We start from the raw sequence: 57,671 nt of genomic DNA, 5'->3' as shown, positions 1-57,671 counted from the left end.
ACCATCGAGTCCAGGAACACGCTGTCGAGGCCCAGGACCTCGATGGGCCCCCAGAGGCGTTCGTTCCAGGGCTCGTCCTTGCTCATGGCCTCGCCGACCTCGGCGAGGATCGCCTTGACCCTGTCCAGGTCCTCGTCGGGGCGGACGGTGACGTCGACGCCGGCCGTTGCCCAGCCCTGGGAGAGGTTGCCGATGCGTTTGACCTCGCCGTTCCGGACGTACCAGATCTCGCCGTTGTCGCCGCGGAGCTTGGTGACCCGCAGGCCGACCTCGATGACCTCGCCGGAGGCGACGCCCGCGTCGACGGTGTCCCCGACCCCGTACTGGTCCTCCAGGATCATGAAGACGCCGGAGAGGAAGTCCGTGACCAGGTTGCGGGCGCCGAAGCCGATCGCCACGCCCGCCACACCGGCCGAGGCCAGCAGCGGGGCCAGGTTGATCTGGAAGGTGCCGAGGATCATCAGCGCGGCCGTGCCCATGATCAGGAAGGACGCGACCGAACGGAGGACCGAGCCGATGGCCTGGGAGCGCTGGCGGCGGCGTTCGACATTGACCAGCAGGCCGCCGAAGGCCGTGCCGTCGACCGCCTGAGCCGTACGGTTCATCCGGTCTATCAGCTTGGTGATGGACCGCCGGATGACGAATCTCAGCACTCCCGCGATCACCAGGATCAGCAGCACTCGCAGACCGATGCTCAGCCAGGTGGACCAGTTCTGTTCGACCCAGCTCGCGGCGTTGTTCGCGCTTTCCTGGGCGTCCTGGAGCGTTGGCGCCGTCGGTTCCTCGGTGGGATCGGCGGCGGACAGGACGGACAAGAACACGGCAGGTACCTCCAGGCGTAGCGGTCTGCCCGCGGCAGGGTCACATGAGGGGCACCGGTCGGGCAGAACCACCACACTAACGGGGCATCTTGTGCGGATCGTTGCAATGTTCGAGGGAGAGACGGCGCTCACGTGGGGATGAAGAGTGTGTGGTCGAAAACACTCCCAGCCCGTTACCGGGACATGGTGGCGCTTCCACCAGGCATGAGGGGAAACTGACTACAGATCGTCCCGGCGCGAGCCACGCGCCGCCGGCGTACAAGGAGGCCATCCGTGCCGCATGTCCTGGTCCTCAACGCGTCGTACGAGCCGCTCGGTGTCGTACCGCTCCGCCGCGCGCTCGTCCTCGTCCTGGAGAACAAGGCTGTCTGCCTAGAGGAATCCGGCGCCTTCATGCATAGCGCGACCGTTACTGTCCCCGCTCCCAGCGTGGTCCGGCTGAAAAGGTTCGTACGGGTCCCTTACCGGGGGCCCGTTCCGCTGACCCGGCGGGCACTCTTCGCCCGCGACGGCGGCCGGTGCATGTACTGCGGTGGCGTCGCAACCAGCGTCGACCACGTCATCCCGCGCAGCCGCGGGGGTCAGCACGTCTGGGACAACGTGGTGGCGTCCTGCCGCCGCTGCAACCACGTAAAAGCGGACCGCCACCTGGTCGAGATCGGCTGGCGCCTGCGCCATAAACCGGCCCCGCCTTCGGGGCTGGCCTGGCGCATCATCGGAACCGGCCACAGGGACCCGCGCTGGCTGCCGTACCTGCAGCCATACGGCGCGGAGGACGCGATGGCCCGGATCGACGGCATCTCCGCCTGACGATCCGGGCCTTCGTCTTGCCCTCCCTCCCCCCCCGGCGAGGTGATTGGAAGGTTTGGGACGCGCACCGCCGTGAATTTGTGTCCTGAACCTTCCAATCACCTCGCCAGGGCGGGAGGGGGAGGGGCGGGGAGCGGCGGGGGCTGGGCGCTGGGGCGTCGTAAATTGTGAGCAGGGACACGATGTCCGTGCCGTCACGTCTGCGGGGCCGCCCACTGGGTAGGGCTGGCTCCGACCCGTCGTACGACTTCCGACAAGGAGGCCCCCGTGGCCGCTTCGGCACAGCTTCTGCTCTCGGCCCTCTCCAAACGTCCGGCGGACCCGCCCGCCGACCCCGATCTGCACCTCTGCGTCTTCACCGCCGAGGGCGCCTGCGCCGAGGCGCCGCTCACCAGTGAGCCGCCCCTGCCCGACGCCGAGCCCCTCACCAGCGAGCCTCCACTCGCCGACGCCGCGCCCCTGACGAGCGAGCCCACTTCCACCGGTGCCGCCGCCGGTCTGGACCCATCGGGGGTCTGAATGCCGCTCTCCCGGCTCGCCGCGCTGCACGGCGTCGCCACGTCCTACAGCCCGTCCCCGGGCCGCACGGTCGCGGCCTCCGACGCCGCGGTCGTCGCCGTACTCGCCGCACTGGGTGTCGACGCAGGTACGCCCGAGGCCGTCGAGAGCGCCCTCGCCGCACGCGAGGCAGAGCTACGGGAGAGATTGCTGCCCCCGACGGTGGTGTGCTGGAGCGGGACCGCGTCCGCGGCGAGCGGCCGACCCCCCGCGCCGGCCGACGCCCCCGCACCTGCGGCGAGCGGCCGGGCGGCCTCGGCCGGTGGCCCCGCGCCCGCGGCTGACGGCCCGGCGGCCTCGACCGACGGTCCCGCGACTGCGGCTGGCGGCCCGGCCTCCTCGGCCGATGGCCCTGCGACTGGGGCGAGAGGCCAGGCGGCCTCGGTCGACGGTCCCGCGTCCGCGGCTGACGTCCCGGCCTCCTCGGCTGGCGGCCTGGCCACCTCGGCCGGTGGCCCTGCGTCCGCGGCTGACGGCCCGGCCACCTCGGCCGGTGGCCCCGCGGCTGGCAGTCCCGCACATGGTGCGGCTGACGGCTCCGGGTCCTCCGGCGACGTCGTCGGGTCGGGGGAGGGGCGGCGGGCCTCCGCCGCTTCCGGCGCGTCAACTGCCCCGGCAGGGGCCCCGGGTGGGTCTCCCGTCACCTCCCCGCCCAGTTCCTCCCTTGCTTCCGCGCTCGCCGCGCTGCCGCCCGGCACCCGTCTGCGGATTCGTACCGAGCAGGGGGAGACGCGTGCCTCGGCGGAGCAACTGCCGGTCGGGGTGCATGAGTTGGAGGCCACCGCGCCGGACGGGCGGACCGCCCGCGCGCATCTCGTCGTCGCGCCGGTGCGGCTGCCCGCGCCGCCGGGGCGTACGTACGGGCTGCTCGTGCAGGTCTACTCGTTGCTCTCGCGGCGCTCGTGGGGCATGGGCGACCTGGGGGACCTCGCCGAGCTGACGGCCTGGGCGGGGCGGGCGCTCGGAGCCGGGTTCGTGCAGGTCAACCCGATGCACGCGGCCGTGCCCGGCGCACCCACCGACCCCTCCCCGTACCGGCCCTCCTCGCGCCGCTTCCCCGACCCCGTGTACCTGCGCGTCGAGGACATCCCCGAGTTCGCGTACGCCGACGAGCGTGATCGGGACCGCGTCCGTACGGTGTTGGAGCGGGCCGGCCGGCTGCGTGAAGCCGTGTTGCACAAGGGCGCGTTGATCGACCGTGATGCCGTGTGGGAGCTGAAGCGCGAGGCGCTGGAGCTGGTGCGGGACGTGCCGCTCGGGCCCGGACGGCGCGCCGCCTACTGCGACTTCCTCGCCGAGGAGGGCGAGGCGCTGGAGGACCACGCCACCTGGTGCGCGCTCGCGGAGGTGTACGGCTCCGACTGGCAGAAGTGGCCGACGGGCCTGCGCGACCCGCGTTCCGCCGAAACCGCCCGCGCCCGCGCCGAGTTGATGGACCGCGTCGACTTCCACAGCCGGCTGGCCTGGCTGACCGACGCCCAACTCGCCACCGCCCAGCGCAGCGCGCGCGACGCGGGGATGGGTGTGGGGCTCGTGCACGACCTCGCGGTCGGGGTCCACCCCGGCGGGGCCGACGCCTGGGCGCAGCAGGAGTACTTCGCGGCGGGCATGTCGGTCGGCGCGCCCCCGGACGCGTTCAGCGTGCAGGGCCAGGGCTGGGGGCTGCCGCCCTGGCGCCCGGACCGCCTCGCCGAGTCCGGCTACGCCCCGTACCGCCGCCTCCTGCGCGCCCTCTTCCGGTACGCAGGGGCGCTGCGCATCGACCACGTCATGGGCCTCTTCCGCCTCTGGTGGATCCCGCAGGGCCGCCCTGCCACCGAGGGCACCTACGTCCGCTACGACGCCGAGGCCATGCTCGCCATCCTGGCGCTGGAGGCCTCCCGCGCCGGCGCGCTGGTGATCGGCGAGGACCTCGGCACCGTCGAGCCGGGCGTGCGCGAGACACTGCACGAGCACGGCGTGCTCGGCACCTCCGTGCTCTGGTTCGAGCGCGACTGGGACGGTACGGGGCTGCCGTTGCCCCCCGAACGCTGGCGCGCCGACTGCCTGGCCACCGCCACCACCCACGACCTGCCGCCCACCGCGTCCCGGCTCACCGGCGACCACGTCGAACTCCGCGACAGGCTCGGCCTGTTGACCCGGCCGGTGGAGGAGGAGCGGGCCGAGGCCGCCGCGGAGGCGGGGGAGTGGCTGACGCTGCTCGCCCGGCTCGGGCTGCTGGAAGGGGCGGCCGGCGGGGTGTCCGAGCAGTCGGAGGAAGCGGAGATCCAGGCACTGCACCGCTTCCTGCTGCGCACCCCCGCCCGCATGATCGGCGTCTGGCTCCCGGACACCGTGGGCGACCGCCGCCCGCAGAACCTGCCCGGCACCTGGGACCAGTACCCGAACTGGCGCCTGCCCGTCGCCGACGCCGAGGGCCGGCCCGTCACCCTGGAGGAACTCGCCGCCTCACCCCGGCTGCACGCCCTCATCGACGTGGTGCGCGCGGGCCGACCGGCCGGCGGGAGCGGGAGTGGGTCCCTGAGCGGGTCCGGCGCCGGAGGACCGGACCCCCGTACGGAACCTCGTACGGCACCCCCGGGCGCGCGACCGGGCTAGGCGTTCGCTACGGTTTGCACCGTGGACAAGAAGAACGCGCTGCGCGTCGGCGCCCTGGCTGCCGGTACGACGCTGATGATGCTGCTCATGTCGTCCCCCGCGCTCGCGGTGACCCGCGACGACGGCGACGACCCCGGTCCGGGCCTGAGCGTCATCGAGACCCTGGGTCTCTATGTCGTGGCGCCGATCGCGCTGTTCGCGGTCATCGCCGGCCTGGTCTGGGTCCTGGACGGGTCGACGGACCGGCAGCCGAAGCGGAAGCCGGGCGGCAAGGCCCAGGGCAAGATGCAGGGCAAGGACCAGGTCCAGGCCTCGTCCTCTTCCTGATCTCCTCTCCCTGACCTCGGTCAGCTCCGAGTTTTCCGTCGAGGGCGCCGTCCTCGCTCACGTACGCGGTTGTCGCGCGTGGGTGAGAACGGCGCCCTCGACGTGCTCCCGGCGGTTCGCCCGCTCGGTGTCCCCGCCTCGGTGTCAGCGGGTCCGGCCGGGGTGCGCCGCCGTCACATAGCGCTGGACGGTCGGTGCCAGCCACGCCACGAGCTCCTCGCGGTGCAGGTCCGCCGCGGGCGGCAGGCGCAGCACGTACCGGGTCAGGGCGATCCCCAGCATCTGTGAGGCGACGAGCGCGGCGCGGGCCGGGGCCTGCTCGGGGTCGGGGCAGACCCGGAGGGCGACCGGCAGCAGCTGCTCCCGGAAGATGCCCTGCACGCGCTCGGCGCCGGCCGCGTTGGTGACACCGACCCGGAGCAACGCGGTCAGCACCTCGTTCTTCTCCCACAGATCCAGGAAGTGCTCGACGAAGATCCGGCCGACCTCCTCCTTCGGCACCTTCTCCGGCACCGGCAGCCGCAGATCGACGTCTACGGCTGCCGCGAACAGGCCCTCCTTGTTGCCGTAGTAGCGCATCACCATGGAGGGGTCGATGTTCGCGTCGCGGGCGATGGCGCGGATGGTGGCACGTTCGTATCCGTCGGTGGCGAAGCGTTCGCGCGCGGCGGTGAGGATGGTGGCACGGGTGGCGTCGGAGCGGCGGGGGGTCTCTGCCGGGGAGCCGGTGGTATCGGTCTCGGTCATGCCAACAAGCGTAGGCCAACACCTGTTGACGGGCCAGGGGTGCCGCTCTATGGTGACGAGCAAGCGAAACAGGCGTTGGCCAACAAGCGTTGGCGAACGCGTGTTGGCGAACGTGTGTTGGTCAACAGCTGTTGGCCCACAAGTGTTGGCATCAGGAGGCCGTCATGAACGGCAAGATCCGTACCGCTGCTCCGCGCGACGCCGATGTCATCGTCGTCGGTGCGGGGCCGACCGGGTTGCTGCTGGCCGGTGACCTCGCCGCCGCCGGCATCCCGGTCGTCCTCGTCGAGAAGCGCGCGCACAAGATCAGCAACCTCTCCCGCGCCTTCGTCCTGCACGCCCGCACCCTGGAGCAGCTCGACGCCCGGGGCCTCGCCGACGAACTGGAGGCCAAGGGGCGGACCCTCGACCGGATGCGCCTCTTCGGCAACCTCTCCGTCGACCTCGCCGCTCTCCCCTCACGCTTCAACCACCTCCTCGTCCTGCCGCAGTACGAGGTGGAGAAGGTGCTGGAGCGACGAGCCGTCGAGGCGGGGGTGCGGTTCGCGTACGAGACCGAGGCGACGGGGCTCGTCCAGGACGCGGACGGAGTGACCCTGCGGATGCGCGGGCCCGGCGGGGAGCCGGCCGGGCTGCGGGCCGCGTACGTCGTCGGGACGGACGGGATGCACAGCGCCGTGCGCGAGTCGGTGGGGCTGCCCTTCCCCGGCCGTTCGGTCATCCGGTCCGTCGTCCTGGCCGACGTACGGCTCGCGGAGGAGCCCCCGACGCTGCTGACCATGAACGCGGTCGGGGACGCGTTCGCGTTCCTCGCGCCGTTCGGTGACGGTTACTACCGGGTGATCGGCTGGCACCGGGGCCGCGACGTCGCCGACGACGAGCCCCTCGACCTCGACGAGGTCAAGGAGATCACCCGGCTCGCCCTCGGCCGCGACTTCGGTATGCGCGACGCCCGTTGGATGTCCCGCTTCCACAGCGACGAGCGGCAGGCGCCGGCGTACCGGGTGGGCCGGGTCTTCCTCGCCGGGGACGCCGCGCACGTCCACACCCCGGCCGGCGGTCAGGGCCTGAACACCGGCCTCCAGGACGCCGCGAACCTCGGCTGGAAGCTGGCGGCGGTCCTGGGCGGCCATGCCGACGAGCCCCTGCTGGACACCTACCAGGCCGAACGCCACCCCGTCGGCAAGGCCGTGCTCCGCAGCAGCGGCGGCATCGTACGGCTCGCGATGGCCAAGCGGCCCTGGACGCTCGCCGCCCGCGCCCTGGGCACCACGCTCCTGAACCACACCCGCCCGGCGCTCGCCCGGATGACCGGCGAGGTCACCGGCATCGGCTACACGTACCCCGCCCCGCGTGGCGCCCACCCGCTGGTCGGCAGGCGCGTACCGGACCTGGCGCTGGTGAACGGGCGCCTGTACGAGGCTCTGCGGGGCGGCCGGTTCGTACTCGTCACCCCCGCCGACGCCGAGGTGGCGGCCGACGTCGACACCGGTTCCCGCAAGGACCGCCTCACCGTGGCGAGTTGGGCAAGCGGACGGCGTACGGCCCTCCTGGTCCGCCCGGACGGCTACGCGGCCTGGGCGGCCGAGTCGGCGGACGCGACGCAGATCGAGGCGGCGCTGACCGCGTCCGTCGGGCGGAGCTGAGCGTTCGGCGGGACCACCCAGGGCCTAGCGGTCGTCCCTCTCGGCCCCCTCGGTCCCCATCAGCAACTGACGCAACAGGTCGGCCAGTTGGCCGGCCTGTTTCTCGTCGAGGGCCGACAGGGCCTCGGTCTGGACGGCGAGACCCGCCCCGACCGCCTCGTCGACGAGCGTCAACCCCTTGTCCGTGAGCGTCACTTGAAGGGCCCGGCGGTCGTGCGGGTCGGGGGACCTGCGGAGCAGACCGGCCCGCTCCAGTTTGTCGAGCCGCCCGGTCATGCCCCCAGTGGTCAGCATCAGCGTCGCCGACAGCTGGCGGGGCGAGAGGGTGTGCGGGGCGCCGGACCGCCGGAGCGTGGCGAGTACGTCGAACTCGCCGCGCGAGATACCGAGCCGGCCGTACGTCTTCTCCATCCGGTCGCCCATCGCCCGCGAGAGCCGGAAGACGCGGCCGAAGACCTCCATCGCGGCGGTGTCGAGGTCGGGCCGGACGGCGGCCCACTGGTCGACGATCGCGTCGACGGGATCCCCGGGTGACTTGCTCATGCTCATGGGGCGAGTATCCGCACCGTTTCACTTGGCTGCAAGAAAGTAGCTTGGCAGGAAGTCGCTTAGGAGTAAGCTACTTTCTACCAAGCTACCCGTCGCCCTCAGGAGCCGGCCATGACCCGCCCCGCCGCAACCCCGGCCATCAGCGCCGCCGCCGGCCCCGCCGTCGGCAGCCCGGCCGCCACCATCGCCCTCACCGCCCTGGCCCCCATCTCCTGGGGCAGCACCTACGCCGTCACCACGGAGTTCCTCCCGGCCGACCGCCCCCTGTTCACCGGCCTGATGCGCGCCCTGCCCGCCGGACTCGTCCTGCTCGCCCTCGCCCGCAGGCTGCCCACCGGCGTCTGGTGGTGGAAGGCGGCGGTGCTGGGCGCGCTGAACATCGGTGCCTTCTTCCCGCTCCTCTTCCTCTCCGCCTACCGGCTGCCCGGCGGTATGGCCGCGGTCGTCGGCTCGGTCGGCCCGCTCTTCGTCGCGGGCCTCGCGGCGACGCTGCTCAGCGAGCGCCCGACACTGCGTACGCTCCTCACCGGCATCGCGGCGGCGCTCGGCGTGAGCCTCGTCGTCCTGCAGGCGGCCGGCGCGCTGGACCCCGTGGGCCTGCTGGCGGCGCTCGCCTCCACCGCGTCGATGTCCACCGGCACGGTGCTGACGAAGCGGTGGGGCCGGCCCGAGGGCGTGGGCCCGCTGGCGCTCACCGGCTGGCAGTTGACCGCGGGCGGGCTGCTGATCGCCCCGGTCGCCCTGTTCGTGGAGGGCGCGCCGCCCGCGCTCGACGGCCGGGCGGTCGGCGGGTACCTCTACCTCGCGCTGGCCAACACGGCGGTCGCGTACTGGCTCTGGTTCCGCGGCATCGGCCGTCTCACCGCCACGCAGGTCACCTTCCTCGGCCCGCTCTCCCCGCTGACGGCGGCCGTCATCGGCTGGGCGGCGCTCGGCCAGTCGCTCGGGCCCGTCCAACTCGCTGGCATGGCACTGGCCTTCGGCGCGACGGTGTTCGGCCAGCTCGGACCACGTACGAGGGCATCGCACCCGCCGCGGCTCACGCCCCCCTCGGCGACGCGCGTGCCCGGAGCGCGGCGTTCCGGCGACGAGGCGATAGCGTCACGGCGTCCCGCGTGACGCACCCGACCACCTGACTCCCTGGTTCCGCGACTCCCTGGTTCCGCGACTCCCGACTCCCCGACTACCCGGCGCATCCGGAGGTGCCCGTGGCCGAAGACGTATGCCGCAGCTGTGGCGGACCGTTGCCCTGGCGGGTCGGCCGCAAGGGACGTACCTCCGTGTACTGCTCGGCCGCGTGCCGGCAGCGGGCGTACCGGGAGAGGAAGGAACCGCGGCCTGCCACCACCGTGGGGGAGCTGGTCGGGGAGATCGGCCGGCAGGTGGCGGAGCTGGTGCCGCAGCCGCCGTCCGTTCTGTACTCGGGGGTGACCGAACTCGCCGCATCCGTCGGCAAGTTGAGGCGGGTCGCGCGGGCCGCCCGGGAAGCGGCCAAGGAGACGACGCCCCCGCCGTCCGCCACGCCCGCCCGACTCGCCGCCGACGAGGGCGACTTCGCCGCGCTCTTCGAGTGCCACCGTCGCGAACTCCAGGTCCACTGCTACCGGTTGACCGGCTCGTACGACGACTCCGAGGACCTCGTCCAGGAGACGTTCCTGCGCGCCTGGCGAGGGCGGGACGGATTCCAGGGGCGGGCGAGTGCGGCGGGCGTACGGGCCTGGCTGTACCGGATCGCCACCGACGCCTGCCTCGACTTCCAGCGGCGTACCGCCCGGCGCCCCCGCACGTACGAGCCGGTCCCGGGCGTGCACCACGGTGACGGTGAGCCCCCGGCCCGGGTCCCCTGGCTCCAGCCCTACCCCGACGAGGACGAGCCGGGCACCGCCGCCGAGTCCCGGGAGACCATGGCCGTCGAGCTGGCCCTCGTCGCCGCGATCCAGCATCTCCCGCCCCGGCAGCGGGCCGTGCTGGTCCTGCGTGACGTCCTCGGGTTCACCGCCGCCGAGACCGCCGGTGTGCTGGAGCTGACCGTGGCCTCGGTCAACAGCGCGCTGCAACGGGCCCGGCCGACCCTGCGCGACCGACTGCCCCGCCGGCGCGCGGAATGGAGCGGCGAGCCGTCCGCAGCACGCCGGCGCGAGATCCTCAAGCGGTACATGGCCGCCGCCGAACGCCTCGACGTCGACGAGGTCGCCGCCCTGCTCGGCGAGGACGTCACGCTCACGATGCCGCCGAACCCGGGCTGGTTCGCGGGCCGCGACGCCGTGGTGGAGTTCCTTGCGAGGGGCTTCGACCCGGCGTCCCCCACGTTCCCCGGGCACTGGCGCCATCTGCCCGCCCGCGCCAACGGGCAGCTCGCGGCGGGCGGTTACGTACGCCGGCCCGGTACGAACGTCTACCGCGCCCAGGTCCTCGACGTGCTCCGTTTCGAGGGTGACCGGATCGCCGAGATCACGTCCTTCGAGCCGCACCTGTTCCCCGCCTTCGGACTGCCGCTGCGGCTGTGACCGAAGCCCGGACCGAGAACCGAAAGGGGCGCCCGGCATGACACCGGGCGCCCCATCCGCGTAACAAATACCTACCGCAATACCTACTGCGCCGCCGCGTCCGCCGCCTGGGCCTTCAGCGCGCGCTCGACGCCGGAGCGCGACTCCGAGATCAGCCGTCGCAGCGCCGCGCTGGGCTCGGCGGAGGCCAGCCACTCGTCCGTCTTCGTGAGCGTGTCCTGGGAGACCTGGATCGACGGGTAGAGCCCGACCGCGATCTGCTGGGCCATCTCGTGCGAGCGCGAGTCCCAGCAGTCCTTGACCGCCGCGAAGTACTTGTCCGTGTAGGGGGCGAGCAGTTCGCGCTGGCCGGTCTGGACGAAGCCGCCGATCACCGACTCCTGCACGGCGTTCGGGAGCTTGTCGGACTCGACGACCGACGCCCACGCCTCGGCCTTCGCCTCCTCGGTCGGGCGGGCGGCCCGGGCGGTCGTCGCGTGGCGCTCACCGGCGGCCGTCTTGTCCCGCTCGTACTCGCCCGCGATCTCCGCCTCGTCGAAGCGACCGACCGCCGCGAGCCGCTGCACGAACGCCCAGCGCAGCTCGGTGTCGACGGCAAGACCCTCGATGGTCTCCCGACCGTCGAGCAGGCCCTCCAGGAGGTCCAGCTGCTCCGGCGTACGGGCCGTCGCCGCGAAGGCGCGCGCCCAGGCCAGCTGGTGGTCGCTGCCGGACCCGGCGGACCGCAGGTGGGCCAGCGTCGCGTCCGTCCAGCGGGTCAGCAGCGCCTCGCGCGCGGTCGGGTCGGCGTACAGCTCGATCGCCAGCTTCACCTGGCGGTGCAGCGACTGCACGAGGCCGATGTCCGACTCCTTGCCGATGCCGGACAGCACGAGGGAGAGGTAGTCGCGGGTCGCCAGCTCGGCGTCGCGCGTCATGTCCCAGGCCGAGGCCCAGCACAGCGCGCGGGGGAGGGACGACTCGAAGTCACCGAGGTGCTCGGTCACGAACGCGAGGGACTGCTCGTCGAGGCGGACCTTCGCGTACGACAGGTCGTCGTCGTTGAGGAGGATGACGGCCGGCCGGTGCTTGCCCACCAGCTGCGGTACGGGGGTCAGTTCGCCGTCGACGTCCAGCTCGATGCGGCCGCCCTCGTCGTCCCGCAGCAGCTTGCCGCTGTCGTCGTCGAGTTCGTACAGGCCGATCGCGATGCGGTGCGGACGCAGCGTCGGCTCACCCTTCGCGCCGACCGGCAGGGCCGGGGCCTCCTGGCGGATCGCGAACGACGTGATGATCCCGTTCGAGTCCGTCTCGATCTCCGGGCGCAGGATGTTGATGCCCGCCGTCTGGAGCCACTTCTGCGACCAGACGCCCAGGTCGCGTCCGCTGGTCTCCTCCAACGCGCCGAGGAGGTCGGAGAGTTGGGTGTTCCCGTACGCGTGCGCCTTGAAGTAGGCCTGCACGCCGCGGAAGAACTCGTCCATGCCGACGTACGCGACGAGCTGCTTCAGGACGCTCGCGCCCTTGGCGTACGTGATCCCGTCGAAGTTGACGAGGACGTCGTCGAGGTCGCGGATCTCCGCCATGATCGGGTGCGTGGACGGGAGCTGGTCCTGCCGGTACGCCCAGGTCTTCATGGAGTTGGCGAAGGTGGTCCAGGAGTGCGGCCAGCGGGACTCCGCCGCGTACGCCTGGCAGGCGATGGACGTGTAGGTGGCGAACGACTCGTTCAGCCACAGGTCGTTCCACCACTCCATGGTCACGAGGTCGCCGAACCACATGTGGGCCAGCTCGTGCAGGATGGTCTCGGCCCGTGTCTCGTACGCCGCGTCGGTCACCTTGGACCGGAAGACGTACTGGTCGCGGATGGTGACCGCGCCCGCGTTCTCCATCGCGCCCGCGTTGAACTCCGGCACGAACAGCTGGTCGTACTTCTTGAACGGGTAGGCGTAGTCGAACTTCTCCTGGAACCACTCGAAGCCCTGCCGCGTGACCTCGAAGATCGCGTCCGAGTCGAGGAACTCGGCGAGCGAGGGCCGGCAGTAGATGCCGAGCGGGACCGACTGGCCGTCCTTCTCGTACACGCTGTGCACCGAGTGGTACGGGCCGACGATGAGCGCGGTGATGTAGGTGGAGATGCGGGGCGTGGGCTCGAAGACCCACACGTCGTCCTTGGGCTCCGGCGTCGGCGAGTTGGAGACGACGGTCCAGCCGGTGGGCGCCTTCACGGTGAACTGGAAGGTGGCCTTCAGGTCTGGCTGCTCGAAGCTCGCGAAGACGCGGCGGGCGTCCGGAACCTCGAACTGGGTGTACAGGTAGGCCTGTTGGTCGACCTGGTCGACGAACCGGTGCAGTCCCTCACCGGTGTTGGTGTACGCGCAGTCCGCCACGACCCGCAGGACGTTGCGCCCCTCCAGAATCCCCGGGAGCGCGATCCGCGAGTCCTTGAAGACCTCGTCCACGGTCAGCGGATCCCCGTTGAGGATCACCTCGTGGACCGTCGGGGCCACCAGGTCGATGAAGGACTCGGCGTCGTTCTCCGCCGAGTCGAAGCGCACCGTGGTCACGGACCGGTAGGTGCCGCCCTCCTGCGCGCCGGACAGGTCGAGATCGATCTCGTACGAGTCAACGGTGAGCAGCTTCGCCCGCTGCTGCGCCTCTTCGCGGGTCAGGTTTGTGCCAGGCACGCGGTCATCTCCTCGTTAAGGGTGTTCCGCCATCCTTCCACGGGACCTGCGCCGAATGCGATGTCCGTTTCTCGCCGGTGCGGGGTGGGGGCGCGGGGCCAGGCTGGAGCCATGACCAGCTACCACGCGCGACCCATTGCTCCCCCGGCACTGAAGGAACTCCGCGAGACCGACGACGCCGGGCGTCCCTGCGCTCCCTTCACGGACGCGGAGGGCGGTGCTCCGCTGCGCTGCTGCCTCCGCCGCGGCCGGCCCGGCGAGCGCATCGCCCTCGTCTCGTACGCCCCACTGCGGCGCTGGGCCGCGGAGACGGGCGCGGCGCCCGGCGCGTACGACGAGCAGGGCCCGGTCTTCGTGCACGCCGAGGAGTGCCCGGGCCCGGACCTCACCGGCCACCCCTTCGCCCGGCCGGGGGTCCTGCGCACCGTCCGCCGCTACTCGGCCGACGGCCACATCCTCGGCGGCCGCCTGCTGGAGATCCCGGCGGCGGAGATCTCGGAGGCGGAGATCCCGGCGGCGGCCGACGAGGCGCTGGACGCGGCCTTTCGGGAGGCCTTCGTCGACCCCGAGGTGGTCCTGGTGCACGTGAGGGCCGTCGAGTACGGCTGCTTTCTCTACGAGGTGCGCCGCCCCTGACTTCCGGGGGAGTGGTACGGAACGGACGGGGAACTCGGGATCGGGTCAAGTGGACTATTCAGGACCCGAGTTGAGGAGGGCATTCCGGATGGCGAGGACGTATGTCTTAGGAGCCGCCACAGCGCTGGTACTCACCGTGGGACTGGTCGGCTGCTCCGACGGCGACGACACGTCGGAGGGGAAGTCGAAGAGCGGGGGGAACGGGGCGTCCGAGTCCCAGACGGTACGGGCGGCCTACCGTAAAACGGCCGCGGCGGACACGGCGAGGATGACCCTGGTCACCGAGGCGGCCGCGGCCGGCAAGTCCGTGACGGCGCGTGGTGAGGGCGTGATGGACCTGGAGGAGGGCGACAGCCGTATGACGCTGACGTCCCAGGGCCAGAAGACCGAGCAGCGCGTACTCGACGGCGTCGTCTACCAGAAGGCGCCCGCCGAGCAGCGGAGTCAGCTGCGGCTGCCCCGGGACAAGACCTGGATGAAGATCGACCTGGCCCGGCTGAACCGCTCCGGTTCCGGGAGCGCGGGCGGACAGGTCAGCGACCCGGCCGAGTCGTTCGCGTACACCAAGGGGGTGAACGACCGTGAGGTCACCAAGGTCGGGACGGACACGATCGACGGGGCGCGCACCACGCACTACCGCGTCAAGGCCGACGTGGCGGCCCTGGCCGAGGGCGACCCGGCCGAGGAGAAGGCCCTGCGCGAGCAGCTGGGCACGTCGTCGCTGCCGCTCGACATGTGGCTCGACGACCAGGGCCGCCTGCGCCAGGAGACCGTCCGGCTCAGCCTGCGCCCCCAGACCGGGGACGCCCCCAAGCAGAACGAGACGGTCACCAGCACCACCACGCTCAAGTTCAGCGACTTCGGCACGGAGGCCGGCGTCGAGGCCCCGGCCGCCAAGGACACGGTGGACGTGACAAGCAAGCTGGCCCGTTCCACACAGTCCCCGGCGGCCGGCTGACGCCGGGCGCTCCGCGGGTAGTGCGGTATTGATCTGCGGGCCGGTGGGGGCTTGTCGCGCAGTTCCCCGCGCCCCTTCGGGGCGCTGTACCGCTTCCGCTCAGCTGAGTTCCGCTGCTACAAGCTCCGCGATCTGGATCGCGTTCAGTGCCGCGCCCTTCCGGAGGTTGTCGCCGGAGACGAAGAGGGCGAGGCCGTGTTCCACCGTCTCGTCGGTGCGGATGCGGCCGACGAAGGACGCGTCCTGGCCGGCGGCCTGGAGGGGCGTCGGAATGTCGGAGAGGACGACCCCCGGGGCACCGGCCAGCAGCTCGGTGGCGCGCTGCACGCTCAGCGGACGCGCGAAACGGGCGTTGACCTGGAGCGAGTGGCCCGAGAAGACCGGCACGCGGACACAGGTGCCGGAGACCTTGAGGGCCGGGATCTCCAGGATCTTGCGGGACTCGTTGCGGAGCTTCTGCTCCTCGTCGGTCTCGTTCAGGCCGTCGTCGACGATCGAACCCGCCAGCGGCAGCACGTTGAAGGCGATGGGCCGCTCGTAGACCTGCGGCTCGGGGAAGTCGACCGCCGAACCGTCGTGGGTCAGCTTGTCCGCGTCGGCGATCACCTTCTGCGCCTGGCCGTGCAGCTCGGCGACACCGGCCAGACCGGAGCCGGACACGGCCTGGTAGGTGGCGACGACCAGCGCCTCGAGACCTGCCTCCTCGTGGAGCGGCTTCAGCACCGGCATCGCGGCCATCGTCGTGCAGTTCGGGTTGGCGATGATCCCCTTGGGCCGGTCCGCCACCGCGTGCGGGTTGACCTCCGAGACGACCAGCGGAACCTCGGGGTCCTTGCGCCAGGCCGAGGAGTTGTCGATCACGACCGCGCCCTGGGAGGCGACCTTCTCGGCGAGGGCCTTCGACGTGGCGCCGCCCGCCGAGAACAGGGCGATGTCGAGGCCGGTGTAGTCCGCGGTGGAGGCGTCCTCCACCGTCACCGCCGTGCCCTTGAAGTCGATCGTCGAACCGGCCGAACGCGCCGAGGCGAACAGGCGCAGCGTCTCCACCGGGAAGTCCCGCTCGGCGAGGATCCTGAGCATGACCGTGCCGACCTGACCGGTGGCTCCGACGATTCCTACCTTCACAGCGACTCCTTTTGCCTGTTCATTACTGGCTCAGCGTTTCCATCATGCGTCTCACCCGGGCCCGCGTGTCCAATCCTTTGCCCGCGAAGTGGGACGGCCCGGGACCCGGCACCGGGACACCCGCGCACCCCGACGGTCCCGCGCCTACCCCTCCTGATCTGCAGATATCCGCCCGCCGACCGCCGAGGACCGGAAGCTGTACGGATCCGGCGCACTGGTTGCGGGCATTCGTCCGGTTCCCGGCCGCCCCGGAGGCCTGGTCGGCGCCCCGCTCAGTGCGCGAGCATGATCCCGGTTTCGGGACCGGTGTGACGTACGACTCGGTGTCCCGGTCTCTCGGTGTTTCGGTTCCTCGAAATTCCTCGGACCCGGTCGAACGTTTCGCGCGGGACCGGCGTCATAGGGAAAACGCGGCGAGGGGAGGGGTGCTGTGCTGCGCAGAAAAACCCGCCGCGCCCAGGGGGCCGGCGATCCGGTCGGCGATCCAGCCGGCGATCTGGTCGACGATCCACTGGACGCGGCCCAGGAGCGCCGGGTGCGCGCCGTGCTCGCGCTCGGCGGGGTGCCGCAGACGGACCTGCCGGACGGGGTGCAGCAGGTCCGGCTACGGCTCCTGGAGCGGGCGGCGAGCGGGGCGGAGGCGCCGCGTGACGTGTCGGCGTGGGTGGCGGTCGTCGCCTCGAACCTGGCGATGGACTGGCACCGGGCCAGGAAGCGGCAGGAGCGGATCGGCGAGCGGCTGGCCTCGCTTCGGCCGGCGGAGCACACCGCGGGCGACTCGGGCGACGACTCGAAGGTGCTCTCGCTCGCGGTGGCCCAGGGCCTGGACGAGTTGCCCGAGGCCCAGCGGCAGATCCTCGTCCTGCGCTTCTACGCCGACCTGCCGGTCCGCGGGATCGCCGAGGAACTCGGCATCCCGGAGGGCACCGTCAAGAGCAGGCTGCACACGGCGGTTCGCGCGCTGCGCGCCCGCCTGCACGAGGACGAGGTGGTGTGACGTGGCCGAGTACGAAGGGTTGGACGCGCTGCTGGCCGCGATCACGGACGAACCGCTGCCCGAAGGAGCCCGCGACGACGCGGAGTTCATGGCGGAGCACCGGTCGGCGGTCTCGGACGTGGCCCTGCTGAGGGAGCAGTTGGTGGCCATCGGGAACACGCTGGCGGACCCGGAGCGAACGGAAAGCACGGAAGGTGTAGCGAGCACGGAACAGGCGGAACATGCGGAACAGGCGGAAGGCGCGGGAAGTACGGGAGGCCTGGGAAGTGCGAATAGTGCGGGAGGCGCGGGAAGTGCGGCAAAACCCGCCGCCGTACGGGCGCCACAGCTGCGGGCCCGCCCCCGCCCCCGCCCCCGGCGCCGTCCCTTTGCCGTGGCCTTCGGCACCCTCGCCGCGGCGGCGGCCGCGGCACTGGTCATCGGCGGGATGGGCTGGCTGATCTCGCAGGCCGGGACCGGGGACTCGGACAGCGGCGCGAGTGCGGACAGCGGCAGTGGGCAGTTGGAGTCGGACAGCGGCGACTCGTCACTCAGCGAACCCGGGTCTTACGTCGCCTGTGCGCGGCTCGTCTTCGAGGGCACCGTCGAGAGTGTCGAGCCGGTCCCCGGCGCGGACCAGGACCGGATCAGCATGACCGTGGACCGCTACTACAAGCCGGCCAAGGGGGAGGACGAGGTCACCTTCCTGATGGACGTGGCGGTCGACCCGCGGCTGCGCAAGGGCGACCACGCGCTGATCGGCATCCCGCGCAACGGGGCCTCGCCCGACCTGTGGGCCGTGGGGGAGAAGGAGATCACCAAGGAACGGGCCTGGATCACCAAGGCGCTGTCCGAGTCCCGTCCGCTCACCTGCTGACGAACCCGCGGCGAAACCCGAGGGCGGGCGCCCGGTCAACCGGACGCCCGCCCAAGGCCGTTCAGAGTGCAGTGAAGCCGGCGCGGTGAAGTCAGCGAAACTACTGCGTGAAAGTCACCGCGCGACAGTCACGGCGTGCCGGTTACGGCGTGACCTTCTCGATCACGACCTTCCCCAGACCGGCCGCGGTGCCACGGGCGTTGACCAGCCGCACCTCGCCGAAGAACTGCCGTCCCGCCGGACCGGCCGCCTGGACCAGGACCTCGGCGGAGACCTTCGCGGAAGCACCGCTCGCGATGGTGACCGTGGCGTCGGAGTCGACGTTCACCGAGCCCAGTGCGGGCGCGAAGTACACGTCCTGGTAGGCGTACGTCGTCGAACCGGCCGGCACGTTGAAGCCCTCGATCCGGATCGTGTACGTACCGGCGGCGGGCTCGGACAGGCTGACCGACTCCTCCGAGTCGCCGTCCGCGGAGTCGCCGACCGGCACGCCGTCCTTGACCACGAACAGGTCGAGGTCGGCAGCCGGGTCGGAGGTCCCGCCGATGGAGACGTCCAGCCGGTCCACGCCCGCCGGAACCTCGACCGTCCTGGTCTGGATCTCGTGGTGGCCGATGGCCGGCGTGTCCAGCACGGCCGAGCCCAGCGGGCCGCCCCGCAGCTTGCCCTCAAGGGCGGCGAAGGCGTTGTTCACGGTCCACTCGGCGGCGATCGGGGTGCCGATCTTCGCCTCGGGGACGGTGGTCACGGCCGGGTCGAAGGAGGTGCCGAGGACCGACACGTCCAGCGTGTAGGGGTTGTCGAGGTCGGGCGAGGTGCGCCGCGACTCGATCTCGATCTCCCAGACGCCCGGCAGCGGATCGGTGTAGGTCCGCAGGTCGGGACGGCAGGTGTTGGGGTCGGTGGGCACCGAGTAGTGCGGGTAGCAGTAGATCGTCGAGCTGTCCTCGACGGCGACGCCGTACGGGTGGATGGAGATGAACCGCGTCTGGCTCTTCTCCTTCAGCCCGCCGAGCGAGACCTCCAGCGTCTTCGCGCCCTCGGGCACCGTCACGAAGTACGACTTGGTGCCGTTGCGCTGCACGGAGGAGGCGGTGGAGAAGGTGTACGACGGCTTCGCCAGCTCGTGCGAGGCGACGACCGTGGCGAGGATCTGCTTGTCCACGCCCTCGGTGTCCTCGTCGTCGGCCTCCAGGATCGCGCTGTGCACGCCCGCGGTCCGCGCCTGGGCCTGGACCTTGACGGTGACCGGCTTGTTGAGCGGCAGGTCGACCTCGTCGTCGCCGAGGAGGCGGAAGGTGCCGTCGCCGTACTTCCAGTCCAGCTCGTGCTCGACCGGGCGGTCGGGGCCCGAGGTACGGGTGATGGTCACGTCGTACGTCTTCTTCTGCCTGACCTTGAGGCCGCCCTCGCGGTCGTAGAGCCCGGTGCCGAAGCCCGGAGTCACCAGCAGCTGGTCGATCGCCGTGTCGACCGGGGCCTTCACGGCGTAGGCGTGCGCGGTGGCGCCGTCCTTGATGGCGTCCCAGGCCTGTCCGACACGCATCAGACCGGCGCCCTGCTCATGCGCCTGGCTGCCCTTGATCTCGCGCGCGGTGCTGGTCAGCGCGGTGCGCAGGGCGAGCGGGGAGAGCTCGATGTTGCGCTGCTCGGCCGCGGACAGCAGCAGCGCGCTCGCGCCGGCGGCCTGCGGGGAGGACATCGAGGTGCCCTGGAGCATGCCGTAGCCGGGCGGCAGTGCGTAGCCGGCCTCGGGGGAGGGGGCGCCCGGAGCCCAGGTCTGGATGGTGTTCACGGACGCGCCCGGAGCGGTGATGCTCGGGGTGAAGCCGCCGTCCTCGCGCGGGCCGCGCGAGGAGAAGGGGAACATGTCGTACTTCTTCTGCACGACCGAGCCGTAGTTGGCGGCCCAGGTCTCCTTGGAGACGGAGGCGCCGACGGAGAGGACCTTGTCCGCGAGGGCGGGGTCGCCGATGGTGTTCGTGCCGGGGCCCTCGTTGCCCGCGGAGATCACCAGCTGGACGCCGTAGTCGTCGATGAGCCGCGTGTAGAGCCGCGCGCGGGCGTTGTTGCCGTCGTTCAGCGGGGGCAGGCCGCCGATCGACATGTTGACGATGTCGACGCCGCGCCGGGTGACGAGGTCGATCATGCCCTCGGCGAGCGCGACGTTGGTGCAGCCGCCGGTCCAGGTGCAGGCGCGCGAGGAGACCAGCTTGGCGCCGGGCGCCGCGCCGTTCATCCGGCCGCCGAAGAGGCTGTTGGCGGCGGTGATGCCGGCCACGTGCGTGCCGTGCCGGCTCTCGATGACGCCGATGCTGACGTAGTCCGCCTTGTCGCCGGCGGCGTTGTAGGTGACGTCCTTGCGGACCTCGATCACGAAGGGGATCCGCTCGGCGACCGCCGTGTTCGGGTCGTCCGTGCCGAAGTAGCCGATCTGGAAGCCGTCCTTGTACGGCTTCATCGCCTCGTTGTCGGTGAAGTCACCGTCGTTGTCGAGGTCGACCCGGGCCGTGCCGGCCGCCGGGTCGTAGAGGACGCCCCACACGTCGGTGGTGTCGCCGTCCCGGTTCAGGTCGCCGGCCATGTCGCCGCCGGTGGTCGTCGACTCCGCGAACGTACGGAACTTGAACCCGCCCGCGGGCGCCTGCCAGGTGCGGCCCGCGGCGGTGAACACCGGTCCGGTCACCGAGGGGGTCATCTGCAGCCAGGTACCGTCCCGGTCGGCGACCGGGTCGGTGGCCGTCACCCAGTCGACGATCTTGCGCTCACCGGTGGTGGTCTTCTGCAGCGCCGGGTGCGCGATGTCGACACCGGAGTCCAGGATGCCGATGGTCACACCGCGGCCGTCGTACTTCGGGTGGTCCTCCACGAAGGAGACCGCGCCGGTCTCGAAGGACGGGTTGTACGGGTTCACGGCCGGCGTCTTTTTGCTGGGCGCCGGATATCCCGCGCCCGCCGCCGCAGAGCCCTTGGCGCCCTCGGTGCCCGCGCCACCCGGCGACGGGTCGTCCAGCTTGATCTCCTGCTTGAGGTCGATCGCCTGGACGGAGGACAACTTCTCCGCCGCCGAGATGGCCTTGTCCGCCCGGGCGGTGGGGACGGTGGCCCGCACGTAGCCCAGCTTGTCGTCGGTCTTGCCGACCAGCCCGCCGTCGAGGGTGTCCAGCTGCTCGGCGACCTGCTCGGTCCGCCCCGGGGCGGTGGCGATCATCATCGTGACGGTCTTGTCGCCGTCGGCCCTGGCCTTGGTGAGGAGCTCGGCGTCGGCCGAACCGAGCTTGTCGCTCGCGGACTTGACGGTGGCGTCGGCGGGCGTGCCCGGCTCGTCCGCGGAGAAGGCCATGGGTATCGGCCCGGCCGCGGAGAGTGCGGCGACGAGACCGGCGGCCACGGCGATGCGGGCCGCGCGTCTCGCGCCGCTGATGGGCGCACGCTGAGAGTTGGGGGTCATCAGCATCCTTGTAGGTAAAGGAATGAGGGTTGTTGATCGGATCGATCACGTCAGTCCGGTATGTGAACCCGGATGACCGCTCAGCTGTACCCCAAGTGACGGATGTTTGTGGAGTGTTGGCCAAGATGTGATGTGTACATGGCGCAATTCCGCCATGCGTCACCTCGGTCATGGTGTCGTATAGCAGGATATTCCCGGCGGTCTCAGCCTTCGCGTGTGCGCGCGTAGTGGCGCGACGCCTTCGCCCGGTTGCCGCAGGCCGCCATCGAGCACCAGCGGCGTGTGCCGTTCCGTGAGATGTCGAAGAAGTGCAGAATGCACGACTCGTGTGCGCAGTGCCGGATGCGGTCCGGTGCCGTGTCCAGCAGCTCCAGGTAGTTACGGGCCGCGAGCCAGGCCGGCCCCCAGGACGCGTCGCCGAACTCGGCCTCCTCGCCCGGCCCCTGAGCGGTCAGCGTCGCCCGGATCCGCCCGTGGGCCAGCACGGCGTCGACGCGATCCGCCCCGTACTCCAGGGGCCCGTCCACGACGGCCCGCAGGGCATCCCTCGCCGTCAGCGCATGGCGCAGTGTCGCCTCGTCGGCCGCGAAGTCCAGCCCGTTGGCGGCCAGCCACACCGCGAGCCCGTCGGTGTCCACGAGCAGGTCCTGGACGGCCCCCTCCCGCATCCATCGCGTGTTGAGCAGGTCCAGCGAGAGCGGTTCCCCGGTGAGCGGACGTGGATCCCGGGTGACGGACATCTGACGGTTCCCTTCATCGCTAACCGTTCAAGAGTACGTGACCGGTTGCATCCATCGATTCTAACCTCTAAAGTCATTTTAGACGGTTAGCCCAAATGAGCCTGACGCAAGGGGAGTGCCATGCCGACGACCACAACCACACCCGCGACCACCACCGCACCGCGCACCGGCCACATCGGCCTCAACGTCACGGATCTCGACCGCTCGCTCGCCTTCTACCGGGACGTCCTCGGCCTCACGCTGATCGGCGAGGGCAAGGAGGAGGGCAGGCGGTACGCCTTCCTCGGCGAGGACGGCCGCCCCACGCTCACGCTGTGGCAGCAGGCGGACCACGGATACGCGGCCACCGGCGCCGGACTGCACCACCTGGCCCTGGAGGTCGACACGGTCGAGCAGGTCAGGGCGTACGAGACGGCCCTGCGCGGCCACGGCGTGGAGTTCGCCCACGAGGGCATCGTCGCCCACGGTGAGGGCGCCGCGTCCGGCGGCATCTTCTTCCACGACCCCGACGGCACGCGCCTGGAGATCTACACGACCAGCGGCGCCGAGGGGGCGCTTGCGCCGTCCGGCGGAGCCCCGACCTGCGGCTTCTTCTAGCCCGACCTACCCGACCTACGGCCTACCAGGAGGACACAGTGGCGTACCACTCCGGCTCACGGGCCGTGCAGGACCGGGTCGGCGTGCGCGAACTCGCCGATCACGTAGGGCGGTCCATCGGGGACGGGCTGCGGCCGGTCGCCGCCGCCTTCCTGGAGCTCCAGCCGATGCTCGTGCTCGGCGCCGCCGAACCGGACAGCGGCCGGGTCTGGGCCTCCCTGGTCACCGGCGAACCCGGGTTCGTACGGGCCACGGGACCCCGGCAGATATCGGTCGCGGGCGTGCCGCGCGCGGGTGACCCGCTCGCCGCCGCTCTCGCGGTCGCGGAAACCCCGGTCGGTACCATCGCACTCGACCCGCGCACCCGCCGCCGGATGCGCCTCAACGGCCGGGCCAGGCCCACCGCCCGCGGCCTGGCGGTCGACGCCGACCAGGTCTTCTCCAACTGCCCCAAGTACCTGCAGAAGAGAGAGTCGTACGAGACGGTCCGGCGCACCCCGGGCGAACCACTGCGCGGCAGTGAACTCGGCGCCGGGCAACAGGAGTTCGTCCGCGCCGCCGACACCTTCTTCCTCGCCACCGTGCACGACCACGGAGCCGACGCCAGCCATCGCGGCGGCAACCCCGGCTTCGTGCACGTCGACGGGCCGTCCGAACTGAGCTGGCGCGACTATCCCGGAAACTCCATGTTCCTCACCCTCGGCAACCTCACCGCCGACCCGCGCGCCGGACTCCTCTTCCTCGACTGGGAGACGGGGGCCGCCCTCCAGCTCTCCGGCACGGCCCGCACGGAGTTCGGCCCCGACGGCACCCGTACCGTCCGCTTCACCGTCGAGGCCGTCGTGCACACACCCGGAGCGAGCCCGTTGAGCTGGTCCCCGCCCGAGTACTCACCGGTGAACCCGCCTCTGCCGTAACGTCGGCGCATGCACAAGGAGTTGAGGGTGGCGGCCTACGCCGTCTGCGTGCGGGACGGGCGGATGCTGCTCGCGCGCTGGGTGGCGCGGGACGGCACCAAGCGCTGGACGCTGCCCGGCGGCGGCATGGACCACGGCGAGGACCCGTACGACACCGTGATCCGGGAGGTCGACGAGGAGACCGGGTACACGGTCGAACCGGTCGCGCTGCTCGGCATCGACTCCATGCGGCGCGGCTATCCTCGCCGCCTCGGCAGCGCCGCCGACTTCCACGGCCTGCGGATCGTCTACGAGGTCCGCGTCACCGGCGGCGAACTGCGCCACGAGACCGACGGCTCCACCGACCTGGCGGCTTGGCACCTCCTCGACGAGGTGCCCGCCCTGGACCGCGTCGGGCTCGTCGACGTCGGGCTGACGCTGTGGCGGCAGCGGCCGGCGGTGGGCCGTACGGCGGCGGTCCCCGAGCTCCCCGAGACCCCCGGAATCACCGAGAATTAGCTTCCGTACCCAGCTAAGTGAACGTGGAGTGACCGCCTCCCTTCGGTTCAGGGAGGGCTCGGTGGACGCGGAGGGTAGTCCAAGATCCACGTACGGTGATCGGCGTTGCCCGTTGCCGCCCAGTTAACTCCCAGGTCATCCCCAATGCCAACGATCCAGTATGAGCGGGAAGTTCGCAGTCCGGACGCCCCGCGACCACTGCTGACGCGTTCGTACTCGGGGAGACCGCGCCATGTCGCGCATACGCTCTGTCGCCACCGCCACTGTTCGTGACCGCCGTGCCTTCCTGGCCGCAGCAGGGGCGGTGTCCCTCTCCGCGGGCATCGGCTTCGCGCTGCGGCCCGGTACCAGCGAGGCCGCCACCGACTCCGCCGCCGCTCAGGGGCAGCCGATCGCCGTCTCGCGCAGAGCACCGGCGGCGCCGCTGGCCCCGTACACCCGCGGTACGACCCTCTCGACCGTCTCGGCCCCGCGCTCGGGCGCCGGGTTCCGGCGGCTCGGCGACGGGCCCGCCTGGCCGCGTGTCGTCCGCGGCGAGCTGGCCGCGCCCAAGGCGGGGCGCGAGGGGCGGCGCACCACGCTCGCCTCCTTCGTGCAGTTCACCGACCTGCACCTGGTCGACGTACAGCACCCGCTGCGCTACGAGTACCTGCGCGCCCAGACCGCCAGCGCCTGGCGCCCGCAGGAGTCCCTGTCGGTGGCCGGCGCGGTCTCGCTCGTCGAGCGGGTCAACGCGCTGCGCGGCGCCCCCGTCACCGGTTCGCCGCTGCACTTCGTGATGACCACCGGCGACAACACGGACAACAACGCCAAGACGGAGCTGGACTGGTTCCTGAAGGTGATGAGCGGCGGCCGCGTCACCCCCAACTCCGGTGACCCCAGCCGCTACGAGGGCGTCCAGAACAGCGACCTCAAGCTGTACTGGCAGCCCGACGCGGCCCTGCGCGACGCCGACAAGCAGGTCGGTTTCCCGCGCATCGACGGCTTCCTCGCCGCCGCCATCCGTGAACTGCGCAGCCCCGGCCTGAACCTGCCCTGGTACTCCACGGTCGGCAACCACGACTCGCTGCCCGGCGGCTGCTACGCGCCCGGCGACTCCTTCTTCGCCGACTTCGCGGTCGGCGGCAAGAAGCTGATGACGCTGGACGAGTCGGTGGGCGCCGCCATCTGGAAGAACGTGAAGAAGGGCGGCGACCCCAAGGGCTCGGCCTTCAAGGAGATGCTCAAGTCCCAGGCGCGGCAGATGCGTTCGGTCACCCCGGACGAGGGACGGGCCCCCTTCACCTCCGCCGAGTACCTCCGGGCGCACCTCGACCCGGCACACACCGGCCCCGGCCCCGTCGGGCACGGCTACTCGCAGGCCAACCTCGCGGCGAAGACCCAGTACTACACCTTCCGCATGGCGGACGACCTGCTCGGCGTCAGCATCGACACCACCGACCCGGGCGGCCACTACGAGGGCTCGCTCGGCACCGCCCAGCTGAGGTGGCTGGAGCGCACGCTGCGGGCGGCCGACAAGAACAAGGAACACGTCATCGTCTTCAGCCACCACACCAGCAAGACGATGCGCAACCTCCGCGAGGACCCGAACCACCCCGGCGAGCGGCGGCACGGCGGCGACGAGGTGCTCGCCCTGCTCGGCAGCCACCGCTCGACCCTGGCCTGGGTGAACGGCCACAGCCACAAGAACAACATCACCCCGCACGCGGCCCCCGACGGTCGCTCCTTCTGGGAGGTCTCCACCGCCTCGCACATCGACTTCCCGCAGCTCGCTCGGGTCATCGAGGTCGTCGACAACCACGACGGCACGGTCTCCCTGTTCACCACGCTCATCGAGTCCGGCGCCCCGCACGGCACGGACTTCGCCGACCTCACCCAGACCGGCCTGGCCGCCCTCTACCGGGAACTCTCCTTCAACGCCCCGGGCGCCCGCTCGGACCTGAGCGGAGAACCGGGCGACCGCAACACGGAGCTGGTCCTGAAGAAGGGCTGAGCCCCGTAAGGGGCGCGGGGAACTGCGCGACCAGCCACGGACGGCCCGCAGCCTACGCACCAACCCCCGCCCGGCACTTACGAGTTGTTCAAGTAAGCCAGCACCGCCAACACCCTCCGATGCCCACTGTCACTCGGCGGCAGCCCCAGCTTCAAAAACACGTTCCCGATGTGCTTGCTGACCGACCGCTCCGTGACGACCAGCACCTTCGCGATGGTCACGTTGTCATGCCCCTCGGCCATCAGCTTCAGAACCTCCCGCTCACGAGGTGTGAGCGAATCAAGCGGAGAGTCCCGGCGCCGGACGAGGAGCTCGGACACCACCTCGGGGTCAAGCGCCGTGCCACCCGCCGCGACCCGCTCCAACGCGTCCAGGAACTCGTCGACCCGCCCCACCCGGTCCTTGAGCAGATAACCGACCCCACCCGCACCGCCGCCGAGCAGCTCCGCGGCGTACGACTCCTCGACGTACTGCGAGAGCACGAGCACCGGCAGCCCGGGGATCTCCTTGCGCGCGGCGAGAGCGGCGCGCAGCCCCTCGTCGCGGAAACCGGGCGGCATCCGGACGTCGAGCACGGCGATGTCCGGCCGGTGCCCGACAATCGCGGGCAGCACCTCGGGACCACTCCCCACGACGGCCACCACCTCATGCCCGGAGGAGGTGAGCAGCAGGACGAGCCCCTCTCTCAGCAGGGCGTTGTCCTCGGCGATCACCACACGCACGGCAGCTCCACTTCAATCACGGTCGGGCCCCCGGCGGGGCTGGTCATCGTCAGGGTCCCGTCGAGCGCGGCGGCGCGCCGCCGCATACCGAGCAGCCCGGAGCCGCCTGTCTCGTCGGCGCCACCCCGCCCCTCGTCGCGTACGGACACCCGCAGTCCGCTGTCCAGGCAGGCGAGGCGGACCTCGGCACGCTCCGAGCCGCTGTGCTTGGCGGCGTTGGTCAGCGACTCGGCCACCACGAAGTACGCGGCCGCCTCGACGGCCGCCGGAGCCCGCGCCCCGGCCTGCTCGGTGTCGGCGTCCTCCAGGCCGTCCACGGTCACCGTGACGTCGAGCCCGCTGCTCGCGGCCAGCGCCCGGACCGCTCCGGCGAGGCCGCGGTCGGTGAGGATCGGCGGGTGGATGCCGCGTACGACGTGCCGCAGCTCGGCGAGGGCCTCCTGGGCCTGGTCCTGCGCGTCGTCCAGCAGTTTGCGCGCGCCCTCCGGGTCCTTCTCGTACGCGCGCAGGGCGAGCCCGATCCGCATGGAGAGGGAGACCAGCCGGGCCTGGGTGCCGTCGTGCAGGTCCCGCTCGATCCGGCGCAGCTCGGCGCCGTGCGCGGCGATCGCGCCCGCCCGGGTCTGGGTCAGCTCCTCGACCCGCACGGCGAGCAGCGCCTTCGGCGAGGGCTTCAGCAGCGCGGTGGACCACTTGGCGTCGAGGTCCGCGAGCCGGCTGATCAGCGGCAGGACGACCGCCTCGCGGCGCAGCAGCCCGCACCACACGCCGTCGACGACCAGGCCGACCGGCCACAGCGGCAGCATCAGGACCGGCAGCAGGCCGTACCCGTAGTAGGCGAACATCCAGCGCATGTCCCGCAACGTGCCGGGATCGCGGACCGCCGTACGGAAGGACTCGCGGAGCGTGCCCTCGATGGGCTGATACGCCTCAGGGATCTCCTGGCCCGTCCACTTCGTGACCATGCGCCGCTTGGCCCCGGCGACCCGGCGCACCAGCAGCACCGTCTCGGGCAGCATCCCGGCGCCGATCACCGTGAGGGTGGCGGTGGCGGCGATCAACAGGATGGTGATGAAGATGTACGTGCCGAAGGTCAGCCCGGCGGCCACGACCAGCTGGGCCGTGGCCCGCGCCGCCAGCCGCAAGGTCTTCCGCATGGCGATCAGCGTAGGCGAACAAACGCACAAGCGGACGGGCGGCCATCTGTCTGTTGGGTGTGGCGCCGGTGTGGTCGGCTGTCCCGGTCCCGGTCCGGGTCCCGGTCTCGGTGTAGTCCGCTACACCCGCAGGGCATCGCGACCTCCGTCGGCATGGGCGTCGTCGCGCTCGGCGCGGGGTCCGGCCTGCTCACGGGCCGCAGGCAGCGGCGGGTGGCCTGACCGGCAGGGCGGGTCTCCGGGAAAGGCCGGTCTCCGAGAAGGGCCGAAACCGGCTCAACCAGCGCAACGCAGGCAACCTCCGCGGACAGCTTCTGTGTCCCTCCGTTCGGTTCACCACCGACTGAAGGGAACAGGACAACAAATGACTGCATCCCGCACGCTGCGTCTCGCACTGACGGCCGCGGCCGCCCTGGCCGCGGCCTCGCTCACGGCCCCCGCCGTGGCCGCCGCCCCCGCCGCCGCACCCACCAGAGACCACGGCGCGACCCAGGAGGCGATGGACGCCGCCGTGCAGGACGGCGTCCCCGGTGTGGCCGGCCAGGCCAAGGACAAGTACGGGACCTGGAAGGGCACTTCGGGCGTCGGCAACCTCAAGACGGACCAGCCGCGCTCCGCCCACGACCGCTACCGGGTCGGCAGCATCACCAAGACGTTCGTGTCGACGGTGCTGCTCCAGCTGGAGGCGGAGGGCAGGCTCTCGCTCGACGACAAGGTCGAGAAGTGGCTTCCCGGGGTCGTGCGGGGCAACGGCCACGACGGCAGCGGGATCACGCTCCGCCAACTCCTCAACCACACCAGCGGCATCTACGACTACACCTCGGACGAGGACTTCGGCCGGACCTACTTCCTCAAGGACGGCTTCTTCAAGAACCGCTTCGACACGCTCCCGCCCGGGCAGCTGGTGAAGATCGCCATGAAGCACAAGCCGGACTTCGCACCGGGCACGTCCTGGAACTACTCCAACACCAACTACGTACTGGCCGGACTCGTCATCGAGAAGGCCACCGGCCACACGTACGGCGACGAGATCCGGGCCCGCATCATCAAGCCCCTCGGCCTGCGCGCCACCTCCGTCCCCGGCACCGACCCGAAGGTGCCCCGGCCCAGCAGCCGGGCGTACAGCAAGCTCGCCGAGACCAGCACCGGACCGACGTACGACGTCACCGAACTCAATCCCTCGATCGCCTTCTCGGCCGGCGAGATGATCTCCGACTCCGGCGACCTGAACCGCTTCTACTCGGCCCTCATGCGCGGCAAGCTCCTGCCCGAGAAGCAGCTCACCGAGATGAAGACCACCGTCAAGGTCGAGGCCATCCCGAACGCCGGTTACGGCCTCGGCCTCATGGAACGCAAACTGAGCTGCGGTGTCGTGGTCTGGGGTCACAGCGGCGGCATCCACGGCTCGAACTCGGACGCGGTGACGACGAAGGACGGCCGGCACTCGCTGGCGTTCAACTTCAACGGGGACTGGTCGGGGGACACGGACGCGGTGATCGAGGCGGAGTTCTGCGACAAGTAACGCCCACGGTTCACGGGCGGGTGAGCGCACCCGAGGGCGTTCACCCGCTCCGGGCGACTCGGACGCTTCGAGTCACTCGGAGTCATGGGGCCAACTATCCTGCTGCGCACGTGGATCGCGACGCACGGGGGCGAAAGCAGCAGTGGCGACAGGAGCAGCGGCGACAGGAGCAGGAGAACGTGACGCGATCCTCGTCCTGCCCGGGCTCATGGGCAGCGAACTCGTGGAGTCGGCGACCGGCCGTGTCCTGTGGGGCGGCTCGGACCTGCGCCGGTACGGCAGGGCCTGGGCGTCCGGCACCCCACTCACGAGCCTCCACGTCACGGACGACGAACGCGAGGGCCGCACGGGCCGCGTCCGCGCGACCCGGCTCCTGCGCTTCCCCGCCTTCGCCCCTGTCCTGCGGGGCTTCGAGCCGTACACGAGACTCATCGCGGGCACCCGGCACAGCGCCGCCCACTCCGACGCGGTACGGGAGTTCGCGTACGACTGGCGACTCTCGACCGAGCACGCCGCCGCCCGGCTGGCCGAGGCGGCCGACGACCACCTGCGGGCCTGGCGCGCCCACCCGCACGGCAGCCGCGACGCCCGGCTCACCTTGATCGCCCACTCCATGGGCGGCCTGGTCGCGCGCCACTTCATGACACTGCTCGGCGGCGACCGGGAGGTCCGCACACTGATCACCCTGGGCACCCCGTTCCACGGCTCGGTCCAGGCCGCGGGCCTGCTCGGCCCTGGCGGCGACGCCTCGCGCCCACACGGTCGCCTGCGTACCCTCGCCCGCACCCTGCCGGGCCTGTACGAACTACTGCCCGGCTACCGCTGCGTACGGGAACCCGGCGGCGAGTTCCGCCACTTCACGGCCGCCGACGCCGAATTCCTGGGCGGGGACCGGGAGTTGGCCCAGCAGTCACTCGACCGCCGCGAGAAACTGAACGCGGCGGATGCGGAAGGAAACGCCCTGCCGCAGCTGCGCCCCCTGGTAGGCGTCGGTCAACGCACCCCGCAGAGCCTGACGTTGGCGGACGGCACCGCGGAACTGCACGAGTACGTACCCGACGGCGACGCCCGCCTCGACCGGCGCGGCGACGGAACGGTGTACCGCGAGACCGCCCTCGCCGGCAGCGCACAGCCCTTCTGCCTCCCGCAGAGCCACGGCGCCCTCGCCCGCAGCGAGGAGGCGGTCATGTTCACCCGCTCGGTGCTGACGGAGCGCCCGCTCGCGCCACCGCTGGGAGCGACCGAACTCGGCCTGTACGTACCGGACGTGGTGACCGCGCGCGAGCGGTGCCCCATCGAGATCGACCTGGTCGACAACCCGGTGGCGGTCGATCTCCAGGTCTTCGATGCCGCCGAAAACCTGGAGATCGACCGCCCACGCCTGATCCGCCGAGACGGTCGTCTGCACGCCGAGGTACGGCTTCCCTGGCCCGGCCTGTTCCGGGTGGAGGCGAAGTGCGGCGGTTTCTCGGCGGTGAGCCAGCTCTTGCTGGCGGTCGCCGCTGAGTGAGTCCGGCTTCGAGTGAGTCCGGCTTCGTACGCGGTGGCTCAGGCGTCGCCCCTGGGCAGCCGGTCGCGCTGGATCTGCCGAGCGAGGGCGCGACGCACAGAGGGCGAGGCAAGTGCCGATGTGGTGGCCGTGGTCATGGCCTTCGCGGGGACGTCGAGACCGCGGCTGATCTCGTCGTACGCGTCCCGGTAGCCGCCGGGCAGCTCCGCTCGGCGCGCGCGCAGGTCCTCTTCGACGAGGCGCCGCAGCTCGTCGACGTTCTGGGGTGTGAAGCGCTTCTTTCCTCGGGCGACGGCGTGGACGTAGCGCGCACAGCGGGCGGTCTCGTCGAAGGACTCGAAGCGCTCGGAGATCTCCTCGGCGAGGCCCCACAGGCGTCCTTCGAGCCAGGGTGCGTCGTGCTGGTCGAGGGAGAGACTCGTCGGGGGTACCGGGTCGCCCGCCTTGTACTTCGTCACCTGCTTGGACACGGCGGGCTGACTCATGCCGGTGAGCTGCGCGATCCTGTCCTGGGTCCAGCCGAAGTCGGCGAACAGTTTGATCATCTCGGCGCGCAGCTTCCGCATCTCCTCGCCCGCGCGGATGACGTCGTTCATCTCGGCGAGCATCCGCTCGGCCTGCTCCCCGGTCAGCGTGCCGGAGGTCTGCTGTGTGTCCTGCTCGCCTGGCATAGCTCGGTTATATACCTCGGGACCTGGTGGTGTCCCGGCACCCTCCACTCGATCATAACCGGGTTGTATAACTCGGTTATGACTGTCAGGATCCCTGCCATGCCCTCCTCCTTCTTCTTCGCACCTGACGGAACCCGGCTCGCCTATCGCACGACCGGCGACGGCGACAGTGACGGTGACCCGGTCGTCTGTATCCCGGGAGGTCCCACGGACTCCCGCTACCTCGGCGACCTCGGCGGTCTGTCCGCCCACCGCCGGCTGATCCTCCTGGACCCGCGCGGCACCGGCCGGTCCGCGATTCCCGCCGACACCTCGTCCTACCGCTGCGACCGCCTGGTCGACGACGTCGAGGCGCTCCGCGAACACCTCGGTCTCCCGCGCATGGACCTGCTCGCCCACTCCGCCGGCACGAACATCGCGACGCAGTACGCGGCCAGGTACCCGAAGAACCTCGGCAGGCTCGCCCTGATCGGCCCCAGTACCCGGGCTGTCGGTATCGAGATCACAGGGGAGACGCGACGCGAACTCGCGCGACTTCGGAGGAGCGAGCCGTGGTTCCCGCAGGCGTTCGCCGCCCTGAAGGCGATCACCGAGGGCACGGGCAGTGACTGGGAGGCCATCACCCCCTTTTTCTGCGGCCGGTGGGACGCGGAGGCGCAGAAGCACCACGCGGCCGCCCGGCCCGGCAACGAGGAAGCCGTCACGCTCTTCGCGGCCGAGGGCGCCTTCACCCCGGAGACCACCCGTGCCGCCCTCACCGCCTGCGAGGCCCCCGTCCTGCTGCTCGCCGGAGAGTTCGACCTGAACAGCCCGCCTCGGTCGGCGGCCGAGTTCGCGAGCCTGTTCCCCGACGCCACACTCGTCGTCCAGCCGGGGGCGGGCCACTATCCCTGGCTCGACGACACCGACCGGTTCGTGACGACCGTCGCTGGGTTCCTGGGGTGACCAGCGCGACGACTCCCGCCGTCGGCCCGGTTGACCTCAAGCGAAGTTGAGGTAGCAGGCTTTTCAGGGTCGGGTTGACCACGACTTCGGGAGTACGCCATGCGAGCCATCGTCCTGCACACCTTCGGCCCCGCGGAGAATCTGCGGTACGAAACCGTTGCCGACCCCGTGCCCGGACCGGGCCAGGTGCGCATCGCCGTGCGGGCGGCGGGCGTGCACCTGGTCGAGACGATGATGCGGTCGGGCCTGGCCAGCGAGACGTTGCCGCCGCTCCCCGAGCTTCCGGCGGTCTTCGGCGGCGAGGTGGCCGGGACAGTGGATCTCGTGGGTCCCGGGGTCGACCCCGCCTGGATCGGGCGGCAGGTCGTGACCTCCGCCGGCACACCCGGCGGCTATGCCGAGCTGGCGGTCGCCGATCTGGCGTCCGTGCACCGGGTCCCCGACGGACTCGCGTACGAGGCGGCCGTCGCCATGGTGGTCACCGGAACCACGGCTCTGCAGCTGCTGGATGTCGCCGAGCTCACCTCGGACGACGTCGTGCTGGTGACCTCCGCGGCCGGCGGAATCGGCCGCCTGGTCGTCCAGTACGCGCGCGACCTCGGCGCGAAGGTGATCGGCGCGGCGGGCGGCCCCGCCAAGGTGACAGCCGTGAGCGAACTCGGCGCGGACCTCGCAGTCGACTACAACGTCCCGTCATGGCACAAGGCCGTGGCCGAGCAGCTGGGCGGCCGGGCCGTCACCGCCCTGCTCGACGGGGTCGGCGGCGACAAGGCGAGGGCGGCGTTCGAACTCATCGCCGACGGCGGCCGGTACATCACCATCGGCAACGCCTCGCAGGGGGACTTCGAGCCCGACACCGAGGTGTTGAAGGAGCGCCGCATCACCGCGATCGACGCGCTGACCCTGTTGATCGGCCGACCGGAGGACGGGCCGGCCTTCGAGACCCGGGCGCTGGCAGCGGCCGGCGAGGGCAGGCTTGTGCCGGCCGTACAGACGTTCCCGCTCTCGGACGCGGCGGCCGCCCACGCCGCCCTGGAGGCCAGGGCGACGACGGGCAAGGTCGTCCTCGTCCCGTAGAGGGAAGGCCCTACCGGTCGCAGAACTCCGCTTCCAGTACCGCGTCCTCCAGGGCCTGGTCTCCCCAGTCGCCGTTCCTGTTGAAGGCGATCACGTGGTCGCCCTCACGGGTGGCCGCCGCCCTGGACAGGGAGCCGGGGACCTGACCGCCGTGGCCCCAGACGGTCACCCCGCACGACAACGTGTCGGACCGGAGGCCCAGCCCATAGGCGGCGGTTCCCTCGTCGGCGTCGGTGTCAGCGTCGGCATCGGCTCGTCCGGGGAACCCCTCCTCCTCACCGATGGGAACGCCCGTCAGCATCTCCTCCAGCTGCTCGTCGGGAAGCAGCCGGCCCCGCAGCAGCGCCCGGAGGAACCGGTTCAGGTCGCCGGTGGTCGAGACGATCTGCCCCGCCGCTCCGGCCACGGAGGGGTTGAACTCGGTGACGTCGTGGACCGCCGCGTCCGGATCGTCGTCGTAGAGCTTGGAGTAGTGCCGTCCGTGCGGGCCGGGTACCGCCGCCGAGCTGCCGGGCACGGTGGTGGCGCGGAGTTTCAGCGGCTTGATGATCCGCCGCGTGACCTGGGAGGCGTAACTCTTCCCCGTCGCCCGCTCGATGACCAGGCCGGCCAGGATGTAGTTGGTGTCGGAGTACGACCAGCCGGTGCCCGGTGCGAACACCGGAGGATGGGAGAGGCCGATCGCCACCAGTTCCTCGGGGGTGGCTCCGTCGTACCGATGGGTGAGGAACGACTTCCCGGTGAACTTGGCCAGGAAGCCGGCGTCGTTGTTGTAGTTGAAGATTCCGCTGGTGTGATTGAGGAGCTGGCGGAGGGAGATGTTCCGGCCGTCGTTGCCGTGACCCCGCACGACTCCGGGCAGCCAGTCCTCGACGCTGTCGTCGAGCGAGAGGACTCCCTCCGCTTCGAGTTGAAGCAGCACCGTGGCGGTGAACGGCTTGGTGAGGCTGCCGATCCGGAACCGGTCGACCGGCCGGCGCGGCTGTCCCGTGCCGAGGTCCGCCACGCCCGACGTGCCGGACCACCGGCTCCGGCCCTCGGTGACTCGGGCCAGCACACCGGGCGTCCCGGCCGCCACGATCGCGTCCAGCGCCGCCCGCGTTTCCGCGTGTGCCGCTGGGGAACCGCCCGGCCGGGCGGTTCCGGCTGAGGCAGGCACGGCCACGGCGGCGGTTACCGCCGCCGCCACCGCAACCGCCGAGACCACTACGGCCGGATGCTGTCGTGAAAGCCCAGGTCCCGGACCGTGTCCACGCCTTCTCGATAACCGCGTGCTGTCTGCCATTGGTGCTCCCCCTTGGTCCTGATCCGAAATGTTCCGGATCAGCAGTCAACCCGCGCCGCGAGACACGGACATCAGGGATCTCACCCAGACAGTGGTAGGGCCTGCCCCGACCCTGCCCTGACTCGGGATCGTCACTAACGCGGAAGCACCACGACATACGCCGCCGGATCGCGGTCCCCCGACGCCATCAGAGCCGTACGTACGACCGCCGCCTGCTGCTCCATCGCCTCGCGCAGCTTCTTCGGGGTGACGTGCACGACCGTGATGCCGAGCCGCTCCAGGTGCTCGCGCTTACGGGCGTACTCGGACCACATCGCGTCGTCGTCCTGGCGGGGGGCACGCGTATCGAGTTCGAGCGCGACCGCGTGGTCCGGCCAGTAGGCGTCGAGGCCGCCGAGGTGAGGGCCGCCGGGCAGGCGCAGGTCCACGTTCCAGACCGGGGCGGGCAGGCCGTGTTCGCGGACCATGCGGTAGAGGCGGTCCTCGGCGATGGCGCGGCCCTCGGCGAGGAGGGAGTCGACGGCGTCCACGACGTGCGGGCGGCTCAGCAGCCGGGCCTGCGTCAACTCCTTGACGACGGCGGCCGGTTCGCAGTGCCCGCCGCGTACGGCCTCGGTGAGCAGCCGGCGTACGACGCCCGCGTCCGCGAGGTCGGCGACCGCGTCGGCCAGGGCCCGCGGCACGGGCGCCACCGGGATGCCGGTGACCTGCTCGGGCTCCGGCAGGCCCGGCGTACGGACGATCCGGGCGCAGCCCGTCGAACGCAGCCGGCGCAGCCGCGGCACGAGTACGTCGATGCGGTCCAGGGACAGCAGCGGGGGAGCCGAGGAGAAGCCGTGCAGGGCGAGCGCGGCGAGGCCGGTGACCATCGCGTCGGCGTACCGCTGCGGGGCGTGCGGCTCCCCGGCGCCGGGCTGCGCGGGGACGGCGGGCTCGGTGACGGGGGAGCGGGCCGCGTACAGGAGAACCGCGTGCAGCCGCTCCTCGCTGGTCGGCGGACCCGGGTGGAGCAGGTAGACGCCCGGCAGGATCTGCTGCCAGGCGCCGCCCGGCCGGCACCGGGCGTTGATGTCGGCGGTGCTCACACCGTCCGACCGCAGCTGTGCGGTGCTCAGCACCCGCCGCCGTACGTCGGAGAGATGGCGGAGGGGGCGGGGGGAGAGCGGGGTGTTGTGGTTCATGACCCGGGGTTTCCCGCGCCGGACCGCCCTCCTAACCGCTGTTACACGCCCGTCGACAAAACCGGACAAGCCCGTCCTAAAGTGCAAGCGTTCGACTGCCGAAACCCCCTGGTCCGAATGGGGACGACCGGGGGTTACGGCGCGATTACCTGCATTCCGTAACTGTTATCGACGCCTAGCCTTGTCAACCCGCCGAGCCATGCGCCCCTTTAGGGGCGCGGGGAACTGCGCGCCCAGCCCCCACCAACCCGCACTTGGCGTACAAGCAATCCCGTAAACCCCGCTCAGCCGCCGGAGGCCCCGTCACACGCCTGCGCCCGCAAACTCCGAGCCAAATCATCCCGCGCCTCCAACACCAGCCGCCGAAGCGCAGGCGCAGCCGCGCCACGCGCGGCAAGCCACGCATCCGTCGCGTCCAGCGTCGCCGAGGAGTCCTGCAGAGACGGGAACAACCCCTTCACCACGTCCATCCCGATCTGAATGGACCGCTCCTCCCAGACCCGCTCGATCACCTCGAAGTACTTCGCGGCGTACGGCGCCGTCAACTCCCGCTGAGACGGCCGCCCGAACCCCGCGATCGTCGCCTCGACCAGCGCGTTGGACAGCGAGTCCGCCTCGACCACGGACGCCCACGCCTGCGCCTTGACCGCGGCGGAGGGCCGCGCGGCCAGGCACCGCACCTGGTGCCGCTTGCCCGACGCCGTGTCGTCCCGGGCCAGTTCGGCGGCGAGCGCGGCCTCGTCGGCGACGCCGTGCACGGCGAGCGGCTCCAGGAACGCCCAGCGCAGCTCCTGGTCGACGTCAAGACCGTCGATCTTCGCCGTGCCGTCCAGCAGCTCCTGGAGCAGCTGGAAGTCGGCCTCGCCCGACGCGACCGCCGCGAAGAAGCGCGCCCACGTCAGCTGGTGCTGGCTGCCGGGCTCGGCGAGCCGCAGCTCGCGCAGCGCGCCCTCGGCGAGCAGCGGCCCGCCCTCGGCCCGCCAGCCGGGCGCCGCGTAGTGGGTGAGCGCCGAGTTCGTCCAGGCGTGCAGCATCTGCAGGACGCCGATGTCGGACTCACGGCCGGCGAAGCGCAGCACCAGGTCGATGAAGTCCCGGGCGGGCATGAGGGCGTCGCGGGTCAGGTTCCACAGCGCAGACCAGCACAGCGCACGGGCGAGCGGGTCGGTGATCTCCCCGAGCCCCTCCCGCAGCGTCGCCAACGAGCCCTCGTCGAAGCGGATCTTGCAGTACGTGAGGTCGTCGTCGTTGACGAGGACCAGGTCGGGGGCGGCCGCGCCGACAAGCTCCCCGACGACCGTGCGCGGGCCCTCGACGTCCACCTCGGCGCGCGCGTACCGCTCCACGGTGCCCTCGGGGGAGCGCCGGTAGAGGCCCACCGCCACCCGGTGCGGCCGCAGTTCGGGATGTGATTCGGCCGCCTCCTGGAGGATCGCCAGTTCCGTGACGCGCCCCTCGGGGCCCAGAATCACCTGCGGGGTGAGGGAGTTGACGCCCGCCGTCTGCAGCCAGGACCGCGACCAGGTGGCCATGTCGCGTCCACTGGTCTCCTCCAGGACCGACAGCAGGTCGCCGAGCCGCGTGTTCCCGTACGCGTTCCGCTTGAAGTAGCGGCGCGCGCCCTCCAGGAACGCGTCCCGTCCGACGTACGCCACCAACTGCTTCAGTACCGAAGCCCCCTTGGCGTACGTGATCCCGTCGAAGTTGAGCTTGGCGTCCTCCAGGTCATGGATGTCGGCCGTGATCGGGTGGGTGGAGGGCAGCTGGTCGGCGCGGTACGCCCATGACTTGCGGCTGTTGGCGAAGGTGGTCCAGCCGTTGGTGAACCGGGTCGCCTCGACCATCGAGAAGGTGCCCATGAAGTCGGCGAAGGACTCCTTGAGCCACAGGTCGTCCCACCACACCATGGTCACCAGGTCGCCGAACCACATGTGCGCCATCTCGTGCAGGATGACGTTCGCCCGCCGCTCGTACGCCGCCTGGGTCACCCGGCCGCGGAAGATGAACTCCTCGCGGAAGGTCACACAGCCCGGGTTCTCCATCGCCCCGAGGTTGTACTCGGGCACGAACGCCTGGTCGTACTTCCCGAACGGGTACGGGTAGTCGAAGTGGTCGTGGAAGAAGTCCAGGCCCTGCTTGGTGACCAGGAAGACGTCGTCGGAGTCGAAGTGCTTGGCGAGGCCCTTGCGGCACAGGGCGCCGAGCGGGATCTCCAGGCGTGTGCCGTCCTCGAAGACCCGCTCGTACGAGTCCGACACATAGTGGTACGGGCCGGCGACGAAGGCCGTGATGTACGTCGAGATCGGCTTGGTCTCGGCGAACTTCCACACCCCGTCGGCGAGTTCACCGACGCCGTTGCTCCAGACGACCCAGCCCTCCGGGGCCCGCACCTCGAACCGGAAGGGGGCCTTCAGATCCGGCTGCTCGAAGTTGGCGAAGACGCGGCGGGAGTCGGCCGGCTCGTACTGCGTGTAGAGGTAGACCTCGCCGTCCTCCGGGTCGACGAAGCGGTGCATGCCCTCGCCGGTGCGGCTGTAGGCGCACTGGGCGTCCACGACGAGTTCGTTGTCCTCGGCGAGGTCCTCCAGGAGGATCCGTGTCCCGTCGAAGACGGCGCCCGGGTCGAGATCCCGGCCGTTCAGCGAGAGGGCCGTGACGCTCGGCGCGATCAGGTCCGCGAAGCTCGCGGCGCCCGGCTCGGCGCAGCGGAAGCGGATGGTCGTCACCGACCGGAAGGTCCGCGGCCCGACGTCCGTCCCGCCGACCGCGGAGCGCAGGTCCAGGGACACCTCGTACCCCTCCACGGACAGCAGTGCGGCCCGCTCACGGGCCTCGTCGCGGGACAGATTCTCACCGGGCACGGGCGGCACTCCCTCGGGGCGTCATGGGTACGCGTGAACAGGGCCGATCCTGCCATGTGCCCCTGACAGCGGACAGCCGGGAATGGCACGGGTGACCGGTTGCGTTGGGCCTGGGAGAAAGTACCGAGGGCCCCTGACACTTTTCACCGAGGAGAACCATGTCCGAGCAGACCGCCGGCAAGACCCCCGTCGACTTCTGGTTCGACCCCCTGTGCCCCTGGGCGTGGATGACCTCGCGCTGGGTGCTGGAGGTGGAGAAGGTCCGGGACATCGAGGTCCGCTGGCACGTCATGAGCCTCGCCGTACTGAACGAACCGAAGATCGACGAGCTGCCCGAGGAGTACCGCGAACTGCTGGCCACCAAGGCGTGGGGCCCGGTCCGGATCGTCATCGCGGCCCAGGAGGAGCACGGCGCCGAGGTCCTCGGTGACCTGTACACCGCGCTCGGCACCCGCATACACAACCAGGGCGAGGGCCCCGAGAAGGAGAGCGTCGCCGCCGCCCTGAAGGACGTCGGCCTGCCCGAGTCCCTCATGGACCACTGGGACGACACCCCGTACGAGCCCCAGCTGCGCGCCTCCCACCAGGAGGGCATCGACAAGGTCGGCCAGGACGTCGGCACGCCCGTCATCGCCGTCCCCGGCGCCGACGGCGAGCAGATCGCCTTCTTCGGCCCGGTCGTCACCCCGGCCCCCAAGGGCGAGGAAGCCGCCAAGCTCTGGGACGGCACGCTGCTCGTCGCCTCGGTACCGGGTTTCTACGAGATCAAGCGCACGCGGACGGCGGGGCCGGACTTCAGCAACCTGTGAGCCCGGTGAGCGATGAGAGGGGCCGAGGCGGGCTCAGCTCGGGTCGGGCAGACGGAGGGGTTCCCTGAAGGGCTTTTCTTTGAAGTAGGTCCGGAGGTTCCGGCACTGCTTGTCCCCGCCGTCCAGGGGTGCCTCGCACACCATGAACCCGTCCACGTTCTTCATGTCCTTGTGCTTCTTGAGCCAGTCCGCTTCCTGGGGTGCCAGGAAGCGGTGCTCCTCCTCCAGGCTCTTGCACGTGAAGCAGCTCTTCTTCGGCATGCCGCCACCATTCACCCGGAGCCCTCCATACCGGAAGACCTCCGCAGCAGCCCTCGCTCCATCGCCACCACCACCGCCCTCGTCCGGTCGTTCACGTCCAGCTTGGCGAACAGGCGCAGCAGGTGGGTCTTGACCGTGGCCTCGGCGATGACCAGGCGCGTGCCGATCTCGGCGTTGGTGAGGCCGTCGGCGACGGCGTTCAGGACGTCGGCCTCGCGGGCGGTGAGCGGAGGCTGGGCGGGGCGGCGCATACGGGCGACCAGCTTCTCCGCGACCCGGGGCGCCAGGACCGTCTCGCCCCGGGACGCCGAGTGGATCGCGTCGACCAGCTGCTCGCGGGTGGCGTCCTTCAGCAGGTAGCCGATCGCCCCCGCCTCGACCCCGCGCTCGATATCGGCATCGGTGTCGTACGTCGTCAGGATCAGCACCCGGGTGCGCGGGTGGGCGGCCACGATCTCCGCCGTCGTCGCGACCCCGTCCAGCACCGGCATCCGCAGATCCACCAGGGCGACATCGGGCTGGAACCGCGCGACGAGTTCGAGTGCCGCCCGGCCGTCACCCGCCTCGCCGACGATCTCGATGCCGGTCTCGGCGGCCAGCAGGGCCACGACGCCGGCCCGCATCACGGTGTGGTCGTCGACGACGACGATGCGCAGCTTCCCGCGGGTCATGCCGTCACCTCGCTCTCCGCAGCATCCGTGTTCTCCGTGCTCGCTGTGTTCTTTGGGTTCTCCGAGTTCGGCACGGTCTCCGTGGCGTCCGTCGGAATCGTCGCCAGCACCCGCGTCCCGTCCCCCACCGAACTGGTCACCGTGAGCTCGCCGCCCAGCTCCGCCAGCCGCTTGCGCATCCCGTCGAGCCCGAAGCCCGCCGATTCCCCGGGCACGAACCCGGCCCCGTCGTCCGTGATCTCCAGCTCCACTCCGTACGGCTGCCGGGCCAGTACGACGCCGACCGTGGACGCCCGCGCGTGCTTGCGCACATTGGCCAGCGACTCCTGTGTGCAGCGCAGCAGCGCGATGCGGGTCGGCTGGTCGCACTCGATGTCCGCCAGCTCCGCATCGACCGCGAGCCCGGTGTCCTCGGCGAAGCGGTCCAGAGTGCGTCGGAGCGTCTGCGCCACCGAACCGGCCGCCAGCTGCCCCTGCTGCTGGGCCGACCCGACCAACTCCCGTGCCTCGGCAAGGTTTTCACGGGCCGTGGACTCGATCGACCTGAGTTGCTGGGCACTTCGCGCCGGATCGGAGGCCAGGCCCGCCCTGGCCGCCTCCGCGAGCGCGATGATCGAGGCGAAACCCTGCGCGAGCGTGTCATGGATGTCGCGTGCCATCCGCTCCCTCTCATCGGCCGCCCCCTGACGCTGGTGCGCCTCGGACAGCTCGGACTGTGCCTGCTCCAACTCGGTGATCAGCCGGGCCCGTTCATGGCTCTGGGCGACGACCGAGTGCACCCACAGACCGATCAGCATCCCCACGGCCACCACGATCACGACCGGGACCAGCGTCTCACCGTAGAACTTCGTCGAGGAGCCGAGCCGGAGCCAACTCCCGGTCAGCGTCGACCCGGTGGCGAGCCCCAGAAAGAGGAGCGAGGCCCGGGGCGTACGGCTGAACATCCAGAAGTGCGGCAGCGTCACCATGAACAGCGTCCCGAACGAGCCGCGCAGATAGGCGAACACGCCGAGCACGATGACGAGCACCGTCAGGTAGGTGTGCGGCCGCAGCACGGGGTTGTCCGGGAACCGGTCGACCACCGCGTAGCAGAGGGCCAGGAGTCCGAGCACCCCGAGCGCCCAGTACTTGCTCCCGCCGGGCCGGTCCAGCGCGGCCAGCCCGATCGCCATTCCGGCGAAGAGCACCCAGCACACCGTGCTCCAGCGGCGCAGCGTGGTGGTCCAGAAGGGGTCGGCTGCCTGCCCGGCGGGAATGGTCATGTCCTTCAACGTACGTCGGCCGTCGGCGACTTGGCGTCCTCCCGGCGAGAGGGCTCCGGCCGCCGCCGCACCCCGTGCGAGGGCCACCAGCTCGCCTCGCCGAGCAGCAGCATCGCCGCCGGCAGGATCATGATCCGGATGATGAAGGCGTCGAGCAGCACGGCCGCCGCGAGGACGAAGCCGATCTGCTTCATCTCGATGATGTGCAGGAAGACGAAGCTGGCGAAGACCGTCATCATCACCACGGCCGCGCTGGTCACCACACTCGCCGAGCTGCGGATCCCGGCCGACACCGCCTGCCGCGTCGGCACGCCGTCGTGTACGGCCTCCTGGATCCGGCTCACCACGAACACCTGGTAGTCCATCGAGAGCCCGAAAAGGATCACGAACAGGAACAGCGGTACGCGCGATCCGATCGACCCGGTCGAGTCGAAGTTCAGCAGCCCTTCGGCCCAGGTCCCCTGGAAGACGAGGACGAGCAGTCCGAGTGCGGCCGCCGCGGACAGCAGGTTCAGTACGACACCGAGCAGGCCGAGCACCACCGAACGGAAGGCGTACAGGGTCATCCCGAAGGTCACCAGAAGCAACGCGCCGAGAACCAGGGGCAGTTTGCTGTTCTGGTGGGCCGGATAGTCGCTGTAGCGGGCGACGTCACCGCTCACGCCGTACACGGCGCCCTCGATCCCGCCGACGGTGGCGGGCACGTACTCGTCCCGCAGATGGTCCAGGGAGTCGTACGCCTCGTCGGAGTTGCCGAGATGCGGCACTTTCAGTTCGAGGACGCTGACCCTGCGGTCGTCGGACGTCCGGATCAGCTCCGAGTCGGTGAACAGCGGGTCCGCGTGGGCGAGTTCGGCCAGTTCCTTCAGCGACGCGGTGACCTCGTCCGAGCGCTCGGCCCCGGCGCGTACGACGATGTCGTGGGTGACCCGCCGTTCGGGGAAGGCCTCGTTGAGCCGGTCGTACACCTGCATGGCGGGGATCTCGCGGGAGTGCGTGTCCCGGCTCATCTCCGTGAGGTTCAGCCCGGCCAGGGGTGCGGCGAGCGCGAGCAGGGCGAGGACCGAGACGCACAGGGTGGCCACCGGATGCCGGTTCGCGGGCCGCAGCAGCGCCGTCCACACCCGGCCGCCGCCCTCGCCCCGCATCTCCCGCGGGGCGCGCTTGCCCCGCTCGGCACGGCGCAGGGCCTTGCGTTCGGCCCGTTTGCCGAGCTTGACCAGCAGCGCGGGCAGCACGGTCAGCGAGCTGAGTACCGCCACCAGGACGACCACGATGGTGCCGGTGGCCAGCGAGGAGAAGATCACGTCGGCGGCCAGGAACAGCGTCGCCGTGGACACCACGACCGCGAGCCCGGAGACCACGACCGCCCGGCCCGAGGTCGCCGCGGCCAGTTCCACCAGCGCCTCGGAGCTCAACTTGCCGCCTGAGCGCGCCCGTTCCTCCCGTTCGCGCTTGAGGTAGAAGAGTGTGTAGTCGACGCCGACCGCGAGGCCGATCATCAGGATGATGTTGGTGCCGATCCCGGTGTCGGGGGAGAGGTGCGAGACCACCATCGAGAGTCCGACGGCCGCCGCGATCGACGACAGTGCGAGCAGCAGCGGCACCCCGGCCATGGTCACCGAACCGAACACGATCAGCAGCGTGATCAGCGTGACCGGCAGGGTGATCGCCTCGGAGAGCGCCAGGTCCTCGCCGCGCTGCTTGTCGACTCCCTTGCTGATGGAGGGACTTCCGGTCTCCTCCAGGAGCAGCCCGGGGTTCGCCTTCTCCACGGCGTCGGTCTGCGCGAGCAGCGCGTCGACCTTGTCCTTCGCGTCCCGCTCCTCGCCCTTCAGGGCCGCCTCGACCATGAGGATCCGGCCGTCCTCGGACAGCAGCGGGTCGGCCACGCGCTCGACCTCGGGCAGTCGTGCCAGGCGGGCGGTGAGATCCTTCGCGGCCGCCTCGGCGACGTCCAGGTCCAGGGCGCCGGACCGGGCGGAGATCAGCACCTGCTCGGTGGACCTGCGTTCCAGTTGGCCCTCGGCGGCCATGGCCTCCGCCCGGCCCGCCTCGCCGACCCGGTAGTCGGCGGTCTTCGCCTCGTTGAGTCCGACGGCGCTGCCGACGCCCAGGCAGAGCACCACGAACACGAGCCATCCGATGATGGCCCGCCAGGGGTGCCGAGCACTCCAGCGAGCCGTCCGCACAGTGAATGAGTTCATGCCCAGAAGCCTTGCTGAGCTGGGCAGTCGCGAGACAGAGGTGGTCGGTTGAACTTGGGGTCCACCGACCGGTGGACCCCGGCACTGGGGAAAGCCCCCGCGAGTCACGTCCTCGCGGGGGCCTTCCTCTTCATCCGCCCGCCCGCGTGAAAGGTGAGAAGACGATCACGAGGCAGGACGATTCAGGAGCTCAGGAGCTCAGGAGCTCAGGGGCTCCAGGGCTCCAGGGCTCAGGGGCTCTGGAAGTGCATTCAGGGGGCGAGCAGCAGCACATCCGGACGGGACTTCGCGGCCGCGTAACGCCGTGCCACGTCCTGCCAGTTGACGACCTGCCACATCGCCTCGATGAAGTCGACCTTCTGGTTCCGGTACTGGAGGTAGAAGGCGTGCTCCCAGGCGTCGAAGACCAGGATCGGGGTCGAGCCCTGCCCGACGTTGCCCTGGTGGTCGTAGATCTGCTCGACGACCAGCCGGCCACTGAGCGGCTCGAACGCGAGGACGCCCCAGCCGGAACCCTGGGTCGTCGCGGAGGCCTTGGTCAGCTGGGCCTTGAACCCGGCGAAGGAACCGAAGGACTCGGCGATCGCGTCGGCCAGCTCGCCGACCCCGTCCGCGGCGAGTGGTTCGCCGCCGCCCTCGCCCGTCATGTTGTGCCAGTAGATGCTGTGCAGGATGTGGCCGGAGAGGTGGAAGGCCAGGTTCTTCTCCAGGCCGTTGACCGATCCCCACGTCTCCTTGTCGCGCGCCTCCGCGAGCTGCTCCAGGGTGTCGTTCGCCCCCTTCACATACGCCGCGTGGTGCTTGTCGTGGTGCAGCTCGATGATCTCGGGGCTGATCACGGGGGCAAGCGCGGAGTAGTCGTACGGCAGCTCAGGGAGCGTGTACACGGGCATGGCGGGGTCCCCTCCGACCTCTTATTGCACATTACTTGCAACTACATGCTAGCAACAAGAAGGCCCTCGTGCAGGTCCCTCAGTGACCAGCATCACGCCCACACGTGTGTACACGGCACTCTTTGTCAGAGGTCCACCAAGCGCCCGATCCACCCTTTGTCGAGCGCTGACGGTGATCGCCCCGAGGGCGCTGGGATAGCGTCGCCATGTCCCCATCTGCCCTCACCCGCGGAGTCCCCATGAGTACCGCTGCCGCTACGGCATCCCGCCCCGGCCAGGTCATCGCCGACCTGCTCCCCGCCTCCCGCGTCCGGGACATCGCGCTCGTGGCGGGCGGCGCCGCGCTCACCGGGCTCGCGGCCCAGATCGCGGTGCCCGTACCGGGCTCCCCGGTGCCGGTGACCGGCCAGACCTTCGCGGCCCTCCTCGTCGGCACCGCACTCGGCGCCGGCCGGGGCCTCTCCGCCCTCGCCATGTACGCGCTGCTCGGCCTGGCCGGCGTCCCGTGGTTCGCCGAAGGCCAGGCCGGTGCCACCGTGTCCTTCGGCTACGTCCTCGGCATGCTGCTCGCCGCCACCGTCGTGGGCGCCCTGGCCCGCCGCGGCGCCGACCGCTCGGTGTGGCGCATGGCGGGCGCGATGCTGATCGGCGAGACGATCATCTACGCGATCGGCGTCCCGTACCTCGCCTTCGCCGCCGACATGTCGCTCACCGCGGCGATCGCGGCCGGCCTCACCCCGTTCCTCCTCGGCGACGCACTGAAGGCGGCCCTGGCGATGGGCGTGCTGCCGACCGCCTGGAAGTTCGTCAAGCGCGAGAGCTGACCGAGCTGTCAGCCACGTCGGAGTTCTCGCGGTTCCAGTGGTTTCCGCGGTTCCCGCGGAAGAGGTTCGCCGGGTCGTACACCGACTTCAGTCCGGCGAGCCTCTTCCGCGTTCCGGCGTCGTACAGGCCCTCCGCCGTACGGTCACCCGCGCCGTACGCGAAGTTCAGCGCCCGCCCGATCGTCCACGGCTCCACCGCCGCGAGGGCCCGGTGCAGCCGCTCCCGTGCCGGGTCGTCGACGCCGCCGAGAACCCGTACGAGGAAACGTCCCTCGCGGTGCGGCACCGCGTTCGGCCGCTCCCCGGCCAGTGCGCCGCCCAGGTGGTTGATCTGGACGACGTACATCGAGGGCGCGTCCGGCCCGGTCAGCGCGAGGAGTTCGCCCGCCGCCCCGGCATCCAGCCCGCTCAGCACCGCGCTGTCCCCGTAGTACGCGTGCGGGAAGTCCGGGTCGGAGTGGATGGTGTGGCTCTCGGCGTACGGCATCTCGCGCAGGGAGTCGGCGAGCACCGGCCCGATCCCGCGCAGCGGGGCGACGAGCCGCTCGCCGTCGGCACCGGAACCGGTGTAAGCGACCCGTACGGAGATGACGTACCGCCCGCGCAGGTGGGGCGGCAGCGCCGGGATGTCGGGGTAGGGCACGGCCGCGAACGACGAGGTCAGGCCGTCCGGGACGGTCGCCGTCCAGCGCTCGTACGCACGCAGGGCCGCCGCCGGGTCCACCTCGCGTCCGTCGAAGGCGAGCGAACCCCCGTACAGCCGCGCCACCGGTACGAGGCCGATCTCCAGCTCGGTCACCACGCCGAGGTTCGCGCCGCCGCCGAGCAGGCCCCAGAAGAGCTCGGCGTCCTCGGAGTCGGGCGTCACATGCCGGAGCAGGCCGTCCGCCGTGACGACGTCGAGGGAGCGGACGTGGTCGGCCGCGTACCCGAACTCCCTTGCCAGGATGCCGAGTCCGCCGCCCAGCGTGTACGCGACGGCGCCCACGCTCGGCGCGGATCCGTTCAGCGGGGCGAGCCCGTACGGTTCGGCCGCCGCGACGACCTGCCCCCAGCGGACGCCCGCCTGGACGCGGACGGTGCGCGCCCCGGCGTCGACCGTCACCCCGTCCATGCGCTTCGTCGTGATCAGCACGCCGCCCGCCGAGGCCCCCGGCAGCCCGTGTCCGGTGGCCTGGACGCCGACCGGCAGCCCTTCCCCGGCGGCGTACGCGACCGCCGCGGCCACGTCGTCGGTCGAGCGTGCCGCGAAGACGACGTCGGGACGTTGAGCGAACCCGGTCTGGAAACCGGCGAGTTCCTCCTCGTACCCGGGCTCGCCGGGCACGAGGACGAGACGGTCGTGATGGATGAAGTCCTGCAGGCTCACGGGAGTCTCCTCCTCGGTGGATCTCTGTAGATCTCGGTGGATCCCGGTACATCGATACGCGTCGGTACGAGGGCCATGCTGGCCGGATTACCTGACACCCGCCGTCAACATTTCCGAGCCGCTTGCTCCTCCGCTGTCTCCCCAGCCGTCACCACCGTTTCCTCCCGTTTCTCCTTTCTCCGACCGCCGCGAACTGTGTTGTCATGGAGAGAGGTTGGAGGTGTACCCGCATGCGGATCGCGGATCGCTACCGCCTTGCGGAGACCGTCGGGCAGGGCGGAATGGGGCGCGTGTGGCGCGCGCGTGACGAGATGCTCGACCGTGCCGTCGCGGTCAAGGAACTGCGGCTCGACGGCGACCCGGACGCGGAGGACCCGCGCACCCGGCGCGAGCGAGCGCTGCGCGAGGCGCTGGCCGGCGCGCGCATCGACCACCCCAATGTCGTGCGCATCTACGACGTGGCCGAGGAGGGCGACCGGCTCTGGATCGTCATGGAGTTCGTCGACGCGCCCTCGCTGGAACGGGTCGTCCACGACGACGGCCCGCTGGGAGTGGCCGAGACGGCACGCATGGGGCTCGCGCTCGCCGACGCGCTGCGCCGGGTGCACACCGCGGGAGTGTTGCACCGCGACGTCAAGCCCGGCAACGTCCTGCTCACGCCGGCCGGCCGTGTCGTCCTCACCGACTTCGGGATCGCCGCCCTCCAGGACGGCCGCTCCCTGACCCGTTCCGGCGTCCTCATCGGCTCTCCGGAATACATCCCTCCGGAGCGCGCCACCGGTCGCCCGACGGGCCCGCCCGCCGACTTCTGGGCGCTCGGCGCCACGCTCTGCACGGCCCTGACCGGCCGCTCCCCGTTCGCCCGCGGCTCCACCGCCGAGACACTGCTCGCGATCGTTTACGAGGAGCCCGAACTGCCCGGCGGCGACTGCCCGTTGACCCCACTGCTGCGCAGGCTGCTGGCCAAGGACCCGGCGACCCGGCCGGGCGTGGACGAGATCATCGCGTATCTGACACCCCTGGCGGTGGCGCCGCTGCCACCGGAAAAGCCCCCCGACGCGTCGCCCGGTGAGCCGCCCGGCGACTGGCGCCCCCGGCTCCTCACCGCCCTCGTGCTGATCGCGGCCGCGGCCGTCGCCGCCGTCATGATCGTGACGGTCATCGACCCCGGCGGCGAGACCCGCCTGCCCGACACCACCCGGCCTCCGACGGTCGCGGGCACCTCGCGCCCGGCCTCCTCGCCCCCGCCGTCCTCGCCCGCCCCTTCGCCGTCCGCCACGGACACGACGGCGCCTCCGCGATGAGTCCGCGGAGGCGCCGTACGAGCGCGAGCGTTACGACTGACTCCGCTGCCTCGTCCACCACAGGCCCGCCGCGCCCGCGGTGAGCAGGGCCGCGCCGGCCGCACCGAGGGGCAGGACGTCGCGCACCGGACCGGTCCTGGGCAGTTCGTCACTGCCCGGGGTGACCGGACTGTTGTCGGTGCCGAGCAGCAGCGGGGTGGCCGGGGCGTTCGGCGACGGGTTGTTCGCGCCGAACGGGACCGGGCCCTGCTGCCAGAACGTCTTCGTGCCCTCGGCGTCCTGGACGGGCAGGCAGATCCTGCCCTTCTTCTTCAGGTCGAAGGTCGCGTCGACGTCGTACGACTTCGACTTGCCGGCCGCCAGGTTGTCGATGGCGCAGGCGAAACCACTGTTCGACCCCTCGGGGAGGTCCTTTTTGGCGATTTCTGAGCAGCCTTCTACACCCTTGACCGTGAGACCTTCAAAACCGACCACAAGCAGTCGGATTTCGCCGCTGTCCTTGCTTCCCCCGTTCTTTACCGTGGCGGTAATCGCCGTTTTCTGAGAACTGTTGTCGACCGAGATCTTCTCCGGCAGCAGTGTCGTCAGCTTTACGTCTGCCGGTGCCTCGTCAATAACCTTTCCCCCCTCGTCACTCATCGGCCCCTCGTCCGCACCGGCGGAGAAGGAAAAGATCATCACCGCCGAGAAAGATGCTGTGAGCAGCGATCCCGCGATGGTCCTCATACGACGAGAACTCATGTTCGTCCCCCTTGGATCCCCCTGACTGCGCCTGAATTCGCAGTACTTGAAGAGGTACCACAAGATTTCTCCGCACTATGCTGGTGCGGCGCGAAGTGTGACCATTGTGCTTCTTTGCGTTACGTCTGTGACGGTTGTTGAAGGGGGGACATGGGCGTGCCGGGAATAACAAGGGGCGGTATTCCGGGATTGCTGGTGACCGGCCGTTACCGGCTGGTCGAGAGCATCGGGCAGGGAGGAATGGGGCGGGTGTGGCGGGCCACCGACGAAACGCTCGACCGGCAGGTGGCCGTCAAGGAAATGCGGATCGACGGCCTGGACCCCGAGGACACCCGCACCCGCCGGGAGAGGACCCTGCGCGAGGCCAGGGCCACGGCGCGGATAGACCATCCCAACGTCGTGCGCGTGTACGACGTGGTGGACCAGGGCGAGCGGCTGTGGATCGTCATGGAGTTCGTCGACGGCCGCTCCCTCGAACGGGTCGTGACGGACGACGGGCCGCTGAGCCCGCGTGACACGGCGCGGATCGGCCTCGAACTGGTGGCGGCGCTGGCCCAGGTCCATGCGGGAGGCGTCCTGCACCGGGACATCAAGCCGGGCAACGTCCTGGTCGAGCGGCGCGCGGGCCGGATCGTACTCACCGACTTCGGCATCGCCGCGATCCAGGACACGGAAGCCCTCACCATGGCCGGGATGATCGTCGGATCGCCCGACTTCATGGCGCCCGAGCGGGTCTCCGGCCGCCCGCAGGGACCGCCGTCCGACCTCTGGTCCCTGGGCGCGACCCTCTGCACCGCGCTCGGCGGCCGGTCCCCCTTCTCCCGCTCGACGACCCTGGCGACGCTGCACGCGGTGCTCTACGAGGAGCCGGAGATTCCGTCCGCGGCGGCGGGTGAGCTGCGGGACGTGCTGGCCGCGCTGCTGGACAAGGACCCGGCGCGCCGACCCGGACTGGAGGAACTGGCCGAGGCGTTGGGCCCGGTGGCGGCGGGACCTACCAGGGCGGAAACGGCGCCGACGGAACCGGAGCCGGGTCCGGGACCGGAACCCGGACCGGATCTGGGACCAGGACTGAATCTGGCACCGGGACCGGGACCGGGATCCGAGTCGGAACCGGAGCCCGGGGTGCCGCACGCCGGTCCCCCCGCGGGCGAGGGCACCCCAAGTCGGCCGGCACCCGTGGAGGACGCGGTTCCGCCCCCACCGAAACGGACACCGACGCTGAGGAACGCACCCGCGTCCGAAGAGACAGCGGCCCCCGCCGGGCCGCTCCCCGCGTCCTCCGACCCGGCATCGCAACAATCCCGGACCCCGAGCCCGACCCCCGTCCCAGCCCCGACCCCCGTCCCAGCCCCGATCTCCGCTCCGGCTCCGCCCCCGGAGGGACCCGCACCCGAACCGCCGCCCCCCGACGTCGAGAACGCGTCCTCCGAAGCCCCGCCCGGCGGCACCCCCGAGATCCCGTCCGCGGGCGCGACACCCGGGCACGCCTTCCACGCGTCCGGGATTCAACTGGAGCGACCGGAGCCGACCGAACGGCCGGAGCTGTCGGAATCCCCGGCCGTTCCGATGCCGCCGGGCGAACTGCTGGGCCCCGCCGAGCCGTCCGACCCGCGTCGGAGCCGACGCCGTATGGGCGTCGTGGCCGCCGCGGGTGTGGTCGTCGCCGGGGTGGTCGCCGCGTTCGTCGTCCCGGCGATCGGCGGATCGCCCGACGACAAGGACAAGGCGTCTCCCGCCTCCTCGTCGTCGCCGTCCGCCTCGTCCGGTGTGCCGTCCCCTTCGCCCACGGTCGCGGGCACGTCACGCCCGCCCAGCTTCCCGGCGGGGACCCGTAAGGAGGCCGGGGTGTTCAGGTGGGTCCCGCCCGAGGGCTGGGACCGGAACGTGCACTCCGCCGCCAAGGTGCACTACACGGCGCCGGACGGCAAGCAGGAGATCGCGGGCAACGCGACCCTGGCCCGTGGAGACCTGATGGCGCAGTGGGAGAAGACGGAGAACGACACCAGCAAGGGTCTGGGCTACCGGCGGATCCGGCTGGCGGAGACCACGTTCCGGGGTTCGCCCGCGGTCGTCTGGGAGTACGAGGTCACGGCCCGAGGACTGCCCTGGCACGTCCGGCTGCTCGGCTTCAACACCGGAGGGAAGTCGTACCAGATCAGCACCTGGTACGAGCCGGACATCGAGGACCGCGCGCTCCCGGTCTACGAGCGGGTCAGGGACAGCTTCACACCACTGTGAGCGCCGGGAACGGGAACGGGAACGGGAACGGTGGACGGAGACGCGACGACGCCTCCGCGGTGAGGCCCGCGGAGGCGTCGTACGAAGTCGTACGAAGGGGGAATCGCAAGTAGGGGGCGAGAAGCGAGGGTCAGACCTTCGCGTCCTCCGCCCGCTCCTCCTCCTTGGCCTTGCCGCGCCGCATCTTCTCCATCACCAGCGCGATGCCGACGACGATCGCCGCCACCAGGAGCGAGAGCAGCACGGTCTCGCGGCCGTCGTGCTCGGTGTCGGTGAGCATGTAGCCGAGTACGAAGAGGATCACCGCGATCGTCGCGTACGTCAGATACGGGTACAGCCACATCCGCACGACCAGCTTCTCCGGCGACTCGCGCTCGATGATCTTCCGCATCCGCAGCTGCGAGACACAGATGACGAGCCAGACGAACAGGGCGACGGCACCGGAGGAGTTGACCAGGAAGAGGAAGACCGAGTCGGGGAACTCGTAGTTGAAGAACACCGCGACGAAGCCGAAGACAACCGACGCGATGATCGCCGTCATCGGGACACCGCGGCTGTTGGTGCGCCCGAAGGACTTCGGCGCGTCCCCGCGCCGACCGAGCGAGAACGCCATGCGGGAGGCCGTGTAGAGGCCGGAGTTGAGACAGGACAGTACGGACGTCAGCACGATGAACTTCATGATCTCGCCGGCGTTCGCGATGCCGAGCGAGTTGAGGGCGGCGACGTACGAGCCGTCCTTCTGGATCGCCGGACTGTCCCAGGGGATCAGTGTGACGACGACGAAGATCGAGCCGAGGTAGAAGACGCCGATCCGCCAGATGACGCTGTTGGTGGACTTGGTGACCGCGCGCTGCGGGTCCTCGGACTCGCCCGCCGCGAGGGTGGCGATCTCGCTGCCCATGAAGGAGAAGACGACGAGCAGGATGCCGGTGAGGATGGCGCCGGGCCCGTTGGGCAGGAAGCCGCCGTGATCCGTGAGATTCCCGAGCCCGGCGCTGTCGCTGTCGACACCCGGCAGTACGCCGAAGACCGCGAGCCCGCCGATGACGATGAACGCGCCGATCGCGACGACCTTGATACCGGCGAACCAGAACTCGAACTCACCGTACGAGCCGACCGAGCCGAGGTTCGTCGCGGTGAGCACGACCATCACGATGAGTGCCCAGCCCCACTGCGGGACGGCCGGCACCCAGCTCTCCAGGATCACCGCACCGGCGGTCGCCTCGATCGCCAGCACGACGACCCAGAAGAACCAGTACAGCCAGCCGATCGAGAACCCGGCCCAGCGGCCGAGCGCGCGGTCCGCGTGCGCCGAGAAGGACCCCGAGGTCGGGTTGGCGGCGGACATCTCGCCGAGCATCCGCATCACGAGGACGACCATCGTGCCGACGAGGGCGTACGACAGGAGGATGCCCGGGCCCGCGGTGGCGATGCCGGAGCTGGAGCCGACGAAGAGGCCGGCGCCGATGACACCGCCGATGGCGATCATCGAGAGGTGACGGTTCTTGAGCCCGGCCTGGAGGCCTTCGCCGGGCTCTCCGGGTTTTCCGGGTTCTCCAGGGCCTTCGGGGCCGCTTCCGGCCTTCGACAGGGTCGGCTGCGAGGTCATAGGAGGGGTTCCTTTTCGCCGGGGACGGTGGGGGGACCGCGTGGGGAGTTGGGGAGTGTGGGGGCGGGCGGTACCCACGAGGCGCACAAGTCGGTCCAGTGAATCCCAGGCGAATCAATTGTTGAACCTTTGAATCCGGATTGTTACTTGAGGTTTTCTTGAGGATCTGTAGTGTTGCTCACACTTTTCGGGCAATCGCCCCAACACGTTTCGTGCGCCCGCCCCGACGGCGCCGATCCGAAACAGCCATGTCACACTCGGACCATGCGCGTGTACCTCGGCTCCGATCATGCCGGTTTCGAACTCAAGAACCACCTCGTCGAGTGGCTCAAGGCCGCCGGGCACGAGCCCGTCGACTGCGGACCCCTCATCTATGACGCCCAGGACGACTACCCGCCGTTCTGCCTGCGCGCCGCGGAGCGCACGGCGGCCGACCCCGGGACCCTGGGCATCGTGATCGGCGGCTCCGGCAACGGGGAGCAGATCGCCGCGAACAAGGTCGACGGGGTGCGGGCCGCGCTCGCGTGGAGCGAGGAGACCGCCGCGCTCGGACGTCAGCACAACGACGCCAACGTCGTCGCGGTCGGCGCCCGTATGCACTCCGAGGAGGAGGCGACCAAGTTCGTCGAGACCTTCCTCGGCACCCCGTTCTCCGGCGACGAGCGCCACAGCCGCCGGATCGACATGCTGTCGGTGTACGAGACGACGGGCGAGCTGCCGCCGATCCCGGCGCACCACCCGCAGGCGTAGGCCCCGTTCCGGCCCTCTTGTTCCGGCCCCCTTGGGGCTGCGCCCCGACTTCCAGCCTTGTCCAGGCCCCCCAAGCCCGTCCGGCGTTTGAGGACGAGGCCGTTCAGGCCGATAGGGGGGTCTGGGGGCGCAGCCCCCAGCTTCGGGAAGGGGCGGGGCTGGGGAGAAGAAAAAGGAGGACCCCGTGCCCGAGGGGCACACCATCCACCGACTGGCCGAGGACTACCTCGCCCACTTCGGCGGCCGGCAGGCACAAGTCACCAGCCCCCAGGGCAAGTTCACCGACGCCGCAGCCCTGCTGAACGGCACGGCACTCACCGCCGCGGAAGCCCACGGCAAACACCTCTTCCTCCGCTTCGAGAACGAGGACTGGATCCACATCCACCTCGGCCTCTTCGGCAAGGTCACCTTCGGCGAGCCGCCCTCCGGCGAGGCGAACCCCGGCCAGCCGACCTCCGGCCCAACCGGCGGAGCCCCCCGCACGGACACGATCCGCCTCAGACTCGCGAACGACACCGCGTACGTGGACCTCCGCGGCCCCACCACCTGCACCCTGATCACGGACGCCGAGAAGCAGGCGATACACGACCGCCTGGGCCCGGACCCGCTGCGCGAGGACGCCGAACCGGCCCGCGCGTACACCAGGATCTCCCGCAGCCGGACGACGATCGCCGCCCTCCTCATGGACCAGAAGATCATCGCGGGCGTGGGCAACGTCTACCGCGCCGAGGTCCTCTTCCGGCACGGCATCGACCCGTACCGGACGGGCAAGGACATCACACGGACCGAATGGGACGCGATGTGGACGGACCTGGTCGCGCTGATGCGCGAGGGAGTCCGCAACAACCGCATCGACACCGTCCGCCCGGAACACGAACCGGACGTGATGGGCCGCCCGCCCCGCGAGGACGACCACGGCGGCGAGGTCTACGTGTACCGCAGGGCCAACCTGCCCTGCCACATCTGTGGCGGCGAGATCCGCACCGCCGATCTCGCCGCCCGCAACCTCTTCTGGTGCCCGGCCTGCCAGCAGGCCTGAGCCGAAGCCGGCGCCGGAGCTGAGGCACCGGTAGCTGAGGCCGGCGCCGGAAGCCCGGCTAGAACCCGTGCGGAAGCCAGGGCGCCACGATCGAGGAGAAGCCGAGCGAGGCCTCCGCGAGCGCGCCCTGGTGGAGCTCCCGCACCCGTCCCGCCTCGGCGAGCGAGACGAGCGAGGCGCCACCGAGATAGGCCGCCCCCAACTCCCGTACGGACAGCGCGAGATCGGCCGCGTCGGCGGTCCGCTCACAGGACGCGCCCTTGGCGTCACCGGTGAGCCGCCAACGCCCCTCGTTCCAGGGGCAGAAGGCGTCTTCGATCTCGAACACGACGTCCAGGGGCGTCTGGTACGTCCGCGCCTCCAACGCCGCGCCGACATCGACGAGCCGCAGGTGGAGCGAGTCCCGGACCCCGATCGTGCACCGCCGGACGTCGGTGACGAGATGCTGGAAGGCATCGTCCACGGGCCGGTTGTACGTCGTGATCGTCGACGTCAGGTCGATGTCGAAGAGCAGCCGCCACAGCGCCGCGTACGCCGCCGGGTCGAGCGCCTCCAGGTCGCGCAGCTCGATCGTGCCCTTGGGGCCGGCCGCGTCCCACTCCTGCTTGTTGAAGTACCGGGCGTAGCCCACCACTTCGCCGTCCCGCTCCGCGAGCAGGCACTGCAGCGCCGACGCGCCCTTCCGGTCGCTCTCCGGATCGAGCACCGGCAGCCGCTCCCAGCCGGGCCGCCGCTCCAGCATCCCGGGCCGGGCCGCCACCTTCCGCGCGTATACGGCCTCGCACGCGGCAAGTACGGCCTCGGCGCCCGGCTCCACGAGCCGCAGCCGTACGTCGTCCGTGCCCGCCGGCACCGTCAGCCGCACCCGGGACGTGTCGATCTCGGCGCGCAGCTGCTGGGTCGCGACGCCGTAGCCGAACCGGCCGTAGATGACCGGCTCGGACGCGGTGAGTACGGCGAGGGGCTCGCCCCAGGACCGTACGTCGTCCAGCTGGCGCCGCATCATGGAGGTCAGCACCCCGCGCCTGCGGTGCGTCGAGGCGACGCTCACCATCGTGACGCCGCCCGCCTTCACGGCGGCGCCGCCCGGGACGGTGACCCGGAAGCTGAAGGCCCCGGCCGTGCCCACGCACTCGTCGCCGTCCCAGGCGCCGATGAACCGGTCGGGCTCCGTGAGGTCCTTCCACAGAGCCCGCTCCTCGGGGGACTCCCCGGCTCCGCCGAACGCGAGCTCCAGTTTCCCGTACCACTCGTCCCAGTCGTCCGGACGCAGCACGCGCAAGTCTGTCGTCATGTCCTCATGCCTACCAGGGCAATCCGGGATGAGCGACTGGATTTCTCCCGGCTCGGCCGTGTCCGGACCGTGTCGGGTCGTACGCTCTCCGAGGGCCGGGCTTCGCTGTGACTTCCGTCCCCGGACGGGGGACAAGTGGGACCTCCCGTGCCAAGCACCTGGTCCGATGGATAGGGTCCCGAACTAATGGCAGCAGGACGAGAGCGGCGCGCGGAAGCCGATACGTTCGCGGCCCGGTTGAAGAAGCAGGTCCACCGGGTCCGCACCGGGCTGCGCAGATCCGCCGTCGACTACTTCCGGGGGGACGGCTCCGACTGGGTCGCGCTCGCCGCTCTGCTGCTCACGATTCCCGTGATCGTCTCGATGACCCTCATCAACTCCGTGTGGTGCTCGCCGGCGCTGCTGGTCCTGCCGATCGTCGCGGGCGGGCTCGTGCTGCGGCCGTCCAGCCTGCTCGGGCTGTACGCCGCGGCGGCCACCGGGCTGATCGTGGAGTCCGTCAAGCTCGGGCCGTACACGGAGGGGCCGTCCCGGGTGACGCCTGGGATCGTGCTGGTCGTGGCCGCCTGCGGGTTCTTCGGGCTGCTGATCGCCCAGTTCCGCAGCCGGGTGGGGGTGCCGTGGCGGCGGGGCGGGACGATGCTGTTCGACCTGCGTGAGCGGATCCGGGTGCAGAGCAAGTTGCCGCCGCTGCCGACGGGTTGGCACCGGGAGATGGCGCTGCGGCCGGCCGGGGGCCAGTCGTTCTCCGGCGACTTCGTGGTCGCGGCGCGCACGAACGGGGGGCGCACGCTTGAGGTGGTCCTGACGGATGTTTCCGGCAAGGGGATGGACGCCGGTTCGCGTGCGCTGCTTCTGTCGGGGGCGTTCGGGGGGCTGCTGGGGTCCTTGCCGCCGCATGCCTTCCTGCCCGCGGCGAACGGGTATCTGCTCCGGCAGGACTGGGACGAGGGGTTCGCGACGTCGATCCATCTGGTCCTGGACCTCGATTCGGGCGACTACGAGCTCTTCTCGGCCGGGCATCCGCCGGGGTTGCAGCTCAGCGCGGGCACTGGGCGCTGGGAGGAGAAGGCCGCGGAAGGGCCTTTGCTCGGGGTGTACGACGGGGCCCAGTTCGACCCCGTGAAGGGTTCGTTGCGGCCCGGTGACGTCCTGATGCTCTTCACGGACGGCCTGGTGGAGACGTCCGAGCGGGACATCGTCGAAGGGATCGACCGGCTTACGGGGGAGGCGGATCGGTACGTGGCGGGCGGTTTCCACGGCGCTGCGTGGCATCTCATCGAGGCGGTGGCGAAGGATGTGAACGATGACCGGGCGCTGCTGCTGATCTGTCGCGAGGGGGCGACGATGGGGCCGGTCACTGTGTGACGTTGGCTGCGGGTTCGGTGGGGGCTGGTCGCGCAGTTCCCCGCGCCCCTGGGTGTGTGGGTGGGGCGGTGCCGCGACGGGGTATCCGATCGCCGCTCTGG

General features: G+C 70.9%; 48 protein-coding genes (1 of these 48 running past the window's edge). 26 read left to right on the top strand and 22 right to left on the bottom strand.

Annotation, left to right across the window (positions count from 1 at the left end; all coding sequences use genetic code 11):
• On the bottom strand, positions 1-821 hold the 5' portion of the coding sequence (locus AB0I18_RS12420) for a mechanosensitive ion channel domain-containing protein (protein ID WP_363105387.1). 274 nt of this gene lie to the left of the window's left edge; the window shows 821 of its 1,095 coding nt (coding positions 1-821); the start codon lies at positions 819-821; its stop codon lies off the left edge, out of view.
• A 273-nt stretch (positions 822-1,094) separates the two neighbouring features.
• Here AB0I18_RS12420 and AB0I18_RS12415 point away from each other — a divergent pair, with 273 nt between their 5' ends.
• The 4 genes from AB0I18_RS12415 (at position 1,095) to AB0I18_RS12400 (ending at position 5,114) form a co-directional block, all read left to right on the top strand.
• Positions 1,095-1,631 carry an HNH endonuclease gene (locus AB0I18_RS12415; protein WP_363105386.1) on the top strand — a complete coding sequence of 179 codons (537 nt, stop codon included), beginning with the start codon at positions 1,095-1,097 and terminating at the stop codon, positions 1,629-1,631.
• Between the two features lie 267 nt (positions 1,632-1,898).
• Positions 1,899-2,150, top strand: coding sequence for a hypothetical protein (locus AB0I18_RS12410; RefSeq protein ID WP_363105385.1), 252 nt, complete (start codon positions 1,899-1,901; stop codon positions 2,148-2,150).
• Complete coding sequence (malQ, locus tag AB0I18_RS12405; protein ID WP_363105384.1) at positions 2,151-4,787, top strand: 4-alpha-glucanotransferase; 2,637 nt, start codon at positions 2,151-2,153, stop codon at positions 4,785-4,787.
• A 21-nt stretch (positions 4,788-4,808) separates the two neighbouring features.
• The gene (locus tag AB0I18_RS12400; RefSeq protein ID WP_363105383.1) at positions 4,809-5,114 is read left to right on the top strand and encodes a hypothetical protein; all 306 of its coding nucleotides are present in this window, start codon (positions 4,809-4,811) and stop codon (positions 5,112-5,114) included.
• Positions 5,115-5,258: 144 nt separating this feature from the next.
• On the opposite strand, the gene AB0I18_RS12395 is transcribed toward AB0I18_RS12400, so the two are convergent.
• Complete coding sequence (locus AB0I18_RS12395; RefSeq protein WP_363105382.1) at positions 5,259-5,861, bottom strand: TetR family transcriptional regulator; 603 nt, start codon at positions 5,859-5,861, stop codon at positions 5,259-5,261.
• Positions 5,862-6,025: 164 nt separating this feature from the next.
• On the opposite strand from AB0I18_RS12395, the gene AB0I18_RS12390 reads away from it, so the two are divergent.
• Positions 6,026-7,507 carry an FAD-dependent monooxygenase gene (locus AB0I18_RS12390; RefSeq protein WP_363105381.1) on the top strand — a complete coding sequence of 494 codons (1,482 nt, stop codon included), beginning with the start codon at positions 6,026-6,028 and terminating at the stop codon, positions 7,505-7,507.
• Positions 7,508-7,531: 24 nt separating this feature from the next.
• Here AB0I18_RS12390 and AB0I18_RS12385 read toward each other — a convergent pair whose 3' ends face one another.
• On the bottom strand, positions 7,532-8,056 hold the full coding sequence (locus AB0I18_RS12385) for a MarR family transcriptional regulator (RefSeq protein WP_363105380.1): 525 nt from the start codon (positions 8,054-8,056) through the stop codon (positions 7,532-7,534).
• Positions 8,057-8,167: 111 nt separating this feature from the next.
• Here AB0I18_RS12385 and AB0I18_RS12380 point away from each other — a divergent pair, with 111 nt between their 5' ends.
• Positions 8,168-9,175: an EamA family transporter gene (locus AB0I18_RS12380; protein WP_363105379.1), complete on the top strand. Its 1,008-nt coding sequence runs from the start codon at positions 8,168-8,170 to the stop codon at positions 9,173-9,175.
• A gap of 89 nt (positions 9,176-9,264) precedes the next feature.
• A complete protein-coding gene (locus AB0I18_RS12375) occupies positions 9,265-10,563 on the top strand; it encodes a sigma-70 family RNA polymerase sigma factor (protein ID WP_363105378.1) in 1,299 nt (432 codons plus the stop codon).
• 83 nt (positions 10,564-10,646) lie between these two features.
• On the opposite strand, the gene pepN (AB0I18_RS12370) is transcribed toward AB0I18_RS12375, so the two are convergent.
• A complete protein-coding gene (pepN, locus tag AB0I18_RS12370; RefSeq protein ID WP_363105377.1) occupies positions 10,647-13,229 on the bottom strand; it encodes an aminopeptidase N in 2,583 nt (860 codons plus the stop codon).
• A 111-nt stretch (positions 13,230-13,340) separates the two neighbouring features.
• Between pepN (AB0I18_RS12370) and AB0I18_RS12365 the strand changes: the two genes are divergently transcribed.
• Together AB0I18_RS12365 and AB0I18_RS12360 are read left to right on the top strand one after the other, a co-directional pair.
• A complete protein-coding gene (locus AB0I18_RS12365; protein WP_363105376.1) occupies positions 13,341-13,865 on the top strand; it encodes a DUF1203 domain-containing protein in 525 nt (174 codons plus the stop codon).
• A gap of 88 nt (positions 13,866-13,953) precedes the next feature.
• Positions 13,954-14,823, top strand: coding sequence for a hypothetical protein (locus tag AB0I18_RS12360; protein ID WP_363105375.1), 870 nt, complete (start codon positions 13,954-13,956; stop codon positions 14,821-14,823).
• A 99-nt stretch (positions 14,824-14,922) separates the two neighbouring features.
• Here the strand turns inward: AB0I18_RS12360 and AB0I18_RS12355 are convergent, their stop codons facing one another.
• Positions 14,923-15,948 (bottom strand): aspartate-semialdehyde dehydrogenase, encoded by a 1,026-nt coding sequence (locus AB0I18_RS12355; RefSeq protein ID WP_363105374.1) that lies wholly within the window; start codon positions 15,946-15,948, stop codon positions 14,923-14,925.
• 496 nt (positions 15,949-16,444) lie between these two features.
• On the opposite strand from AB0I18_RS12355, the gene AB0I18_RS12350 reads away from it, so the two are divergent.
• Positions 16,445-16,945: a sigma-70 family RNA polymerase sigma factor gene (locus AB0I18_RS12350; RefSeq protein WP_363105455.1), complete on the top strand. Its 501-nt coding sequence runs from the start codon at positions 16,445-16,447 to the stop codon at positions 16,943-16,945.
• 1 nt (position 16,946) lies between these two features.
• Positions 16,947-17,801 (top strand): hypothetical protein, encoded by an 855-nt coding sequence (locus AB0I18_RS12345; RefSeq protein WP_363105373.1) that lies wholly within the window; start codon positions 16,947-16,949, stop codon positions 17,799-17,801.
• A 142-nt stretch (positions 17,802-17,943) separates the two neighbouring features.
• Here AB0I18_RS12345 and AB0I18_RS12340 read toward each other — a convergent pair whose 3' ends face one another.
• Positions 17,944-21,252 carry a S8 family serine peptidase gene (locus AB0I18_RS12340; protein ID WP_363105372.1) on the bottom strand — a complete coding sequence of 1,103 codons (3,309 nt, stop codon included), beginning with the start codon at positions 21,250-21,252 and terminating at the stop codon, positions 17,944-17,946.
• A gap of 203 nt (positions 21,253-21,455) precedes the next feature.
• Positions 21,456-21,992, bottom strand: a complete 537-nt coding sequence (locus tag AB0I18_RS12335) for a CGNR zinc finger domain-containing protein (protein ID WP_363105371.1) — start codon at positions 21,990-21,992, stop codon at positions 21,456-21,458.
• A gap of 120 nt (positions 21,993-22,112) precedes the next feature.
• On the opposite strand from AB0I18_RS12335, the gene AB0I18_RS12330 reads away from it, so the two are divergent.
• From AB0I18_RS12330 to AB0I18_RS12315, 4 genes are all read left to right on the top strand, one after another.
• Positions 22,113-22,589, top strand: coding sequence for a VOC family protein (locus AB0I18_RS12330; RefSeq protein ID WP_363105370.1), 477 nt, complete (start codon positions 22,113-22,115; stop codon positions 22,587-22,589).
• 38 nt (positions 22,590-22,627) lie between these two features.
• A complete protein-coding gene (locus AB0I18_RS12325) occupies positions 22,628-23,506 on the top strand; it encodes a pyridoxamine 5'-phosphate oxidase family protein (protein WP_363105369.1) in 879 nt (292 codons plus the stop codon).
• A 9-nt stretch (positions 23,507-23,515) separates the two neighbouring features.
• A complete protein-coding gene (locus AB0I18_RS12320) occupies positions 23,516-24,004 on the top strand; it encodes an NUDIX hydrolase (RefSeq protein WP_363105368.1) in 489 nt (162 codons plus the stop codon).
• Between the two features lie 232 nt (positions 24,005-24,236).
• Entirely contained in the window at positions 24,237-25,997 is a 1,761-nt protein-coding gene (locus AB0I18_RS12315) for a TIGR03767 family metallophosphoesterase (RefSeq protein ID WP_363105367.1), read from the top strand.
• Positions 25,998-26,074: 77 nt separating this feature from the next.
• Here AB0I18_RS12315 and AB0I18_RS12310 read toward each other — a convergent pair whose 3' ends face one another.
• Together AB0I18_RS12310 and AB0I18_RS12305 are read right to left on the bottom strand one after the other, a co-directional pair.
• A complete protein-coding gene (locus tag AB0I18_RS12310) occupies positions 26,075-26,719 on the bottom strand; it encodes a response regulator transcription factor (RefSeq protein ID WP_363105366.1) in 645 nt (214 codons plus the stop codon).
• A complete protein-coding gene (locus AB0I18_RS12305; RefSeq protein WP_363105365.1) occupies positions 26,707-27,876 on the bottom strand; it encodes a histidine kinase in 1,170 nt (389 codons plus the stop codon). The genes AB0I18_RS12310 and AB0I18_RS12305 overlap by 13 nt, the downstream gene beginning before the upstream one ends.
• A gap of 364 nt (positions 27,877-28,240) precedes the next feature.
• On the opposite strand from AB0I18_RS12305, the gene AB0I18_RS12300 reads away from it, so the two are divergent.
• A complete protein-coding gene (locus AB0I18_RS12300) occupies positions 28,241-29,398 on the top strand; it encodes a serine hydrolase domain-containing protein (protein WP_363105364.1) in 1,158 nt (385 codons plus the stop codon).
• A 142-nt stretch (positions 29,399-29,540) separates the two neighbouring features.
• A complete protein-coding gene (locus AB0I18_RS12295; protein ID WP_363105363.1) occupies positions 29,541-30,908 on the top strand; it encodes a hypothetical protein in 1,368 nt (455 codons plus the stop codon).
• A 38-nt stretch (positions 30,909-30,946) separates the two neighbouring features.
• Here the strand turns inward: AB0I18_RS12295 and AB0I18_RS12290 are convergent, their stop codons facing one another.
• Positions 30,947-31,579 carry a helix-turn-helix domain-containing protein gene (locus tag AB0I18_RS12290; RefSeq protein WP_363105362.1) on the bottom strand — a complete coding sequence of 211 codons (633 nt, stop codon included), beginning with the start codon at positions 31,577-31,579 and terminating at the stop codon, positions 30,947-30,949.
• A 99-nt stretch (positions 31,580-31,678) separates the two neighbouring features.
• On the opposite strand from AB0I18_RS12290, the gene AB0I18_RS12285 reads away from it, so the two are divergent.
• Both AB0I18_RS12285 and AB0I18_RS12280 read left to right on the top strand, forming a co-directional pair.
• Complete coding sequence (locus AB0I18_RS12285) at positions 31,679-32,524, top strand: alpha/beta hydrolase (RefSeq protein WP_363105361.1); 846 nt, start codon at positions 31,679-31,681, stop codon at positions 32,522-32,524.
• 99 nt (positions 32,525-32,623) lie between these two features.
• Positions 32,624-33,601, top strand: a complete 978-nt coding sequence (locus AB0I18_RS12280; protein ID WP_363105360.1) for a zinc-binding dehydrogenase — start codon at positions 32,624-32,626, stop codon at positions 33,599-33,601.
• Positions 33,602-33,611: 10 nt separating this feature from the next.
• Here the strand turns inward: AB0I18_RS12280 and AB0I18_RS12275 are convergent, their stop codons facing one another.
• From AB0I18_RS12275 to pepN (AB0I18_RS12265), 3 genes are all read right to left on the bottom strand, one after another.
• Positions 33,612-34,808: a serine hydrolase domain-containing protein gene (locus AB0I18_RS12275; RefSeq protein ID WP_363105359.1), complete on the bottom strand. Its 1,197-nt coding sequence runs from the start codon at positions 34,806-34,808 to the stop codon at positions 33,612-33,614.
• Positions 34,809-35,020: 212 nt separating this feature from the next.
• A complete protein-coding gene (locus tag AB0I18_RS12270) occupies positions 35,021-36,067 on the bottom strand; it encodes a hypothetical protein (protein WP_363105358.1) in 1,047 nt (348 codons plus the stop codon).
• Between the two features lie 284 nt (positions 36,068-36,351).
• Complete coding sequence (pepN, locus tag AB0I18_RS12265) at positions 36,352-38,928, bottom strand: aminopeptidase N (protein ID WP_363105357.1); 2,577 nt, start codon at positions 38,926-38,928, stop codon at positions 36,352-36,354.
• A gap of 158 nt (positions 38,929-39,086) precedes the next feature.
• Here pepN (AB0I18_RS12265) and AB0I18_RS12260 point away from each other — a divergent pair, with 158 nt between their 5' ends.
• A complete protein-coding gene (locus AB0I18_RS12260; RefSeq protein ID WP_363105356.1) occupies positions 39,087-39,737 on the top strand; it encodes a DsbA family protein in 651 nt (216 codons plus the stop codon).
• A 33-nt stretch (positions 39,738-39,770) separates the two neighbouring features.
• On the opposite strand, the gene AB0I18_RS12255 is transcribed toward AB0I18_RS12260, so the two are convergent.
• The 5 genes from AB0I18_RS12255 to AB0I18_RS12235 all read right to left on the bottom strand — a co-directional run bounded on the left by AB0I18_RS12255 (position 39,771) and on the right by AB0I18_RS12235 (position 45,031).
• Positions 39,771-39,998 (bottom strand): hypothetical protein, encoded by a 228-nt coding sequence (locus AB0I18_RS12255; protein WP_363105355.1) that lies wholly within the window; start codon positions 39,996-39,998, stop codon positions 39,771-39,773.
• Positions 39,999-40,009: 11 nt separating this feature from the next.
• A complete protein-coding gene (locus AB0I18_RS12250; protein WP_363105354.1) occupies positions 40,010-40,669 on the bottom strand; it encodes a response regulator transcription factor in 660 nt (219 codons plus the stop codon).
• Positions 40,666-41,931: a sensor histidine kinase gene (locus AB0I18_RS12245; RefSeq protein WP_363105353.1), complete on the bottom strand. Its 1,266-nt coding sequence runs from the start codon at positions 41,929-41,931 to the stop codon at positions 40,666-40,668. Before AB0I18_RS12245 ends, AB0I18_RS12250 begins: the two co-directional genes overlap by 4 nt.
• Positions 41,932-41,936: 5 nt before the next feature.
• Complete coding sequence (locus AB0I18_RS12240; RefSeq protein WP_363105352.1) at positions 41,937-44,138, bottom strand: MMPL family transporter; 2,202 nt, start codon at positions 44,136-44,138, stop codon at positions 41,937-41,939.
• Between the two features lie 251 nt (positions 44,139-44,389).
• A complete protein-coding gene (locus AB0I18_RS12235; RefSeq protein WP_363105351.1) occupies positions 44,390-45,031 on the bottom strand; it encodes a superoxide dismutase in 642 nt (213 codons plus the stop codon).
• A 239-nt stretch (positions 45,032-45,270) separates the two neighbouring features.
• Between AB0I18_RS12235 and AB0I18_RS12230 the strand changes: the two genes are divergently transcribed.
• Entirely contained in the window at positions 45,271-45,855 is a 585-nt protein-coding gene (locus AB0I18_RS12230; RefSeq protein ID WP_363105350.1) for a biotin transporter BioY, read from the top strand.
• Here AB0I18_RS12230 and AB0I18_RS12225 read toward each other — a convergent pair.
• The gene (locus tag AB0I18_RS12225) at positions 45,839-47,218 is read right to left on the bottom strand and encodes an FAD-binding oxidoreductase (protein ID WP_363105454.1); all 1,380 of its coding nucleotides are present in this window, start codon (positions 47,216-47,218) and stop codon (positions 45,839-45,841) included. The genes AB0I18_RS12230 and AB0I18_RS12225 overlap by 17 nt on opposite strands.
• A gap of 236 nt (positions 47,219-47,454) precedes the next feature.
• On the opposite strand from AB0I18_RS12225, the gene AB0I18_RS12220 reads away from it, so the two are divergent.
• Positions 47,455-48,528: a serine/threonine-protein kinase gene (locus AB0I18_RS12220; protein WP_363105349.1), complete on the top strand. Its 1,074-nt coding sequence runs from the start codon at positions 47,455-47,457 to the stop codon at positions 48,526-48,528.
• A 30-nt stretch (positions 48,529-48,558) separates the two neighbouring features.
• Here AB0I18_RS12220 and AB0I18_RS12215 read toward each other — a convergent pair whose 3' ends face one another.
• Positions 48,559-49,269 (bottom strand): hypothetical protein, encoded by a 711-nt coding sequence (locus AB0I18_RS12215; RefSeq protein WP_363105453.1) that lies wholly within the window; start codon positions 49,267-49,269, stop codon positions 48,559-48,561.
• Between the two features lie 150 nt (positions 49,270-49,419).
• Here AB0I18_RS12215 and AB0I18_RS12210 point away from each other — a divergent pair, with 150 nt between their 5' ends.
• Positions 49,420-51,510, top strand: coding sequence for a protein kinase (locus AB0I18_RS12210; RefSeq protein ID WP_363105348.1), 2,091 nt, complete (start codon positions 49,420-49,422; stop codon positions 51,508-51,510).
• Positions 51,511-51,640: 130 nt separating this feature from the next.
• Here AB0I18_RS12210 and AB0I18_RS12205 read toward each other — a convergent pair whose 3' ends face one another.
• Positions 51,641-53,119 (bottom strand): amino acid permease, encoded by a 1,479-nt coding sequence (locus AB0I18_RS12205; RefSeq protein WP_363105347.1) that lies wholly within the window; start codon positions 53,117-53,119, stop codon positions 51,641-51,643.
• A 264-nt stretch (positions 53,120-53,383) separates the two neighbouring features.
• On the opposite strand from AB0I18_RS12205, the gene AB0I18_RS12200 reads away from it, so the two are divergent.
• Positions 53,384-53,869, top strand: coding sequence for a ribose-5-phosphate isomerase (locus tag AB0I18_RS12200; protein WP_363105346.1), 486 nt, complete (start codon positions 53,384-53,386; stop codon positions 53,867-53,869).
• 184 nt (positions 53,870-54,053) lie between these two features.
• Positions 54,054-54,908 carry a DNA-formamidopyrimidine glycosylase family protein gene (locus AB0I18_RS12195; protein WP_363105345.1) on the top strand — a complete coding sequence of 285 codons (855 nt, stop codon included), beginning with the start codon at positions 54,054-54,056 and terminating at the stop codon, positions 54,906-54,908.
• Between the two features lie 58 nt (positions 54,909-54,966).
• Here the strand turns inward: AB0I18_RS12195 and AB0I18_RS12190 are convergent, their stop codons facing one another.
• Entirely contained in the window at positions 54,967-56,202 is a 1,236-nt protein-coding gene (locus AB0I18_RS12190) for a GNAT family N-acetyltransferase (protein ID WP_363105344.1), read from the bottom strand.
• A gap of 186 nt (positions 56,203-56,388) precedes the next feature.
• Here AB0I18_RS12190 and AB0I18_RS12185 point away from each other — a divergent pair, with 186 nt between their 5' ends.
• Positions 56,389-57,570, top strand: a complete 1,182-nt coding sequence (locus tag AB0I18_RS12185; RefSeq protein WP_363105343.1) for a PP2C family protein-serine/threonine phosphatase — start codon at positions 56,389-56,391, stop codon at positions 57,568-57,570.
• Positions 57,571-57,671: the final 101 nt, after the last annotated feature.

It is taken from the genome of Streptomyces sp. NPDC050704, assembly GCF_040654355.1.
Taxonomy (GTDB): Bacteria; Actinomycetota; Actinomycetes; order Streptomycetales; family Streptomycetaceae; genus Streptomyces.
The sequence above is the reverse complement of the archived record's forward strand: the minus strand, read 5'-3'. Positions and strand labels throughout refer to the sequence as shown.

Excerpts from the sequence above, each read along its gene's own strand:
- malQ (WP_363105384.1), top strand. The coding sequence starts at position 2,151 with ATGCCGCTCTCCCGGCTCGCCGCGCTGCACGGCGTCGCCACGTCCTAC.
- AB0I18_RS12210 (WP_363105348.1), top strand. The coding sequence starts at position 49,420 with ATGGGCGTGCCGGGAATAACAAGGGGCGGTATTCCGGGATTGCTGGTG.
- AB0I18_RS12260 (WP_363105356.1), top strand. The coding sequence starts at position 39,087 with ATGTCCGAGCAGACCGCCGGCAAGACCCCCGTCGACTTCTGGTTCGAC.
- AB0I18_RS12240 (WP_363105352.1), bottom strand. The coding sequence starts at position 44,138 with ATGAACTCATTCACTGTGCGGACGGCTCGCTGGAGTGCTCGGCACCCC.
- AB0I18_RS12200 (WP_363105346.1), top strand. The coding sequence starts at position 53,384 with ATGCGCGTGTACCTCGGCTCCGATCATGCCGGTTTCGAACTCAAGAAC.
- AB0I18_RS12340 (WP_363105372.1), bottom strand. The coding sequence starts at position 21,252 with ATGACCCCCAACTCTCAGCGTGCGCCCATCAGCGGCGCGAGACGCGCG.
- AB0I18_RS12365 (WP_363105376.1), top strand. The coding sequence starts at position 13,341 with ATGACCAGCTACCACGCGCGACCCATTGCTCCCCCGGCACTGAAGGAA.
- AB0I18_RS12205 (WP_363105347.1), bottom strand. The coding sequence starts at position 53,119 with ATGACCTCGCAGCCGACCCTGTCGAAGGCCGGAAGCGGCCCCGAAGGC.
- AB0I18_RS12230 (WP_363105350.1), top strand. The coding sequence starts at position 45,271 with ATGAGTACCGCTGCCGCTACGGCATCCCGCCCCGGCCAGGTCATCGCC.
- AB0I18_RS12360 (WP_363105375.1), top strand. The coding sequence starts at position 13,954 with ATGGCGAGGACGTATGTCTTAGGAGCCGCCACAGCGCTGGTACTCACC.
- AB0I18_RS12245 (WP_363105353.1), bottom strand. The coding sequence starts at position 41,931 with ATGACCATTCCCGCCGGGCAGGCAGCCGACCCCTTCTGGACCACCACG.
- AB0I18_RS12250 (WP_363105354.1), bottom strand. The coding sequence starts at position 40,669 with ATGACCCGCGGGAAGCTGCGCATCGTCGTCGTCGACGACCACACCGTG.
- AB0I18_RS12290 (WP_363105362.1), bottom strand. The coding sequence starts at position 31,579 with ATGCCAGGCGAGCAGGACACACAGCAGACCTCCGGCACGCTGACCGGG.
- AB0I18_RS12315 (WP_363105367.1), top strand. The coding sequence starts at position 24,237 with ATGTCGCGCATACGCTCTGTCGCCACCGCCACTGTTCGTGACCGCCGT.
- AB0I18_RS12390 (WP_363105381.1), top strand. The coding sequence starts at position 6,026 with ATGAACGGCAAGATCCGTACCGCTGCTCCGCGCGACGCCGATGTCATC.
- AB0I18_RS12185 (WP_363105343.1), top strand. The coding sequence starts at position 56,389 with ATGGCAGCAGGACGAGAGCGGCGCGCGGAAGCCGATACGTTCGCGGCC.
- AB0I18_RS12305 (WP_363105365.1), bottom strand. The coding sequence starts at position 27,876 with ATGCGGAAGACCTTGCGGCTGGCGGCGCGGGCCACGGCCCAGCTGGTC.
- AB0I18_RS12385 (WP_363105380.1), bottom strand. The coding sequence starts at position 8,056 with ATGAGCATGAGCAAGTCACCCGGGGATCCCGTCGACGCGATCGTCGAC.
- AB0I18_RS12190 (WP_363105344.1), bottom strand. The coding sequence starts at position 56,202 with ATGACGACAGACTTGCGCGTGCTGCGTCCGGACGACTGGGACGAGTGG.
- AB0I18_RS12285 (WP_363105361.1), top strand. The coding sequence starts at position 31,679 with ATGCCCTCCTCCTTCTTCTTCGCACCTGACGGAACCCGGCTCGCCTAT.
- AB0I18_RS12380 (WP_363105379.1), top strand. The coding sequence starts at position 8,168 with ATGACCCGCCCCGCCGCAACCCCGGCCATCAGCGCCGCCGCCGGCCCC.
- AB0I18_RS12235 (WP_363105351.1), bottom strand. The coding sequence starts at position 45,031 with ATGCCCGTGTACACGCTCCCTGAGCTGCCGTACGACTACTCCGCGCTT.
- AB0I18_RS12220 (WP_363105349.1), top strand. The coding sequence starts at position 47,455 with ATGCGGATCGCGGATCGCTACCGCCTTGCGGAGACCGTCGGGCAGGGC.
- AB0I18_RS12335 (WP_363105371.1), bottom strand. The coding sequence starts at position 21,992 with ATGTCCGTCACCCGGGATCCACGTCCGCTCACCGGGGAACCGCTCTCG.
- AB0I18_RS12395 (WP_363105382.1), bottom strand. The coding sequence starts at position 5,861 with ATGACCGAGACCGATACCACCGGCTCCCCGGCAGAGACCCCCCGCCGC.
- AB0I18_RS12215 (WP_363105453.1), bottom strand. The coding sequence starts at position 49,269 with ATGAGTTCTCGTCGTATGAGGACCATCGCGGGATCGCTGCTCACAGCA.
- AB0I18_RS12255 (WP_363105355.1), bottom strand. The coding sequence starts at position 39,998 with ATGCCGAAGAAGAGCTGCTTCACGTGCAAGAGCCTGGAGGAGGAGCAC.
- AB0I18_RS12300 (WP_363105364.1), top strand. The coding sequence starts at position 28,241 with ATGACTGCATCCCGCACGCTGCGTCTCGCACTGACGGCCGCGGCCGCC.
- AB0I18_RS12320 (WP_363105368.1), top strand. The coding sequence starts at position 23,516 with ATGCACAAGGAGTTGAGGGTGGCGGCCTACGCCGTCTGCGTGCGGGAC.
- AB0I18_RS12270 (WP_363105358.1), bottom strand. The coding sequence starts at position 36,067 with ATGAACCACAACACCCCGCTCTCCCCCCGCCCCCTCCGCCATCTCTCC.
- AB0I18_RS12330 (WP_363105370.1), top strand. The coding sequence starts at position 22,113 with ATGCCGACGACCACAACCACACCCGCGACCACCACCGCACCGCGCACC.
- AB0I18_RS12280 (WP_363105360.1), top strand. The coding sequence starts at position 32,624 with ATGCGAGCCATCGTCCTGCACACCTTCGGCCCCGCGGAGAATCTGCGG.